This window comes from Streptomyces sp. NPDC091972 (genome assembly GCF_044756385.1).
In the GTDB taxonomy this organism is placed as follows: domain Bacteria; phylum Actinomycetota; class Actinomycetes; order Streptomycetales; family Streptomycetaceae; genus Streptomyces.
Map to the genome: position 1 here is coordinate 55,984 of NZ_JBIVSV010000011.1, position 54,663 is coordinate 110,646.

Genomic DNA, 54,663 nt, shown 5'->3' on the forward strand with positions numbered 1-54,663 from the left:
GGTCACCGGTGACGAGCAGCCGTACTACGGCAAGGGGCTGTTCCTGGTGCGGCCGGACGGCTATGTGGGCTGGGCCGGTGAGGACGCCGGGAAGCTGACGGCCTACGTCGGCCGGGGGATCACGCGCTAGCGAGGGACAGCTTCACGGCGAACCCGAGGAACAGCGCCCCCGCCGCCGAGGTCGCCCCCGCGGACAGGCGCCGGCGCCTGCGGAACGCGGCCGCCAGCCTCGTCCCGCCGAAGATCAGGGCGGTGAGGTACAGGAAGCTGGCCGCCTGTGCGAACGCCCCGAGGACGACGAAGGACAGCGCCGGATACGCGTAGCCGGGGTCCACGAACTGCACGAAGAAGGCGACGAAGAACAGGATCGCCTTGGGGTTGAACAGGCTGATCACGAGGGCCCTGCGGTACGGCCGCTCACCCGGGCCGGTGTCGGAGGCCGCCTCCGCCTCGGCCACGGGCGACCGCCGCGACCGCCACATCCCCCACGCGGCCCGCAGCATCCCCACCGCGAGCCAGGTCAGATACCCGGCCCCCGCGTACTTCACGATCCCGAACAGCACGGCGTTGGCCTGGAGCAGGGAGGCGACCCCGGCGGCGGACAGGGTCATCAGCACGGCGTCCCCGCACCACACCCCGGCCGCGGCGGTGTACCCGGCCCGCACTCCCCGCCGGGCTGCGACGGAGACGACGTACAGCGAGTTGGGGCCGGGCAGCAGGACGATCAGGACGAGGCCTGCCAGATAGGTGGGGAGGTCGATGACACCGAACATGCGGACGAGTGTCGCACTCAGAACGCGTCCGAGGGAACGTAGGTCCCCCACACCTCGCGCAGGGCGTCGCACACCTCGCCCAGCGTCGCCCGGGCCCGCAGCGCGTCCTTCATCGGGTACAGGACGTTGTCCGCGCCCTCGGCCGCCTTCCTCAGGGCGTCGAGGGCCGTGTCCACCGCCGCCCGGTCCCGCTCGGCGCGGAGCCTCGCGAGGCGTTCGGCCTGCCGGGCCTCGATGGCGGGGTCGACGCGCAGCGGCTCGTACGGCTCCTCCTCGTCGAGCCGGAAACGGTTGACGCCCACCACGACCCGTTCGCCGGTGTCGGTCTCCCGGGCGATGCGGTAGGCGTTGCGCTCGATCTCGTTCTTCTGGAAGCCGTGCTCGATCGCGGCGACCGCGCCACCGAGGTCCTCCACCTTGCGCATCAGGTCCAGCGCGGCCGCCTCGACGTCGTCGGTCATGCTCTCGACCGCGTACGAGCCGGCGAAGGGGTCGACCGTCGCCGTCACGTCGGTCTCGTGGGCCAGCACCTGCTGGGTGCGCAGCGCCAGCCGGGCCGACTTGTCGGTGGGCAGTGCGATGGCCTCGTCGAAGGAGTTGGTGTGCAGCGACTGGGTGCCGCCGAGGACCGCGGCCAGGCCCTGGACGGCGACCCGGACCAGGTTGAGCTCCGGCTGCTGGGCCGTGAGCTGCACGCCGGCCGTCTGCGTGTGGAAGCGCAGCATCAGCGACCTGGGGTTCTTCGCGCCGAACTCCTCCCGCATCACCTTCGCCCAGATCCGCCTGGCCGCACGGAACTTGGCGACCTCCTCCAGGATCGTCGTACGGGCGACGAAGAAGAACGACAGGCGCGGGGCGAACTCGTCGACGTCCATGCCGGCCGCGACCGCGGTGCGGACGTACTCGATGCCGTCGGCGAGGGTGAAGGCGATCTCCTGCGCGGGCGAGGCACCCGCCTCGGCCATGTGGTAGCCGGAGATCGAGATCGTGTTCCACCGGGGCGTCTCGGCGCCGCAGTACCTGAAGATGTCCGCGGTCAGCCGCAGCGAGGGCTTGGGCGGGAAGATGTAGGTGCCGCGCGCGATGTACTCCTTGAGCACGTCGTTCTGGATCGTGCCGGTCAGCCGGTCGGCGCTGACCCCCTGCTCCTCGGCGACCAGTTGGTACAGCAGGAGCAGCAGCGCGGCCGGGGCGTTGATCGTCATCGACGTGGACACCTGGTCCAGCGGGATCCCGTCGAACAGCACCCGCATGTCGTCGATCGAGTCGATCGCCACACCGACCTTGCCGACCTCGCCGTGGGCGATCGGGGCGTCGGAGTCGTGGCCCATCTGGGTGGGCAGGTCGAAGGCGACGGACAGGCCCGTGGTGCCGTGCGCGATGAGCTGCCGGTAGCGGGCGTTGGACTCCGTCGCCGTGCCGAAGCCGGCGTACTGGCGCATCGTCCAGGGGCGGCCCGTGTACATCGACGGGTACACGCCCCGCGTGTAGGGGTACCCGCCCGGCACGCCGAGCTTCTCCTCGGGGGTCCAGCCCCGAAGGGCCTGCGGGCCGTAGACGGGTTCGATGGGCAGTCCGGACTCCGACTCACGCGTCATGCCCACCACCGTATTGCGGTCGCGGGCGAAGCGCCGCCGGGTCGTTCGCGACCGGCCGTCCGGGGGGAGACATGTCAGGGACGCCGGTGAGACGACAGGGGGTCCGGATGCGTAGTACGGGCATGGGGAGATCGTCCGCGGCGCTGCTGGTGCTGGCACTGGCCTGCGGCTGCACGGTGCAGACCGCCGACGGTGACGGCAAGCGGGGCCTGCCGGTGCGGATCGAGGTCCCGGAGCGCAGCACACCGCCGGCGGACGACGACCCGAAGCCGATCGCGACACCGTCCGCGCCGTCCGCGCCGTCCGCCGCGCCCGCCGTGCTGTGGTCGCGCGGCGACTCCGGGCGGGACGTACGGGAGTTGCAGGCGCGGCTGCGCCAGGTCGCCTGGCTGTTCGACGGGCCGACGGGGTCGTACGACGACCTCACCGAGCGGGCGGTGAAGGGGTTCCAGGGCAAGCGCGGGCTGCCGCGGACCGGGAGGACCGACACGGTCACCTGGAAGCGGCTGAAGGCCATGACGCGCGAGCCGGGCAAGTGGGAGCTGTACCTGATGGGCGGCCAGCCGGCCGACGCGCCGGACGCGCGCTGTCTGACCGGGCGGGTGCTGTGCATCAGCAAGTCGAGCCGGACCCTGCGCTGGATGGTCGACGGACGGACGGTCATGACCGTGCCGGTCCGCTTCGGCTCGGTGGGCACACCGACCCGAGAGGGCGTGTTCAGCGTCTACTGGAAGTCACGGCACCATGTGTCGACGCTCTACGACTCCCCGATGCCCTACGCCATGTTCTTCAGCGGCGGCCAGGCGGTGCACTACTCGGCCGACTTCGCGGCCCACGGATACGCGGGCGGGTCCCACGGCTGTGTCAACGTGCGCGACGAGGCGGCGATCGCGGACCTGTTCGCCCAGGTGCGGAACGGCGACAAGGTCGTCGTGCACTGGTGAGTTCCAGGAGCTCGACGCGTTCCGCGAGGAGGAGTGAGGGGCGCGGACGGGACCGGGGGAACGTGTCCCGCCCGCGCCAGGTGCACGAGCCGTAGGTACGGGGGGAACCCCGGCTCTGTGCGACGGCCGATGACCAGTCGGCTCACTCAGTACTGCGCTACGGCGGCCGAAAACGTCACACCCACCGCGACCGACATCGCGGTGGGCGAGAAAAACGCAGGTCAGCGCGGTGGGAAGCGGTCACAGCGCGCTGTACGAGGGGCTCGGCCCCGGGTCCGGTGACATCGTTGCCCCGGGTGGGGCGATCGGGGCGCCCGAGGCGGTGCCGCCGTCGGGGCCGTGGTGGTTCTTGCGGGGGGACGTGAACTGGTTGCCGTTCCCGCCGTTCCCCCCGTTCCCGCCGCCCCGGCCGTGGCCCGCACCGTGGCCGTTCTTGTCGTGGCCCCCGTGGTCGCCCTTGCCGTCGCCCTTGCCCTCGCCCTTGCCGTCGCTCTTCGCGTCGCCCTTGTGGCCGTCGGGGGCGGACTGGGCGTCGCCGCCCTGCGAGCCGGCGCCGGACAGCACCCCCTGGCAGTACTTCCAGACCTGCGGGGCACCGCCCGCCGCACCCTCCAGGGAGCGCTTGCGGGACGGGTCGAGCTTCTTGCCGGCGCGCACGTCCCGGCAGGCCGAGGCGGCTCCGTTCCAGTCGCCGCGGGGCCGGACTCCCAGCCCCTCGGAGCCCTTGCCGGGCGTCGCGCCGGTGCCGCCCCGTGCGGTGTCCCGGGAGCCGGACCCGCCGGAGGAGGTGCCGTCCGGTGAGGGCGCGACCTCGGGGGCCGAAGCCGGCGGGGAGCCGAGCGGACGGTCCGGGGTGGCGGCGGCCGACACCGTCGCCGCGGGTTCCGGTTCGCCGTTCCCGAAGTGCGGCAGGACTCCGATTCCGGCCGCGGCGGCCACTCCGCCCGCCATGCCGACGGCCAGCACGGCCGCCAGTCCGAGGTGCGCGGGACGCCGCCTGCGGGGACGGCGGGCCCCCGCCTGGGGGCCGCCGATCCGTACCAGACCGGCGTCGGCGGAACCCGTCCCGCTCCGGTGCCGGCCCCGGTCGGACGGGCTCACCGAGTCCTCCGCGCGATCCGCGCGCACCTTGCGGAACGCGGCGAGGGCGGCCTCCTCACCAGGGAGTCCGCCGCTGGTCGGCGCGGGTTCGACGGTCAGTGCGTCCAGCGTCTTCGCGAGCCGTTCGGCCCGGTCGCGGTCGGCCTCGTCGACAGCTTCCAGTGACTCGCCGCGCAGCAACCGCTCCGCTGTCTCGAGGTCCAGCCACTCGTAGCTCTCGTCGGCCATCACATGTCCTTCTGCGTCCGCGGACGCGTATGCGTCACACTCGCGGACGTCACCGCACGGTCCTGCGGTTCTCGCTGCGGGGGCAGGGCATCGAGCGCGCCGGCCGATTCCGGATCCTCGCCGAGGAGCTCCGCGAGCCGTTTCAGACCCCGGTGCGCGGCCGTGCGTACCGCGCCGGGACGCTTGCCCAGGGTCTCGGCGGCGGTCTTGGCGTCCAGGCCGACCACGACGCGCAGCACCACGGCCTCGGCCTGGTCCTGGGGCAGCCGGGCGATCAGGGAGAAGGTGGTGCCGGTGGCCAGCGCCTCGATGGCCTCGCCCGCGGTGTCCGACGGGGCGGGCTTCCCGGTCAGCTCGGTCTCGTCGCCCCCGATGGCGGGACGGCGGCCGCGCATCCGGATGTGGTCGAGGGCCCGGTTGCGGGCTATCCGGGCGGCCCAGCCGCGGAAACGGTCCGCGTCGCCGTCGAAGCGGTCCAGGTCGCGGGCTATCTGGAGCCAGGCCTCGGAGGCCACGTCCTCGGCGTCCGGATCACCGACCAGTGTGCGGACGTATCCGAACAGCCGCGGGTGCACCGCGCGGTACACAGTCCGGAACGCGGTCTCGTCCCCGTCCTGTGCCGCAAGCACCGCGGCAGTCAACTCCGCGTCGTCCCCCAGCACCCGTGAATCCTCAATACGTGGTCGCGATCGATGGTCGCCGCTTCGAGCCGTCGAGGGGTTGTGGTGATCTTCGAGAGTCGCGTTGATCATTCAACTTCCGCGCCCGGCGCGAAAGGCACGTTACGACCTGAAACCGCTGCTCGTCCATGTCCGTACAAAATGCAACTAGCTCGTGATCCGGAGCCGGTCCGGCGGGGTGTGACAGAAACCGCACTCATGACGCTGAAGGAAGTACGGGCCGCCGCGCGGCCCGTGCCGCGCGACGGCCGGGGCCTCTCCTGTGGGGGGTGGCGGCCCCGGCCGTTGCCTCGGCCGCGCCGGGTCACTTCTTCCTGGACTTGTTCTCGTCCGCGTTCGACCGGCCGCTCGTCCGGTCCTGCTGCTTCCCCGGCTGCGCTCCGCCCGCGTCCCCGGCGCTGCCCCCGCTGTTCGCGTTGCCCCGGCCGCCGGCGTTCCCCGTGTCCTTCGCGTCGGCGGCCGCCGTCAGCGCGGCGCAGTAGGCGCTCACGTCCGCCTCGCCGCCGGCCGCCGTCACGAGCCGCCGGAACGCCGTGGCGTCCAGGGCTTCGCCCCGGCCGTGGAGCTTCTCGTAGGCGCGGCAGTGCGTCAGGGTGTCCTTCGCGGCGGGCGGTCGCTCGGCAGGGGCGGACGCGGACGGCCGCACACCGCTGTGCGACCCGGCCGACGTGCCCGCCGAGACGCTCGGGCGCACGTCCTTGCCCTCCGCCGCGCCCTGGTCCGCACCGCTCCCCGCCGAGCCGATCGCCGCGTACGCGACCCCGCCGAGGGTCAGGCTCCCGAGCAGGACACCGACCGTCGCCCTCAGCGAACGCGCACGGCGCCGCGAGCGGGGCCGCCAGTCGTCCCGCCGGCGCGTCCGCGCCCGGAGCGCCCCGGCGTCCCGCGCCGCCCGGAACGCGGCCACGGCCCGCCGCTCCGCCTCGTCCTCGGACTTCTCCCCGCGCAGGGCCGCCGCGAGCAGCGCTTCCAGGGGGCTGCCGGCGTACGGGGACTCGTGGCCGTGCGGCTGCCGGCGCCCGCGGACGGTCTCCGCCGGGCGCGCGTGCCGGCGGCCGGGTGCGTCGCCGCTCCGCTCGTCACCCATGCCGTGTCCGTCCCTGTCCGCCGTGGCGTCCTCACCTGTCATGTCGACTCCCCCAGCGTCCGGGGGCCGTCATCCGTCACACTCTCGACGCCCAGTTGCAGCGCCAGCCGCTTCAGTCCCCGGTACGCCGCGGTGCGCACGGCGCCGGGGCGCTTGCCCAGGACGCGGGCGGCCGCGGGACCGTCCAGTCCGACCACCACCCGCAGCAGCACCGCCTCGGCCTGGTCGCGCGGCAGCCCCCGGACCAGTTCCAGGGCGTACTCGGTGGAGAGGGACTCCAGCGCCTGGTCGTGGGTGCTGTGCGGGCCGGGCAGGTCCAGCATGTCCTGCTCCAGCGCCGCCGACCGGGGCCGCACCTTCTGCCGGCGCAGATGGTCCAGGGCCCGGTGCCGGGCGATGGTCGCGGTCCAGCCGCGGAACCCGGCCCCGTCCCCCTTGAACCGGCCCAGGTCCCGGGCGATCTCCAGCCAGGCGTCCGACGCCACGTCCTCCGCGTCCTCCCCGACCAGTCCGCGCAGGTACCCGAGCAGTCCGGGCTGCACCAACCGGTAGGCGACCGCGAAAGCTGCCTCGTCGCCCTCCTGGGCCCGCGCGACGGCCGTGCCCAGTTCCCCGTCGTACGCCTGCACGCGGCGGGGTTCCCCTCCCTGGCCCAAGAACTTTCCCGTCCGTACCGGTTCGTGGCGATTCCGCACCCTCCGGCGCGGTCGCCCTTGCCCATGTCCCCCACGGTCAACAGCGCCGGACCTGACAGAAGTGTCACAGCGGTTCGCACCTCACCGGCCGCCCCCGACCTCGAACACCTGTGACACCTGGGGCTCCTCGTGCGCTGTCCAAGTGCCACCTGTGAGACAGGTGGTGTTTCTGTGACCGGATTCAAGGTCTGTGACCAATTCAGGGGTGGGGTAGTGAGTCGTCGTAAAAGCCGTGCGTACAGACCGCTGAGCATGAAGCGGCGGGCGTGGCTGACGCTCGGTGCGGTGGTTCTGGGAGGCGGCGGCATCGCGACCTACGCCGTCGCCAGCCCGTCGACCGATGCCGCGGGAGACCTTCAGCCCAAGCGGCCGGTCAAGGTCTACGACCTGGCGCTGAAGGGCACCGCGACCGGCAGGCGTGAGCTGCCGCGCACCGAGACCAGGCAGTTCTCCCTGCTCGGCGTCTCGTGGACGGGGCTCACCAAGCCGCTGGAGGGCAGGGCGCAGGTCCGCACCCGCAGCAGCGAGACCGGCGAGTGGACGGCGTGGCAGGACCTGGAGACGCACATCGACCCGCCGGAGGACCCCGACGAGCGGAGCGGAGCGCGGGGCGCGTCCGAGCCGCTGTGGGTCGGCCCCTCGGACGGCGTGCAGGTGCAGGTCGTCCACGAGGACGGCAGCACGAGTGCCGGACTGCCCAAGGGACTTGAGGTCAACCTCGTCGACCCGGGCATCGCGACCGCGGCGGAGCAGCGCAGTGCGGGCGGCGACGCAGACCCGGCGGCGTTCGCCGAGGACGTGACGCCGACCCCGACCCCGACCGAGAGCGACAGCACGAGCCCCACTCCGACCCCGACCCCGACCCCGACCCCGACCCCGACCCCGACCCCGACCGGCACGGTCACGGCGTCCCCCTCGGCCACCGCCACCACCTCACCGACGCCGACGCCCACGCCGACCCCGACCGCCACCATCCCCACCGCGCCCCCGTCGACGGTCCCCGAGCCGCCGATCGTCTCCCGCGCGGGCTGGGGTGCCGACGAGTCGCTCAGCCCCGACCCCTCGGAGTACAACGCCGATGTGAAGGCCGTGTTCGTCCACCACACGGACGGCACCAACGACTACTCGTGCGCCGACTCGGCCGCGATCGTCCGGGGCGTCTACGCGTACCACACACAGACCAACGGCTGGAACGACATCGGCTACAACTTCCTGGTCGACAAGTGCGGCACGATCTTCGAGGGCCGCAAGGGCGGGGTCGACCTGCCGGTCCTCGGCGCGCACACCTACGGCTGGAACCGTGAGTCCGCCGGCATCGCGATCCTCGGCAACTACACCGACGCGGGCGCCTCGAACGCCGCCCTCGCCTCGGTCGCCCGCATCGCGGCCTGGAAGCTCGGCCAGTACGGCGTCGACCCCGACTCCACGGTCCAGTTGAAGGCGGGCGCGACCCAGAAGAACCTCGTCGGCACGAGCTTCACCGCGGGCAGCCTCTACACCTTCAACCGGGTCTCCGGCCACCGCGACGGCTACGCCACCGAGTGCCCGGGCACCTCCCTCTACGCCCAGCTCCCGACCGTCCGCGCCTGGGCGTCCGGTCCGGTGCAGGGGCTGAAGGTCTCCTCGCTGACCGGCGCGACCCTGTCCGGTTCGACGTACTACACCAAGGGCGCGATCACGGCGAAGTGGTCGGCGACCACGCCGGGTTCGCTGATATCGAAGTTCGAGCTGCTGGTCGACGGCAAGGTCGTCGCCACCACCTCCGGCACGGCAGGCTCGGCGGGCACCACGCTGGCCGCGGGCACTCACAAGGTCGCCGTGCGGGCCGTGCACCAGTCCGGGAAGACGGCGACGACCACCGCGCTGACCGTCGTCACCGACACCACCGCGCCGACCTTCTCCACCACCCCGAAGATCACCCTGCGCGCCGGCACGGTCAACACCACCGCCGTGCCGGTCACCCTCGGCTGGAAGGCCGCCGACAACACGGTCCTCAAGCAGGTGAGCCTGCTCTCCCCGACGACGGCCACCTTCGGCCCGACCACCACCGGCTCCAGCCGCACCGCCAAGTCCGGTACCGCGAGCACCTGGTCGATGAAGGCGTACGACGTCGCGGGCAACACCCGCACCTCGTCGCCGTCCTACACGCCGATGATCCTCCAGGAGACCTCGGCGACGAAGTCCGGCAGCTGGACGAGCCGTTCCTCGACGAGCTACCTCGGCGGGAAGTCGTACTCCAGCGGTTCCAAGGGCGCGAGCCTGACCTGGACGTTCACCGGCCGGTCCGCCGCCTGGGTGGTCTCGCGGGCGTCCACCTCCGGGCAGGCGTACGTGTACGTGGACGGCACCAAGGTCGCGACCGTGGACCTGAAGTCCTCGACCACGAAGTACCGCGACGCGATCTGGACCAAGTCCTGGTCCAGCAGCGCCAAGCACACCGTGAGGATCGTGGTGGTCGGCACCAGCGGCCGCCCGACGATCACGACGGACGGCCTGGTCTACATCAAGTAGCCCGGCGCGGCGCCGCGTTCACCGGCACGGGCGTCCGCTCCCCCGCATCCCGGGGGGCGGGCGCCCGTCCCGCGTTCAGCGCCGCCCGCCACCCGTCGCGTCGCGGCACAGCAGCCGCAGCGAGCCGTCCCCGGCGAAGCAGCGGCGGGCCTCGTCCACCGGGTCCCACAGCCGCCCGTCGGGCGTGCGGACCCAGTGCTCGCCGGCGCTCGTCCACCACTCGGCGCCGGTCTGGCGGACGACGACCTCACCGGCGTAGGCGCCGAGCCCGCGCAGCACGGTCTCCACGGCCGCGAACGGCGCCCCTTCCCGCCGTATCTCCTCGATCAGCCGGTCGACGCGCCACAGGCTCTGCGCCGAGTAGTCGAGCCGCACCCGCGCGCCCTCGCGCAACGCCGACACGGCGTCGGCGGCCCACCGCACGGGTCTGGCCGCGGCGGCGGGGCGGCTGGTCTGGCGGGTGGTCGCATCAGCCGTCGTAGGGGCAGTTGCCTGAACCGTCACATCAGTCGTCACAAGGGAGAGAGCGTTCGGGGACGGTGTTTCGTCACCCGGATCGGGGGTCCTCGGCGGGACCGGTGCAGGACCGACGCACCTTCGCCGCAACCCTCCCGGGACGGTCACAGGACCCTCCCGGCAGCGAGGTTGACGCCGGAGTGACGATTCACCCCCGCCGTGCGCTCCTTCCTCTGATGAGCGACTACTTCCATCTGCGCGCGGTGCCGCCCTCGGCCCTGCGCAACAGCGCGAACTGGATGCAACGGCTGTTCGAGGACGACTGGGACGCCGTACGCGAACGTATCGGACGGCACCGGGAGGAGGTGCTGGACAAGTCCTATCTGGACCACGAACTGCTGTACGCCGGTGCCGAGGTGGTCCTGGGGGGTCTCCCGGTCTACCCGGGCGACCACGACAAGCCCCCGTTCCTGCTGCTGACCGCGGCCCGGGCGAACCGTGTCTCGGCGTACCTGGGGTCGGCCGACTTCGAGGCCCTGTGGCGGGTCGCCCGCGAGGAACTGCTGCCGAGACACGGCGGGCCGGCCGCGGAACGCGAGGCGCGGGGGGTGTTCGCGGCGGCGCACCGCGACCTCACGGCGTTCTACGGGCAGACGGCGCAGTACGGCGACGCCGTGGTCAAGTGGCTCGTCCACTGAGCCACCCGTCCGCCCGGCCGGGGCCGACGGCCCTCATCCGCGCCGTCGGCTCCTGCGGGACACCACCGCGCGCAGCACCCGACGGCCCTCCGTGCAGACCTCGAGAGCCGGCCGCAGACCCGCGGGCCCGTGACCGGCAAGCAGCTCCAGGACGGTGATCTGGCGGCGCAGTTCGGCGGCGACGAGCGGGGACATGCCCTCCGTACGCCCCTCGCGGCGGGCGTCGACGGAGTCGCCGGCGTCCGTCAGGGGGTCGAGCAGCCGGTGGATCTGCAGCGCGGCGACCGAGCAGGCGTCGGCCCACGCGCGTACCCCGGTGGCGGACCGTTCGGCCGGTGCGGCGGCGAGCATCCGGCGGGCCAGCGCGACGGCCTCGTCCTGGCTCGACTCCTCGTCGGCCGCCCCGAACTCCCCGCCCAGCTTCCCGCGCACCTGCTCCAGCCGTTCGCCCCACTCCGCGGCCCCGGCGTCGTCCGCGAGCCCCGCCCACAGCGGCCGCAGGACCTCGTCGTCGCCGCCGAGCAGCGGTACGCACCGATCCAAACAAGCCAACCCGCTGGCGGCCAGGCCGCGTTCGTCGGCCTGGCCGATCAGCTCCACCAGACTCATCCACGCCCCCTTCGCCGAGCGGTGTCCCCTAACGGAACCCGCACTTCCCCTTACTGCGTGCGACGGCCCGGGAGTGTCACAGGGGCACCACGCCGAGCCGGTCGAGCATACGGAAGAAGAGGTTTTCAGCCAACGGGTCGGGTTCCGCGTTCAGTACGTCGAGCAGTGGCTCCTCGGCCACCTCGTGCCCCGCCTCCGCGGCCCAGGCGACGGCCCGCGCGGCCGCGTCCGGGGGTTCGAGGAAGTAGTCCTCCAGGGTCAGCCCGTCCTCGCCGGCCCCGAGATACCCGGCCATGGCGGACCGGGCCAGGCAGGTCGTCCAGGCCCCGCTCCGCGGTCCCGCCGCCTCCAGGACCACCGAGGCGCTGTCCATGACGTATCCGAAGAGCGCGGGCGAACCGGTCTCCTGGGCGAGGGCGTTCATGTTCCCGACGTCGCCCTCGCCGTCGGCGTACTCCCAGACCTGCCATCCCCCGGGCGCCGACTCGCGCAGGACCATGCCCTCGGCGCCGGCCAGCGCGTCCAGCTCGGCGAGCGGCCGCTCCCCGCGGCCCACGACGAAGTAACCCCAGTAGCCCATCCCGGTTCCCCCCGGCTGCTCGGTACGGTTGTGGCCCGAATACACCACATTCGTACGGCAGTTCGCAGCAGGTTGGACCAGATCCGTCACCCGGCGACGGGCACCGCGGGTCCCTTGCGGGCCTTCTCGTCCTGCATCCGGGTCAGCCGCAGCACGAGGACGGCGGCGACCAGGGCGGCGACCAGGTCGACCCCGTCGGCGAACAGCATCTGGACGGCCGTGTCGTGGATCTCCTGACCGGTGTCGGCCTCCTCCGCCGTACTGGCCAGCAACCGCCCGACGACGCTCGTCAGGAGCCACAGCGTCCACCAGACGTTGACCAGGGCGTGCCCCTCGCGCCTGCCCTCAGGGCTGCTCGCGTCCCAGACGTCGAGGACCACCCGGCGCGGATACCAGAAGCCCGCGATCGGCACGACCCATCCCGCGATGACCCAGCCGCGCGCCTTGCTGTGCCCCTCCGGGGCGAACACCTCGGCGTTGACCCGTACCCGCCAGAGCCAGATCACGAAGACGACGGAACAGGCCAGCAGCACGGCGGCCTGCGCGGAGGCGGCCACGGCGGTGAGCGTGTCCGCCAGGTCGGCCCGGTCCGGCACGGAGTCCCCGGAGGCGCCTCCGAGGACGTCACCTGTGACGTCGTAGGTCAGGAAGTCCGCCCCGACGGCGAACGCGTCGACGGCAGCGGTCACGGCGAGCAGCACCGCGGTGGCGCGTCCGAGCCCGACGGGCGAGCGCAGCCGGGCCTTCGGGGCGCCGGCCGGCGGGGCCTGGAACCCGGCCGGGGTGGCGCACCGGGTGCACAGGACGCCGTCCGGTGCCGCTTCGAAGTGATGGCAGCGCGTGCAGAGCATGGCGAGGTCCCCCGAGGTGTGGATGATCAGCGGACCGCGCGGGTTCTCCCCAGAGCCTCACGCGCGGCATGCGGAACATACGGTTCGGCGGCCCGGAACGTCCACAGGGAATCCCCCGCCCGTCAGCCCAGCCTGTCCGCCAGTGCCTTGAACCGCGTCCAGGTCAGGGCGGGCCTGCCCGGATCCCACAGCTTCTGCGCGGTCGCCCGCAGCGGCATCCGGACGCCCGCCGCGATCTGGTCCTGCGTCTGGGCGTTCGGGAAGTCGCACCACACCGCGAAGGACCCGCCGAGGATCCGGTCGTCGTACTTCGCGGGGACGGCCGTCGTGCCGCGCAGGACTCTTGGGGTCCACTCCTCGTAGATCCGCTGTCCCGTCGGGTAGTAGAACTGGTTGGGCTGCCCGAGGACGTAGTAGAGGAACTTGTCGTTGTAGTTGACGACGTCCCGCCCCGCGCTCAGGTACTCCAGCGGCTGCCGGGCGCCGATCTCCTTGCCCGTCCAGTAGGCGACCCGGATGTCGTCGGCGGGCCGGACGGACGTCCCCCGGAAGAAGCCGTCGTTCCAGGCCAGCGGTTTCCTGCCGAGCGCGCGGACGGTCTCGGCGCGGTCGTTGAGCCACCCGGTCGTCAGGTCCTCGACGGTGGCGCCCGAGCCGTACGCCTTGCGGGCGGCGGAGGCGAGCTGGGGGTAGGTCGCGGCCGGATCGGACACCATCAGCGCCCGGTACTCGTCACCGCCGAGATGCCAGTCGACGCCGGGGAACAGCCCCGCGTACTCCTTCAGCAGGTCGTCGACGAGCTTCGCCGAGGCGGGGTTGGAGATGTCCACGGCGCCGCGCGCCACGGTCCCCGCCGCACTGCGCAACTGGAGCTCGGGGTGCGCGGCGAGGACCGCGCCCAGGTGTCCGGGCGAGTCGATCTCCGGCACGACCCGGATGTGCCGCTGCGCCGCCAGCGCGACGATCTTCCTGACCTGCGCCTTCGTCAGGTGTTGGCGCGACACGATCTCCGGGTGCGAGGAGGACTCGATCCGGAAGCCCTGGTCGTCGGAGAAGTGCAGCTGGAGCTGGTTGTACTTCAGGTCGCCCAGTTCCCGGACCCGGTCCTCGATCCAGCCGGCCGTGAAGGGCTTGCGCGCCATGTCCAGGAAGAACCCGCGCACCGGCTTGGCGGGCTCGTCGCGCACCACGCCCTCCGGGGCCGTACCGCCGCCGCGCACCTCCTGCTTGAGCGTGCGGGTGCCGTAGAACACGCCCGCGTCGTCCGGCGCGCTGATGGCGACCCGCCCGCCGCGCACGGTCATGCGGTACGACTCCGGGTCCGCGCCCTCGTCGTCGTTGAGCGTGAGGCGTACGTCCCCGGCGCGCACGTCGTCCTTCTGCCCGGCGTACCGCAGCCCCAGCTCACCGGCGAGCAGCCGGCCCTCGTCGGCGAGGTCGGCGTCGTTCACGACCACGCGCAGGCCGGAGGCGGGACGCCAGCCGGGGCCGCGCGCGGGGGTGTGGGCGCGCACGGCGGGGATGGTGCGGGGGGTGGTGGACAGGGGGTAGGACCGGGTGGGACTGGGGGTCGGGCTCGGGGCCCGGGAGCTCTCCGCCCTGCCGCCCTGGGGTGACTGGGCCCGGGACTGGGCCGATCCGGCCGGCTCACCGTCGCCGCCCGCCCACAGCCCGAGACCCACTCCGGCCACGACGGTGACGGCGACCGCGCCCGCGATCAGCCCCCGTGCCTGCTTCTCCGGTCGCTTCCTGTGCTGGCTCACATCGTCAACCTAGGGCCTCGAGAGGCACGGCCGTGTCCACCACACGTTCCGAAACTCTCCCGTGCGGGTGAAATTCGGGCATCCGTCGGACAGGTCATGTCCACACTCGATAACGTGAGGTCACACCTCTCACAGCTTCCCCTGCCGAAACGCACGTGACGCCCACACATTCTCCCGGCCGACTGGCCATACCGTCCCTGCCCACCGTCCTGGACGCCTTCAACAACGCGCCCGCCGACGAGGCGTGCCCCCTGCTCCTGGACTGTCTGCGCAGTCCGCGCTGGGCGGAGCGGATCGTGGCCCACCGCCCCTACCCGACCGTGGACGCGCTGCTCGCCGCCGCGGACGAGGCGGCGTACGACCTGACCTCGTCGGATCTCTCCGAGGCCCTCGCGTCCGAGACCCTGCCGGCGCTGCCGGACGGCGGTTACTCGGCGGCCCACATGGCCCTGGGCGCGGCCCACGCGGCCTACGAGGCCCGTTTCGGACACGCCTTCGTCATCTGTCTGGACGGTCTGCCCGCCGACGAGGCCCTGGACCACGTCCTGGCGGGCATCCGGTCACGATTGACGAACGATCCCGAGGAGGAACGGGTGGTGGCGGCCGAGGAGCTCCGCCGCACGGCGAGGGGGCGGCTGGCGAGGTTCCTCGGAGGCTCGGGGCTGTAGTCGGTCCGCGGCTGCCGCCGCACGGGCGCGACCGGCCCCCGCGGCCCGTACCCGGCACATAGCCGTCCGGGCCGCCTCATTAGCCGCATAGCTCACCCATCCGCGTGCCACTTTGATCACACAGATAGGCCCGGCGTAAGCGTTCCGACAACACGTCGCTACGATGCTGGGGGCCGGTGGACCGTACCCGGCCGGGCCCGACCGACAGCACAAGCCGGCAGGCCCCGACACCCCGCTCCCGGAGGGACTTCCGTGCCGGCTGGAACGCTGTACCGCGGCCGGGAAGGAATGTGGTCCTGGGTGGCTCATCGAGTCACCGGCGTCCTCATCTTCTTCTTCCTGTTCGTTCACGTGCTGGACACCGCTCTCGTCCGTGTCTCACCCGAGGACTACGACAAGGTCGTGGCCACGTACAAGACCCCGCTCGTCGCGTGCCTGGAGTACGGCCTCGTGGCCGCCATCCTCTTCCACGCGCTCAACGGCCTGCGCGTCATCGCCGTCGACTTCTGGTCGAAGGGCCCGCGCTACCAGAAGCAGATGCTCTGGTCCGTCGTGGGCCTGTGGGTCGTGCTCATGATCGGGGCGATCTACCCCGTCCTCGGCCACGCCGCTCGTGAACTGTTCGGGAGCTGATACCGATGGCGACCACTGAAACCACCGCTTCCGGAATCGGCCCCGTCGAGGGCGACTCCGGCTACGGCGTCGACAACCCGGCGCCCCTGATCGAGGCCCCGCGCAAGCGCACCAAGAAGACCCCCCGCTCGACCCGCGGCAACTTCGAGATGGCCGCGTGGCTGTTCATGCGCCTGTCGGGTGTCGTGCTGGTCGTCCTGGTCATCGGCCACCTGCTGATCCAGCTCGTGCTGGACGGCGGCGTCTCGAAGATCGGCTTCGCCTTCGTGGCCGGCCGCTGGGCGTCCCCGTTCTGGCAGGTCTGGGACCTGATGATGCTGTGGCTCGCGATGCTGCACGGCGCCAACGGCCTGCGCACGATCATCAACGACTACGCGGAGCGCCCGAACACCCGGCTGTGGCTCAAGGGCCTGCTCTACACCGCCACGGTGTTCACCATCCTGCTGGGCACGCTGGTGATCTTCACCTTCGACCCGAACATCCGCTAGGCACGGGGCTGCGAGAATCATGAAGATCCACAAGTACGACACCGTCATCGTCGGCGCCGGCGGCGCGGGCATGCGCGCGGCCATCGAGTCGACGAAGCGCAGCCGCACCGCGGTCCTGACCAAGCTCTACCCCACCCGCTCCCACACGGGCGCCGCGCAGGGCGGCATGGCCGCCGCGCTCGCCAACGTGGAGGAGGACAACTGGGAGTGGCACACCTTCGACACGGTCAAGGGTGGTGACTACCTGGTCGACCAGGACGCCGCGGAGATCCTGGCGAAGGAGGCCATCGACTCGGTCCTCGACCTGGAGAAGATGGGCCTGCCGTTCAACCGCACGCCGAACGGCACGATCGACCAGCGGCGCTTCGGCGGTCACTCCCGCAACCACGGTGAGGCGCCCGTCCGCCGCTCCTGCTACGCGGCCGACCGCACCGGCCACATGATCCTTCAGACGCTGTACCAGAACTGCGTGAAGGAGGGCGTGGAGTTCTTCAACGAGTTCTACGTCCTGGACCAGCTGATCACCGAGGTCGACGGCGTCAAGAAGTCGGCCGGTGTCGTGGCGTACGAGCTGGCGACCGGCGAGATCCACGTCTTCCAGGCGAAGGCCGTGATCTACGCGTCCGGCGGCTGCGGCAAGTTCTTCAAGGTGACGTCCAACGCGCACACCCTGACCGGTGACGGCCAGGCCGCCGTCTACCGTCGCGGGCTGCCGCTGGAGGACATGGAGTTCTTCCAGTTCCACCCGACCGGCATCTGGCGCATGGGCATCCTGCTGACGGAGGGCGCCCGCGGTGAGGGCGGCATCCTGCGCAACAAGGACGGCGAGCGCTTCATGGAGAAGTACGCGCCGGTCATGAAGGACCTCGCGTCCCGTGACGTCGTGTCCCGCTCCATCTACACGGAGATCCGCGAGGGCCGCGGCTGCGGTCCCGAGGGCGACCACGTGTACCTGGACCTCACGCACCTGCCGCCGGAGCAGCTGGACGCCAAGCTCCCGGACATCACCGAGTTCGCCCGCACCTACCTCGGCATCGAGCCCTACACGGACCCGATCCCGATCCAGCCCACCGCGCACTACGCGATGGGCGGCATCCCGACGAACGTCGAGGGTGAGGTCCTGGCGGACAACACCACCGTCGTCCCGGGCCTGTACGCGGCCGGCGAGGTCGCCTGCGTCTCGGTGCACGGGGCCAACCGCCTGGGCACCAACTCGCTGCTCGACATCAACGTGTTCGGCAAGCGGGCCGGTATCGCGGCGGCGGAGTACAGCCAGAAGGCGGACTTCGTGGAGCTGCCGGAGAACCCGGCGGAGTTCGTGGTCTCGCAGGTGGAGCAGCTCCGGGCCTCGACGGGCACGGAGCGCGTGTCGGTGCTGCGGCGCGAGCTGCAGGAGACCATGGACGCGAACGTCATGGTGTTCCGCACCGAGCAGACGATCAAGACGGCGGTCGAGAAGATCGCGGAGCTGCGCGAGCGCTACAAGAACGTGGCGATCCAGGACAAGGGCCGGCGCTTCAACACGGACCTGCTGGAGGCCGTCGAGCTCGGCAACCTGCTGGACCTCGCCGAGGTCATGGCGGTCTCCGCGCTGGCCCGCAAGGAGTCCCGCGGCGGTCACTACCGCGAGGACTACCCGAACCGCGACGACGTCAACTTCATGCGCCACACCATGGCGTACCGCGAGGTGGGCGACGACGGCACCGAGACCGTCCGACTCGACTACAAGCCGGTCGTCCAGACCCGCTACCAGCCGATGGAGCGTAAGTACTGATGGCAACCCCGACCCTGGACAAGGCAGACGCGGCCGGCACGCCCGAGCCCGGTTTCGCCGACTCCCCGTACATCACGGCCACGTTCCGGATCCGCCGCTTCAACCCCGAAGTCTCGGCGGAGGCGACCTGGGAGGACTTCCAGCTCGAGATCGACCCGAAGGAACGTGTCCTCGACGCCCTGCACAAGATCAAGTGGGAGCAGGACGGCTCGCTGACCTTCCGCCGCTCCTGCGCGCACGGCATCTGCGGCTCGGACGCGATGCGGATCAACGGCAAGAACCGTCTGGCGTGCAAGACGCTGATCAAGGACATCAACCCGTCGAAGCCGATCACGGTCGAGCCCATCAAGGGCCTGACGGTCCTGAAGGACCTCGTGGTCGACATGGAGCCGTTCTTCCAGGCGTACCGCGACGTGATGCCCTTCCTGATCACGAAGGACACGAACGAGCCGACCCGGGAACGCCTCCAGTCGGCGGAGGACCGCGAGCGCTTCGACGACACCACGAAGTGCATCCTCTGCGCGGCCTGCACCTCCTCGTGCCCGGTCTTCTGGAACGACGGCCAGTACTTCGGTCCGGCGGCCATCGTCAACGCCCACCGCTTCATCTTCGACTCGCGTGACGAGGCGGGCGAGCAGCGCCTGGAGATCCTCAACGACCGCGACGGCGTGTGGCGCTGCCGCACGACGTTCAACTGCACGGACGCCTGTCCGCGCGGCATCGAGGTCACGAAGGCGATCCAGGAGGTCAAGCGGGCGCTGATCACCCGGCGCTTCTGATCTCCGCTCTCCTGCGGTGAGACGGGCCCCTCCCCCGGTGTGAACCGGGGGGCGGGGCCCTCCCCTTTCCGGCGCGTGGGCGGTCGGAGCGGCGAGCGCCGCCCACAGGCCACATGGACTCGATCCCGGAGTCCGAGTACGAGCGGCAGCGCCGGGCCGGGGCGCTCCGGGGCCACAGTGTCGACGCGAGTCACCCGCCGACCCATCTGCGGCGCCGGCTCCTGCTGGAGGGCCCGCCGGTGCCCGCCTCGGTGACGGCGGACCCCGGCCGGTCGGAGCGGATCGCCGCCGAGCTGGCGGACGTGCGCAGGGCGCTGGCCCGGGAGGTCGTCAGGGACGGCTACGACCACCTGTGACGGCGTCCTGATCCGGGGTCCGTCGCAACCGGCTGGACCGGAGCCTGTCCGGCGGGCCGGGGCTAGACGATGTTGCGGGCCACCGTCCAGGTCACGGCGAGCGTGAGGACGGCCACCTGCGCCCGGGGGCTCAGCGTGAGGCGCCGGCGACGGCCGCGCAGGCCCGCCCACGCCCAGCGGCCCAGCAGGACAAGGGCGTACGGCGAGGCGAGCAGCAGGGCGCGGTTGTCGAGCCATGCCTCCGTGAAGTGGCCGTGCATCAGGTCGTACACCATGCGGGTGCCGCCGCAGGCGGGGCAGAGCAGCCCGGTGAGCATGCGGAACGGGCACTGCGGCAGGACGTGGCCGGGCTCGTGCGGGTCGGTGCCGTAGAGGTACCCGGCACCGGCGGCGCCCGCGGCCAGCACCGCCGCGGGCGCCGTCGCGGGGTGACGGAGCGGGGAGCGCCGCGGGGGCGGCGGAGGCAGCGGGGGTTCGGTCCCCCGTGCCCTAGCTGCGGAGGATCCGGCCGTGTTCATCGGTGTGGTCGTTCCCGGTGAGCAGGAGGATTCCGTCGATCAGCGACCAGATGCCCAGGCCGCCGCAGGTGAAGAGCTGGGCGAGCCCCATCCCCACGTTGCCGAGGTAGAAGCGTCCGACGCCGAAGCCGCCGAGGGTGAGCTGGAGGATGCCCGCGATGACCTTCGACTTGTCGGAGTACGGACGCCCGTACGGGTCGTAGCCGTAGGGGGCGTTGGGGTCTCCGGTGTACGTCCCGGGGGGCGGGTAGTAGCCCGGCGGCGGGAATCCGGGAGGCGGGTAGCCCTGCTGCTGGTAACCCTGCTGGTGCGGGCCCGGGGGCGGGTGCCCCGGCGGCGGGTAGCCCGGCTGCGGTCCCGGCTGCTGGTATCCCGGCGGCGGGCCCTGCTGGGGGTCCTGCTGTTCGTGGCCCTGCTGTTCGCTCAAGGGGACTGCTCCTGGGGACCGAAGCGGGAGGACCCGCGTGAAAAGACGACAATGAGCCCGGTCATCATGCCCGACGGACACCGCGTCGCAGAAGCCCGTTCCGGGACCACGGGCCTAATCTGACGACATGTCAGATGACCTGTCGTACGAACTGCTCGGCTTCGACAACGTGCTGCTGCCCGTCGGGGACCTCGCCGAGGCCGTCCCCTTCTACGAGCGCGCGGGCTTCAGCGTGGGCTTCCGGCTCGACGAGGCCGGGATCGCCCTGCTGAAGGTGGGCGGCGAGACGCCCGGGATCCTGCTCCGGCAGGAGGAGGGACTGGGACACCGGCCGCCGCCGTGGCCCGCCACGCGCGTGTGGCTGGAGGTCCCGGACGCCAGGTCCGCCGCCCGGGAGCTGCGCGCCGCCGGCGTCGAACTGCTCGACGAGCCCTTCTCGGTGGCCACCGGCTGGACGGTCGAGATCGCGGACCCCTGGGGCAACGTCCTCGGCCTCACCGACTACACCAAGCGTCCGGAGCTCGCCCGGCGCACTTGAGGAAAGGCACGCGCACGCGTGACGCAGACCTCTCCGCCAACGAGTTGAACACGTTCAAAAGTAGGTCTAGAGTCTTCCCCGTCAGCGTTTTGAACGCGTTCAAGAAGGGGGAGGCGCATGGACCGCACGGTCGTCGCCTACGTCATCTACCTCGTCGTCAGCATCGCCCTGACGGTCTGGGTGGCCCGCACGCTGAGCAGGAACGGACGGATCTTCCTCGCCGACGTGCTGCGCGGGAACGAGAAGCTCGCCGAGGCCGTCAACCACCTCCTGGTGGTCGGCTTCTACCTCGTGAACCTCGGGTTCGTCGCCCTCTACCTCAGCGGCGACGGCACGATCGAGGACACCCGCGGCATCTTCGAGGCCCTGTCCACCAAGCTGGGCGTGGTGCTGCTGGTGCTCGGCGTGATGCACCTGGCCAACGTGTACGTCCTCAACAAGATCCGCAGGCGCGGCGCCATGGAGCGCGAGCAGGTGCCGCCGGTCGCGCCGCAGGACTGGGTCCGGGCATGACGGCCAACGCCCCCACGGCGGACCGGACGACTCCGGTCCGCCGGCTCACCGTCCTCTACGACGCCGAGTGCTCGCTCTGCGCCTTCCTGCGCGACTGGCTCGTACGGCAGCCGCAGCTGGTGCCGCTGGAACTGGTGCCGGCCGCCTCGGAGGAGGCCCGGCGGCGGTTTCCCGGGCTGGACCACCGGGCCACGCTCGACGAGATCACCGTGGTCGGCGACTCCGGGCAGGTCTACCGCGCCGCGGCCGCCTGGATCGTCACGCTGTGGGCGCTGCGCGAGCACAGGGGACTCGCGCATCGCCTCAGCACCCCGTCGGGCGCCCGGTTCGCCAGGGGGGCCGTGCTCGCCGCGGCGAAGTGGCGCGGGGCCCAGTGGGGCGGCGGGACGCGGCCCGGTGGCGCGGGGTGGGGCGGGCAGGTGTACCGGCGGACGGACGGGTGGTCGTACGACCCCGGTCGCGGCTGGACCCGCACCGCGCCGGGGTGTGACGGCGGCGCCCGCGCCACTGGCTAGGCTCTCTTGTCGTGCCCGCCAAGAACGAAGGCCCCGAAGAGGGCTCCGCGCCGTCCACCAAGTCCGAACAGACTCGCGCGCTGATCCTGGAGACCGCCATGCGGCTGTTCCAGGAGCGGGGGTACGACAAGACCACCATGCGGGCCATCGCCCAGGAGGCCGGCGTCTCCGTCGGCAACGCGTACTACTACTTCGCCGGCAAGGAGCACCTGATCCAGGGCTTCTACGACCGGATCGCCGCCGAGCACCAGGTGGCGGTCCGGGACGTCCTGGCCCGGGAGAGCGACCTGGAGGCACGGCTCGCGGGCGTGCTGAAGGTCTGGCTGGACATCGCGCAGCCCTACCACGAGTTCGCGGTGCAGTTCTTCAAGAACGCCGCCGACCCCGACAGCCCGCTCAGTCCCTTCTCGCCCGAGTCGGAGCACGCGCGCGTGGAGGCGATCGCCGTCCACCGGGAGGTGCTGCGGGGGGCGACCAGGACGAAGGTGCCCGAGGAACTGCGGGACATCCTCCCGGAGTTGATGTGGCTGTCCCAGATGGGGCTCGTCCTGTACTGGATCTTCGACCGCACGGAGGGCCGGGAGCGCAGTTACCGGCTCGCGGAGCGCGGCGCCCGGATCACCGCGAGGGGCGTGTCGCTGGCCCGCTTCCGCGTGCTCAGGCCGCTCGTGCGGGAGGTGCACGAACTGTTCACGGACTTCCTGCCGGGGATGACGAAGGTGATGCCGGCCCCCGGCAGGAAGCCCTAGTCACGTCAGTTGACGGCGTCGACCTCGCCCTCGGCCAGTTCGACGTCGTACACCAGCGGCCCCTCCCCCACGACGACGTGCCGCGCGCGCGAGCCGTACGCCGGGGCCGTCGTCGCCAGCAGGTACGTCCCCGGCGCCGGGACCGAGACGATGTACGAGCCGTCGGCCAGCGTCTCCACCCGGTCCAGTTGGCGTCCCCCGGCCGACAGCAGCGTGACGGCCGCGCCCCCCACGGGCTCGCCCTCCGCGGTGCGGACGAAGCCGTGGACGGCCGAGGCGGGGCCGCTGTCCGCGCGGGCCGCCGGCGCGGGCGCCGCCTCCTCCTTCGGTTCCACCGCCAGGTGCGGCAGCCGCTTCTCCAGCCCCTTGGGCAGCCACCAGTTGGAGTCGCCGAGCAGGTGCATCGCGGCCGGCACCAGAGCCGTGCGCAGGATGAAGGCGTCCAGGGCGACCGCGGCGGCGAGTCCCACGCCCGCCATGGCGGCGCCGTAGTCACCGCTGAGCACGAACGCCAGGAAGACGCAGACCATGATCAGGGCCGCGGAGTTGATGACACGACTGGTCTCGGCGAGCCCGACGCGCACCGCGCGCGCGTTGTCCCGCGTGTGCACCCACTCCTCGTGCATCCGGCTGACCAGGAACACCTGGTAGTCCATGGAGAGGCCGAACAGCAGCGACAGCATGATGATCGGGAGGAAGGCCGCGATGGGGCCCTCCTTGCCGAGGCCGAGCAGGTCCAGGCCCCAGCCCCACTGGAAGATCGCGACCAGGACGCCGAAGGAGGCGGCGGCCGCGATCAGGTTCATGAGGGCGGCCGTCAGCGGGACCACGATCGAGCGGAAGGCGATCAGGAGCAGCAGGAAGCCCAGCCCGATGATCGTGGCGATGAAGTACGGCAGCCGGTCCGCCGTCACCGACGCGAAGTCCTTGGAGACCGCCGTGACACCGCCCACGTGCGCCGTGACGCCCGCGTCCGGGATCACCTCGCCCCGCAGGGTGTCGATGAGTTCGTCGGTCTGCTCGGCCTGCGGTGAGGTCGTCGGGACGACCTGGATCACCGTCACGCCGTTGGCGGGGGGCGCGGAGGCCACCTGGGCCACGCCCTCGGTCCCGCGGATCGTGCTGACCAGCGACTCGCCCGCGTCGCCCTCCACGACGACCTGGAGCGGTCCGTTGAAGCCCGGACCGAAGCCCTCGGCGAGCAGGTCGTAGGCCTTGCGGGTGGTCGAGGACGCCTCGTCGTTGCCCTGGTCCACGGTTCCGAGGCGCAGGGACAGCAGCGGCAGGGCGAGCAGCGCCATGACGGCGACCGCGAGGACGGCCACCGTGCGCGGGCGGCGTTCGACGGTCGCGGACCAGCGGGCGGCGAGGCCGCTCGGACGGTCCGTGTCGGGGCCCTGCGCGGCCAGCCTGCGCCGCTGACGGCGGCTGAGGACCCGGTGGCCCAGGAGGCCCAGCAGCGCGGGCAGGAGGGTCACGGCCGCGAGGACGCTCAGGACGACGGTCAGCGAGGTGCCGATGACCACGCCGTCCAGGAAGCGCAGGTTGGTCACCAGCATGCCGGCCAGCGCGATGCACACCGTGCCGCCCGCGAACAGCACGGCCCGCCCGGAGGTGTTGAGGGCGGTGACCGCCGCCTCCTCGGGATCGAGGCCGCGCTGGATGCCCTTGCGGTGCCGGGTGACGATGAACAGGGCGTAGTCGATGCCGACGCCGAGGCCGATCAGGGTGGACAGCAGCGACGCGAGTTCGGGCACGTTGGTGACGTGGCTGATCAGCGTCGTGGAGAACACGCCGGTGCCCACGCCGAACAGCGCGACCAGGATCGGCAGCAGCATCGCGAAGAGCGAGCCGAACGCCAGGAACAGCACGACGGCCGCCGCGAGGATGCCGACGATCTCGGCGGTGCCGGTGGGCGGCTCCTGCACGCGCGTGATGGCCTGTCCGCCCAGTTCGACCTGGAGGCCGTCACCGCGCGCGTGCTCCGCCGCGTCGACGACGTCCTGCACCAGGTCCTTCGGTACGGCGTTCGCCTGCTCCGCGAACGTGACCTGGGCGTACGCGATCCGCCCGTCCTTGCTGACCTGTGCCGCGCCCCGCGCGCCGTACGGGTCGGTGACCTCGCCGACGCCCTTCATGGCGCCGATCTCCTTCAGCGCGGGCTCGATCCGGGACCGTACGGACGCGTCCCGCACCGAACCCTCGTCGACCTTCCACACCACGGTGTCGGTGTCGCCCGCGCGCTCCGGGAAGGCCTTCTCCAGCAGGTCGTACGCCCTCTTGGAGTCCGTGTCCGGCAGCGAGAAGACGTCCGCGTAGTTCGTGCCCGCGGACGAACCCGCCGCGCCGAGGCCGAACAACGCCCCCACCCACAGCAACAGGACCACCAGCCGGTGCCGATAGCACCAGCGTGCCAATACCGCCACGCTCCACACTCCCTGTCGGTCTTCGGTCGGTCCCCCAGGTCCTCGCAACAGGATTGGCGGCACACGCGCGTGTGGACATGAGAGACCCATGACTCTCAAGGAACTCCAAAGGGCGAACCGGCCCGGTTGTCAGTGCCCCGGCCGATACTGGGGGCATGACTGGGGGAGAGACGCGAAGTCCGGGCACCGTGCTGGTGGTGGAGGACGAGGAGAGCATCGCCGACGTCCTCGCCATCGCCCTGCGCTACCACCGGTTCGAGGTGATGGTCGCCGGCTCCGTCCGCGAGGCGCTCGCGCTGACCGACCGCACCCGCCCGGACGCGGCCCTGCTGGACGTCATGCTGCCCGACGGCGACGGCCGCGCCCTCGGCCGTGAGCTGCGCGAGCGGCGGCCGGACCTGGCCGTGGTCTTCCTCACCGCGCGGGACTCCCCCGCCGAGATCGTCGGTGCCCTCGGCTTCGGTGACGACTACATCACCAAGCCGTTCAACATCGACGAGGTCGTCGCCAGGATCTCCGCCGTCCTGCGCCGCACCCGCCCGGCCGACGTCCTGCCGCAGCGGCCCCCGCTGCGCTACGGCGACCTGGAGCTGGACGAGACGACGTACTCGGTGCACCGCGACGGCCGCACGGTCCAGCTCACCCCCACCGAGTACGCGCTCCTGCGCTTCCTGGTGCGCAACGGCGGCCGGATCGTCCCCAAGGAGCAACTCCTGCGCCACGTCTGGCAGTACGAGCACACCCCGCCCGAGTCGACCGTCGTCGAGACCTACATCAGCTATCTGCGGCGCAAGCTGGACACCCTGGGACCGCCGGTGATCACCACCAGGCGGGGCGTCGGATACGGGCTCGCATGAGGCTGCGCCCGCCTCGTCGCCTCTTCCGCGGCCGACAGGGCATCCGCTCGCTGCGCGGCAAGCTGACCTTGGCCAATGTGGCACTGCTCGCGATCGGCATCGTCGCGGCGACCGCCGTGAGCGTGATGGGCATGCGCTACTACCTGCTCGACCAGATCGACAGTCAGCTCATCAAGACCCGGGACTCCTTGGGCGGTTCGCAGCTCACACTGCGGGAGATCGACTCGCTGAGCATGCTGAGCTTCGTCCGCGACCGGCTCATCCCCACGCACGCGGACGAGGAGCGCTCGGCGGGAACCGTCTTCGCGGCCGTCGACAGCCGGGGCGAGCCGATCGGGATCCTCGGCTTCGACCCGAGCGAGTCCCAGCGGGACCTGGCGAAGGCGGCGGGCGACCCGCGCGCGCTCGCCGCCGACTCCGAGCCGCACGACGTCAGCCTGGACGGCTCCACCTACCGCGCCACGGCGGCACGGCTCGGCGACGGCACGTACGCGCTGCTCGCCGCTCCCACCGACGTCCTGCACCAGGGCGTCGCCAAGGCCGTCAAGCTCGACCTCGCGATCGGCAGCCTGCTGCTCGCCCTGCTGGCCTGTCTGACGATGTTCAGTGTCCGGCGCCGGATGCGGCCGCTGGAGGACATGGTGGAGACCTCCTCGGCGATCGCCGAGGGCGATCTGACCCGGCGCATCCCCTCGAGCTGCGGGACCACCCTGGAGGTCGAGCAGCTCCGGGTCGCCCTCAACTCCATGCTCCACCAGGTCGAGTCGGCGTACCGCACGCGCGAGCGCAGCGCGGCCCAGCTGCGCAGCTTCGTCGCCGACGCCTCGCACGAGCTGCGCACCCCGCTGTCCGCGATACGCGGCTACCTCCAGCTCTACGACAAGGGCATGCTCTCCGACCCGGACGAGCGCAAGCGTGCCTGGGCGCGGGTCCTCGCGGAGACCGACCGGATGGGGCGCCTCGTCGACGAACTGCTCACCCTCGCCCGCCTCGACCAGCAGCCCGAACTGCGCTTCAGGAACGTCGACCTGAGCCGGCTGGTGCGGGACGCCGCCGAGGACCTGCGGGTGCAGCAGCCGGACCGGCCCGTCGAGGTCGCCGCCGAGGGCTCCCTGCTGGTGCGGGCCGACGAGTCGGGGCTCAGACAGGTCCTGGGCAACCTGGTGGGCAACGTGCACACGCACACGCCCGCCGACGTGCCGGTGCGGCTGGAGGTCGAGCGCGCGGACGGGGTCGTACGGCTGTGTGTCGCCGACGAGGGTCCGGGACTGTCCGCGCACGACGCGGCCCGCGTCTTCGACCGGTTCTTCCGGGTCGGCGGCGGCGCGGGCAGCGGCCTGGGTCTGGCGATCGTGCAGGGCGTGGTCCGGGCGCACGGCGGTGAGGTGGCGGTGCGCACGGCCCCGGGCGAGGGGCTGGCGGTGACGGTCACGCTGCCGGTGCGGGAGTGCGAGGGGCGGTGACCTGACGCGTACGCCCAATCAGTCGGCCATCACCAGCGCCCACACGGTCTTGCCGTGCCGGCCCCGGCTCCAGACCCCCCACGCGGCGGCGACGTTCTCCACCAGGTGCAGACCGCGGCCGGTCTCCTCGAACTGGCCGACCACCCGCAGCCGGGGCTCCAGCCGGCCCTCGTCGGACACCTCTATGAGGCAGGATCCGTCCGCGAGGGCGGTCACGGCGACCTCGAACTCCCGCTCCAGGAGCGGCCCGTGGCGCACCACGTTGGTGGCCAGCTCCGACACCAGCAGTACCGCGTCGGCGAGTGCCGGATCATCCGGTCCGTGCCCCCAGTCGGCCAGATGGTCCCGGACCCGGCGCCGGGCGAGACCGACGGAAGCCGGGTGCCGGGGCAGCCGGAAGGAGTTGCGTCTCAACACGTCTGCTCCTCACCCCGCACACACCTCCGTCACATGGTGCTGCGTGGAGTGACTGCCCGGCGTCACTCGGGCGGATGCCGGTTCCACGGAAGCGCGTCGGGTACGGCGCGACGGCGCCGGGTCAGATCCAGTCGAGGCTCCAGAGCCGGAAGACCCCCGTGCCGTCCGAGAGGTACTGGCCACCGCCGACGTCCTCGCTGGTGACGACGTATTCCTTGGCCTGCCACAGCGGGATGACCGGGACGTCGCGGGCGACCGACGACTGGACGTCGCGGAAGTCCTGCTCGGCCTCGCCGCGGTCGGCGAAGCGCTGGCTGTCCTGGATCAGACGGTCGACCTCGTGGCTGCTGTAGCCGGTGTTCATGGTGCCGTCGGTGCCGACCAGGGGGGCGCCGTAGGTGTCGGGGTCGGGGTAGTCGGCCACCCAGCCGACCGCGTAGGCGTCGAGCTTCCCGGTCGCCCAGCGCTTCTGGAAGTCCGTCCACTCGTAACCCTTGAGCGTCACCTCGAACAGGCCGCTCGCCTCGAGCTGCCGCTTGAGCTCCTTGGCCTCCGCGGCGGCCGATCCGCTGTTCAGGCCGTAGCCGTAGGTGAAACGGACCGGGGTGCTCACACCGGCCGCCGTGAGCAGGGCGCGTGCCTTCTTGACGCTCGGCTCGGGGTAGGCGTCGAAGAACGACGTGGTGTGTCCGGTGATGCCGGCCGGGATCAGGGAGTAGAGCGGGTCGACGGTGCCCTCGTAGACGGAGGCGGCCAGTTGCTCGCGGTTGATCAGCCAGGCCATGGCCTGACGCACCTCGACGTCGTGCAGCGGCCTGCCCGCGCGGGTGTTGAGGTAGAGGTTGCGGACCTCGGAGCTGTCGGCCTCCGAGACCCGCTGGCGGGGGTCGCTCGGGTTGAGTCCGGCGAGGACGTTCGGCGGCAGCTGGCGGTAGGCGACGTCGATCCGCTTTGACTTCCAGGCGTCGTTCAGTTTGTTCGAGTCGCCGTAGTAGTCGAGCTCGACGGGGCGGCCGGTGCTCTTGATCTCGCCCTTGTAGTCGCCGTTGGGCGCGAGGACCGCTCGCTTCCCCTTGGTGTACGCCGTCAGCTCGTACGGGCCGGTGCCGTCCACGCCGCTGTCGGTGCGCAGGGCGTCGGCGGGGTACTTGGTGCTGTCGACGATGGCGCCGGCTCCGGTGGCCACCTTGAACGGGAAGGTGGCGTCGGGCGAGGACAGCCGGAAGGTGACCGTCCGGCCGTCGGCGCCGACCGACTCCAGGGTGTCCAGCAGGGCGGCCGGACCGACGTCCGAGTTGATCTTCTTGACACGGTCGAAGGAGTACTTGACGTCCTCGGCGGTCATCTCGCGGCCGCTCGGGAACTTGATCCCCTTGCGCACCTCGCAGCGGTAGGTGCGCAGATCACTGCCCACGAAGGCGCAGCTCTCGGCGGCGTCGGGCACCGGTGTGGCACTGCCCGGCTCGAAGGCGAGCAGGGACTGGAAGACGTTGTTGAACAGCGCCCACGAACCGGCGTCGTAGGCGCCGGCCGGATCGAGTGCGGTGACCTCGTCGGTCGTCCCCACCTTGATCGTCCTGCCCGTCTCCCCGTCGGACGGCAGCAACTGCCAGCCGCCTACCCCCACGGCCCCCAGAACGAGCAGCGTCGCGAGAATCCGCATGCGAACCGAACGCATCGGTTTGCCCTCCCCTGACCCCTTCGGGTCCCCATGCACGTGCCACCCCCTAGTGGCGCGGATCACCTAATCACACGTGTTTCGCCTGGGGGAAGAGGGATTTGTCGAGTTGGGCAAGACGTTACCGCGAGCGGTTTCGGCCATGTTTCACAGCGCTCGCACAGCACCCGGAGAGCGTTCGTGCCGCGGTCAGGCCTGCTTCGACGCCAGTTCGATCACGGTGATGTCCGAGGGGGCGCCCACGCGCGTGGGCGGGCCCCAGGCGCCGGCGCCGCGGCTGACGTACAGCTGGGTGTCGCCGTAGCGCTCCAGGCCGGCGACCGTCGGGTTCGCGGCCTCGGCGAGGAGGTTGCCGGGCCAGAGCTGGCCGCCGTGGGTGTGGCCGGAGAGCTGGAGGTCGACGCCGTGGTCGACGGCGTCGTGGATCTGGACGGGCTGGTGGGCGAGGAGCACGCACGCGCGTGCCGTGTCCCGGTCGCCGAGGGCCTTGGCGAAGTCGGGGCCCTGGCCCTCGCTCTCGCCCGCGATGTCGTTGACGCCGGCGAGGTCGAACCAGGGCAGTTCCGTACGGTCGTTCTCCAGCGGGCGCAGACCGAGCCGCCGTACCTCCTCGACCCACTGCGCGGCGCCGGAGAAGTACTCGTGGTTGCCGGTGACGAAGAACGACCCGTGCCGGGCCTCCAGCCGGGCCAGGGGGGCGGCTGCGGGGCCGAGGTCCTTGACGCTGCCGTCGACCAGGTCGCCGACGACCGCGATCAGGTCGGGCCGGGTGGAGTTGATGGTGTCGACGACCTTCCGGGCGAAGCCGCGGCCGAGCACCGGGCTCAGGTGGATGTCGCTGACCACCGCGATCCGGTAGCCGTGCGCCGCGCGCGGGAGCTTCGCCAGCGGCACGGTGACCCGCTTGACCCCGGGGCCGCGCAGCACGCCGTAGGTGCCCTGGCCGACGGTCCCCACGGCGGCCGCGGCGGCGGCTCCGGCGACGACCCGGGCGACGAACAGGCGTCGGGACGGGGCGGCGGGCGTGGGGCCGGGGGTGGGCCCCTGCGGCTCCTCGGACGCCGGTCCGCCCTGCCCCCGCTCCCGCGGCTCCTCGGACGCCGATCCGCCCTGCCCCCGCTGCTCCTCGGACGCCGGTCCGCCCTGCCCCCGCTGCTCCTCGGACGCCGGTCCGCCCCGCGCCGGCTCCTGCGCCTTCTCGGCGGGCGCTCCCGCGGGCACCCGCTCCGGATGCGGTACGGCGGCCACGGCAGGCTCCCCGCGCCGGTCCCGGCGTTCGAGGAAGCGCCGCAGCAGGGACCGTACGATTTCGCCCGCCACGACCGCGAGCAGCAGGTAGACCGACAGCGCGAGCCACAGGAAGCCGGGCCACGCCAGCACCCGCTGGAGCCAGAAGGGCGCGCCGGTGCGCTCCGCCGCCAAGGCGGCGATCGCCAGGGCCCAGCCGCCCCCGATGAGCACCGCGCCCACGCGGCGGGCCCGGCCGGGGCCGCGGGTGGTGTCGCGGAAGAGGCGACGCCACAGGTACCAGTTGGCCGTCACGAGGACGGTCAGGGCGAGCAGTGCGAAGACGATGACCACGGTCTGCTAACTCTCCGGGGTCGGCTGTGAGTTCCGGCGCAGTGCGCGCACTCCACGCAACCCGATGAGCCCGACGACCGTCCCCAGTACGAAGGAGACGACAGCCAGCAGCAGGTGCACCCAGAAGTACCCCGTGGGGTCGCCCGCGTCGTCGAATGCGAGCCCGCTGGCGTCCTTGACGAGGTTCTTGACGAAAGTGATCCAGATGATCCAGCTCCACACCCCGAAGGCGAGCAGGAACCAGGAGACGGGGCGGCTGAGCTTCATGGGTCCAGTATCGCGAGCCGCCGCGCGTGGCGGCGGCCGGGGTGGGGAGGGCCCTGGGAGTTCGCCGTCGGCGGCATGTACGTTCCTGAGCGTGTCCGCACCCCTGAAGAAGACCGCCGGGCGATCCCTGCTGGTCACCTCCGCCGCCCTGTCCTCCCTCGCGCTGACCGCGCCCCTCGCCCCCGCGGCCCCCGGCCCCACGCCGAGCGCCTCCCCCAGCGCCACTCCCCCGGCGAGGATGTCGACCGTGGGCGGCGCGCGGCTCGGTCTGGCGGGCACCCAGGTCAATCTCGCGAGCGGGGTCCCGGTGCTGCCGAAGGACATCACCGCGCGGTCCTGGATCGTCACCGACGCCGAGTCCGGCGATGTGCTGGCCTCGCACAACGCACACTGGCGGCTGCCTCCGGCGAGCACCCTGAAGATGCTCTTCGCGGACACCCTGCTGCCGAAGTTCGCCAGGAACGAGAAGCACAAGGTCGTCCCCTCCGACCTCGCGGGCATCGGCGCCGGCTCCAGCATGGTCGGGATAAAGGAGGGCGAGACGTACACGGTCCACGACCTGTGGCTCGGCGTCTTCCTTCGCTCCGGCAACGACGCGGTGCACGTCCTGTCGGCGATGAACAAGGGCGTCGCCAAGACCGTCGGCGAGATGAACGCACACGCCGAGGAGCTCCAGGCCCTCGACACGCACGTGGTCAGCCCCGACGGCTACGACGCCCCCGGGCAGGTCTCCTCCGCCTACGACCTGACCCTGTTCGCCCGCTCCGGACTCCAGAAGAAGGACTTCCGCGAGTACTGCTCGACGGTCACCGCGAAGTTCCCCGGCGAGACCAAGAAGAACAAGAAGGGCAAGACGGTCCGCACGCCCTTCGAGATCCAGAACACCAACCGGCTGCTGAGCGGCGACTACGACATCTCGCAGTACCAGGGCATCGCAGGTGTGAAGAACGGCAACACCACCAACGCCGGGGCCACCTTCACCGGTGTCGCCGAGCGCAACGGCAGGGTGCTGCTCGTCACCGTCATGAACCCGTCGAAGGAAGGGCACAACGAGGTCTACAAGGAGACCGCGAAGCTCTTCGACTGGGGCTTCAAGGCGGCCGGCAAGGTGCAGCCGGTGGGTGAGCTGGTGCCGCCGAAGGGCGCCGCGCAGCCGGGGACCTCGGGGCAGGCGGGGGGCGGCTCCGGCGGCTCCGGTCGGTCCGCGGGCCCGGCGGCCTCGGACCAGCCCGTCGCGTCCGCCACGGCCGACGGCGGCTCCCGCGGCATGGAGACGGCCTTCGCGATCGCCGGCGGCCTCCTCGTGCTGCTCGCGGGCGCCGCGTTCCTCGTCAACCGCCGCTGGCCGCTGCCGGATCTGGTACGCCGTCGCTCGTCCCGTCCGTGAGCTCCTGCTCCTTGCTCCCCGTCGCCGTCCACGCGGCGCAGAACAGCACCAGTTTCGCCGTGAAGTTGATCCACAGCAGCAGGGCGACGGGGACGCCGAACGCGCCGTACATGCTCTTCGTCGCCACGCCCTGCATGTAGCCGCTCAGCAGCAGCTTCAGCAGCTCGAAGCCGACCGCGCCGGTCAGCGCGGCGACGAACAGCCGGCGGCGCCCCGGCTCGACGCCGGGCAGCAGGGTCAGCACGTACAGCAGGAGCAGGAAGTCGGCGAGCACGGCGATGACGAACGCGGCGGCCTGGAGCAGGGCCCGGCCCGCGCCGCCCTCCTGGAGGCCGAGCTGCCCGCCGATCCAGTCGACCAGCGCGGAGGCGACGGTGGAGATGGCGAGGGTGACCAGGACGGCGCCGCCGAGGCCGACCAGGATGCCCAGGTCCTTGCCCTTGCGCAGGACCGGGTTCTCGTCCTCGTCGGGCAGCTCCCACACGGCGCGCAGGCACTCACGCATCGAGCCGGCCCAGCCGATGCCGGTGAAGAGCAGGGCGGCCGCGGCGATGAGGCCGACGGTGCCGGCGTTCTGCACCAGGTCGTCGATGTTGAGCTGGTCGGAGATGCCGGGGACCTGGTCGGCGATCTTGTCCTGGAGGTCGTTCTGCTGTTCGGTGCTGAGCGTGGCGGCGGCGATCGCGGCGGCCACGGTGAGCACCGGGAACAGCGCGACGAAGCTGGTGAACGTCATCGCGGCGGCCAGCCGGGTCCACTTCACCCGGTCCAGCCGTTCGTACGACCGCCACGCGTGCGTGGCCGTCAGGCGCACCCAGAGGGGCCCGACGACGGGGAGTCTCTTCAGCCAGTCCATGATCGGATCTTGCCCTCCGCGCGGGAGACCGATGTGCGAGTACCCCGAAAACGCGGGACGGCGGAGCCTGCCGTTCGGGTGAGCCGATGGCCGCAGGTCACCGTGCCGGGCGCGAGCCGCGCCCCCGGCACTATTGGGTGACATCCCACTAATCACCCATTTCGGGTAGAGCAGTGATGTTTGCCGGTGAATCACCTCCATAGCGGCGATACGGTCACCGGCATGTCCGTCGACACCGTTCCCGCCACGGGGTGGGGCCGCACCGCCCCCACCGCGGCCCGTCCGATCCGTCTGCGCGGCTACGAGGAGGCCGTGGCCGCCGTCCGGGGCTGCGGGGCCCGCGGCGGCATTCCGAGAGGCCTGGGGCGTGCCTACGGGGACGCGGCGCAGAACGCCGGCGGCGCGGTGTTCGACATGACCGCTCTGAACCGTGTGCACGCGATCGACGCCGAGGGCGGCACCGTGCTGTGCGACGCGGGCGTCTCCCTGCACCGGCTCATGGAGGTGCTGCTGCCTCTCGGCTGGTTCGTGCCGGTGACGCCCGGCACCCGCCACGTCACGGTCGGGGGCGCGATCGGCGCGGACGTGCACGGCACGAACCACCATGTGTCCGGCTCCTTCTCCCGCCATGTGCTGTCCTTCGAACTCCTCACCGCCGACGGCGAGATCCGCACCGTGCGCCGCGGCACGCCCCTGTTCGACGCGACCACCGGCGGCCTGGGCCTGACCGGGATGATCCTCACCGCCACGGTCCAGCTCCAGCCGGTCGAGACCTCGCTGATGTCGGTCGACACGGAACGCGCGCGGGACCTCGACGACCTGCTGGTCCGGCTGACGACCGGGGACCGCGGATACCGCTACTCGGTCGCCCGGATCGACCTGATGGCGCGCGGGGCCACGACGGGGCGGGCGGTGCTCACCCGGGGCGACCACGCACCGCTGGAGGCGCTGGAGAGGCCGGGGCCGCTCGCCGGGGGCGCACGTGCGCGCAGAGACCCGCTGGCCTTTCGGCCGGGGCGCTTCCCGGCCCCGCCCGCCCTCCTCCCCGAGGGACTCGTCAACCGCGCGACCGTGGGGCTGTTCAACGAGCTCTGGTACCGGCGGGCGCCCCGCGCGCGTACCGGCCGGCTGCGGAGGATCTCCGCGTTCTTCCACCCCCTGGACGCCGTGCCCCACTGGAACCGGGTCTACGGCCGCGGCGGCGTCGTGCAGTACCAGTTCGTCGTCGGGCACGGGCAGGAGGAGGCCCTGCACCGGATCGTGCGGCGGATCTCCGGGCGGCGGTGCCCGTCGTTCCTCGCCGTCCTCACGCGGTTCGGGGACGCCGGCCCCGGATGGCTCTCCTTCCCGGTGCCCGGCTGGACCCTGGCCCTGGACGTCCCGGCCGCCCTGCCGGGCCTCGGCGCCCTCCTCGACGAGCTGGACGAGGAGGTGGCCGCGGCCGGCGGGCGGGTCTGCGTCGCCAAGGACTCCCGGCTGCGGCCGGAGCTGCTCGCCGCGATGTACCCGCGCGTCGACGACTTCCGCGCGCTGCGCGCGGAGCTGGACCCGCGCGGGGTGTTCACCTCCGACCTGTCCCGCCGTCTCACCCTCTGAGTCCGCCGGGCGCCCCGGCCGGGGCCGCCGCGCGACCCGGCCCGCCCGTACGACCCCGGCCGCTGCACCACCCAGGCCCTCCCAAGGAGCTGCTCGTGAAGGACGCCTTCGGCATCCCCCAGTCCCTGCTCGTCCTCGGCGGCACGTCCGAGATCGCGCTGGCCACCGCCCGCCGTCTCGTCGTCCGTCGCACCCGCACGGTGTGGCTGGCGGGGCGCCCCTCGCCCGGCCTGGAGTCGGCGGCCGCGCAACTGCGCGCCCTGGGGGCCGAGGTCCGCACCGTCGACTTCGACGCGCTGGCCCCCGAGTCGCACGAGACGGTGCTCGGCAAGGTGTTCGCCGAGGGCGACATCGACATGGTGCTGCTCGCCTTCGGGATCTTCGGCGACCAGGCCCACGACGAACGCGAGCCGGTCGCCGCGGTGCGGGTGGCGCAGACCAACTACACGGGCGCCGTCTCGGCCGGCCTGGTGTCCGCGCGCGCGTTGCAGGCCCAGGGGCACGGCTCGCTCGTCGTGCTGTCCTCCGTCGCCGGCGAACGCGCCCGCCGCGCCGACTTCATCTACGGCTCCAGCAAGGCCGGCCTGGACGCCTTCGCGCAGGGGCTGGGCGACGCCCTGCACGGCACGGGCGTGCACGTGATGGTCGTACGGCCGGGGTTCGTGCGCTCGCGGACGACCGCGGGTCTGGAGGAGGCGCCCTTCGCGACCACTCCGGAGGCCGTGGCGGCGGCCGTCGAGCTGGGTCTGCGGCGCCGCTCGGAGACGGTGTGGGTGCCGGGAGCGCTGCGCGTGGTGATGTCGGCGGTGCGGCACGCGCCGCGGGCGCTGTTCCGGCGGCTGCCGCTGTAACTCCGGGTATGGCCGGTGAGAGCGCGGCGACGGCGGCTGTACCTGAAGTTACAACTGGCTCGTGGGCAGGGAGCCGCGCTCCACGTGCCCCGCCTGGGGCGGCACGACGGATCCCCCGAAGGGGAACTCGCGCAGCTTGCGCCACACCCCGTCGGCGCCCTGCTCGTAGAGCGCGAAGCCGGTGCAGGGCCACTCGGCCTCGAAGTCGCCGAGCTCCTCGAACGCGCGGTCCATGGCCGCCTCGTCGATGCCGTGGGCGACCGTGACGTGCGGGTGGTACGGGAACTGGAGTTCCCGCGCGACCGGCCCGGAGGCGTCACGGACCTGCTTCTGGAGCCAGGTGCAGGCCTCGGCGCCCTGGACGACCTGGACGAAGACGACGGGTGACAGCGGCCGGAAGGTGCCGGTGCCGGACAGCTTCATCGGGAACGGCCGGCCCGCCGCGGCGACCTCGGCGAGGTGCGCCTCGATCGCGGTCAGCGCGGTGTCCGCGACCTCCGTGGGCGGCAGCAGGGTGACGTGGGTGGGGATGCCGTGAGCCGCGGCGTCGCCGAAGCCCGCACGCCGCTCCTGGAGCAGGCTGCCGTGAGGCTCCGGGACCGCGATCGACACACCGATCGTTACGGTCCCCACGTCGTCTCCTGTTCGTCCCGGTCGTCCTGTCGGACTGGTTCCCAGCCGTCCGGCTATCGACTGTACGGCCACGGCTGTGCTGTGGGCAGGCGCAGGCATAGTGATGTGCAGCGCTCTGCCCGGTGGTGCTGGTGTGCGGTGGTACGCCCGGTGCCCGCCGGCCGGTGCCGGCGGGCTTGGGCGGTCAGTGCTTGGCGGGCAGGAAGCCGACCTTCTCGTACGTCTGGGACAGGGTCTCCGCGGCCACCGCGCGGGCCTTCTCCGCGCCCTTGGCCAGGATCGAGTCCAGCGTCTCCGGGTCGTCCAGGTACTGCTGGGTCCGCTCCCGGAACGGCGTGACGAACTCGACGACGACCTCGGCGAGGTCCGTCTTGAGCGCGCCGTAGAGCTTGCCCTCGTACTGCTGCTCGAGCTCCGGGACGCTCGTGCCGGTCAGGGTCGAGTAGATGGTGAGCAGGTTGCTGACGCCCGGCTTGTTCTCGACGTCGTAGCGGATGACGGTGTCGGTGTCCGTGACCGCGCTCTTGACCTTCTTGGCGGTGGTCTTCGGCTCGTCGAGGAGGTTGATGAGGCCCTTCGGCGTGGACGCCGACTTGCTCATCTTGATCGACGGGTCCTGGAGGTCGTAGATCTTCGCCGTCTCCTTGAGGATGTACGGCTTCGGGATCGTGAAGGTCTCGCCGAAACGGCCGTTGAAGCGCGTGGCGAGGTCGCGGGTCAGCTCGACGTGCTGGCGCTGGTCCTCGCCCACCGGGACCTCGTTGGCCTGATAGAGCAGGATGTCCGCGACCTGGAGGATCGGGTAGGTGAACAGGCCGACGCTCGCGCTGTCGGCGCCCTGCCGGGCGGACTTGTCCTTGAACTGGGTCATGCGGGAGGCCTCGCCGAAGCCGGTGAGGCAGTTCATGACCCAGGCGAGCTGGGCGTGCTCGGGGACGTGGCTCTGGACGAAGAGCGTGCAGCGCTCCGGGTCGAGGCCCGCGGCGAGGAGCTGGGCCGCGGCCAGGCGGGTGTTGGCCGTGAGCTCCTTCGGGTCCTGCGGAATCGTGATCGCGTGCAGGTCGACGACCATGTAGAACGCGTCGTGGGACTCCTGCAGGGCCACCCACTGGCGGACGGCGCCGAGGTAGTTGCCGAGGTGGAACGAGCCTGCGGTGGGCTGGATTCCGGAGAGCACACGGGGTCGATCAGAGGCCATGCGCACCATTCTCTCAGGTGTCGGGGGCCGATCCGGAACCAGTCGGAAACAGATGTGCCACGGGTGGGAACCGATTCGGTCCGGGCGGTGTACCCATCATGTGAGGACGCGGGAGGGGGGCCGCATCGTCGATGAGGCCGCGGTGATCGCACGCGTACGCGCCGGAGAGCCGGAGGCGTACGCGGAGCTGGTGCGGGCCCATACGGGCCTGGCCCTGCGAGCGGCCGCGGCGCTCGGGGCGGGTGCGGACGCGGAGGACGTGGTGCAGCAGGCCTTCGTCAAGGCGTACTGCTCGCTGGGCCGCTTCAAGGAGGGCTCGGCGTTCAAGCCGTGGTTCATGTCCATCGTGGCCAATGAGACGAGGAACACAGTGCGCACGGCCGCCCGGCGGCGCACGCTCGTCGGCCGCGAGGCGGCCCTCGTGGAGGCCGAGCCGCTGATACCGGAGTCGGCGGACCCCGCGACGGCGGCCGTGGAGATAGAGCGCCGCGCCGCGCTGGGAGCCGCGCTGAGGAAGCTGAGCGAGGAGCACCGCCTGGTCGTCACCTACCGCTATCTGCTGGAGATGGACGAGTCCGAGACGGCCCAGGCCCTGGGCTGGCCCCGGGGGACGGTGAAGTCCCGGCTGAACCGCGCGCTGCGCAAGCTCGGCAAGCTGCTGCCCGAGTTCGAGCCCCGGGAAGGGGGTGATGAGCGTGAGTGAGTCCTACGGCGGTGAGGGCCCCGGCAAGGCGGCCCGGGAGCGGGCGTCCGGGCTGCCCGAGGAGCTGCGGGCGCTCGGGCGCTCGCTGGACGCTCCGGGGGCGGACGGGGCCGAGTCGATGGTGGAGCGGGTCCTGGAGCAGATACTCGCCGAGCGGCTGCCGGTCCCCGCGGCCCGGGCGGCGGGGCCCGGTGAGCGGCTGCGGGCGGTGCGGCGGTGGACGCGGGCGCGGTGGCGTTCGCTGGCCGCGGCCCTGTGCGGGCTGCTGACGGTGCTCGCGCTCACGCCTCCGGTGCGGGCGGCGGTCCTGGACTGGTTCGACTTCGGCGGGGTCGAGGTGCGGTACGACCCGTCGGCGGTCCCCTCGCCGGGCGCGCAGGTCCCCGGCTGCGGGCGCTCGCTCTCTTTGGCGCAGGCCGAGCGGCGGGCGGGGTTCGAGCCTCTGGTGCCGGCCGCGCTCGGGACGCCGGACGCGGTGACGGTGACGGCCGAGCCGCGGGGGCGGTCGCTGGTGAGCCTGTGCTGGCGGGAGCGGGGGCGCACGGTCCGGCTGGACGAGTACCCGGCGCGGCTGGACATCGGCTTCGCCAAGAGGGTGCGGGAGCAGCCGGAGTGGCTCTCGCTGCACGGGGACGACCCGGATTCCGGGGCGGTCGACGACACGGCTCTGTGGTTCCCGCGGTCCCACCTGCTGAGTTTCTGGCTGGTGGACGCGTCCGGCTCCTACACCCGCGAGAAGCGGACCGCCGGACCGACGCTGCTGTGGATGCACCGGTCGGACGTCCTGGACGGGCCGGATGTGACGCTGCGGCTGGAGGGGGTCGCGTCGAAGGCGCGGGCGGTGGAGATCGCGCAGTCTCTCGGCGGGCCGCGGGGCGAGGGCGCCGGGAAGTCCTCGGACTAGTGCCGGCGAGTGGGAACCCCGCCGGGCCGGGCGGTGTACCTGAAGTGACACGCGGCTCGCGGACGGGCCGCACGGGGATCTTCTGTTGGGGGTCGGCATGAGGAGCAGCACGGGTGGACTGAGGGGCCGTTGTCGGGAACTGGCGGCGGGGGCGGGTGTGTTGACGGCTGTGCTCGCCGTGTCGGTGTGGGGTGCGCCGTCCGCGTCGGCGGGCGGGCCGACGAGCGTGCTGGTGGTCTCACCGGAAAGCGCGGAGACGGCGTCGCTGTACCGCTCCGACGAGGAGTACGGCGAGCTGGAGCGGCTGCTCGGTCCTTCGAGCGCGGGCACCCGCACCAAGCCGCCCGAGGCGAATCTGCTCGCCGCCCGGCAGATCAACGTCACATGGATGGCGCACGACGTCTCACCGTGGCGGCTGGACCAGGTCTTTCCGCTGGCCGACGGGGACCAGGTGTGGATACACACCGCGGCGAACGTTCCGGAGACGGTGAGCGGTTATTGGCACCGCACGAAGAACCCCGCCCGACTGCGGGCCCTGCTGGCGGACTTGGGAGTGATGGGCAAGGCGTCCGGCGAGGGCCACGCCGTCTTTCCCGCCCCTGCGGAGGAGGAGCCGGCGAGCGACGTGCAGGCGGGGGACACGGAGGCGTCCGGGATCCCCTCCTCCGCCGCGGACGCCGGCACCGGGTGGTGGTGGGCGTTTCCGGGCCTGGCTGCCGGGGCGGTCCTGGCGTGGCTTCTGCGGCCGTTCGCGCCGCGGAAGCCGTGGGAGCGGCTGCGCGGGGAGCCGGGGCCGCGCCAGGAACTGCGCGATGTGTGACGAAAGGACGTGCTCGCGAGCTTGAGGAAGGGAGGCCGAGTCGATCGAGGGGGATGACAGTGCGGAGCAGACTCGCATTACTCGGGCGCACACCACGCAGGTCGCTCGCGGTGTTCGCACCGTTGGTCGCGGCGGTGACCGTGCTCGCGGCGCCTGCGGCGGGTGCGGCGACACCGCCGACCGGGCGGGCGGGTCTGGACAGGCCCGACCTGGCCATGGTCGTCACCGGTCACTCGGGGCGGGCGCGGGCCGTGGGTGCCGACGAGCCGTACTTCACGCGGCTGTGGCAGCTCCTGCAGCCGACGTACACGGGCACGGAGCGGGTGTCGGGCGCGTGGGAGGAGGGCCGCTATCCGGCGGTGCGGTTCACCGTGCTGTGGGGACTGACGGGGGTCGGCGGCTGGCCCCGGACGGATTCGGCGCCCGGTGGTGATGTGGTGGTGGCGCGGGAGGACCAACTGTTCCTCGCCGGGGATGGCACACCGTGGGTGCGTTCGGATCCGGCGCCGGAGCGGGAGGACGACGACATCCGCTGGCACCGGGCCCCGCGGGAGGTCTACGCCCGGCTCGACCGGGTGGGCCTTGCCGGCGGTGCCGGAGGAGGACCGGGCGCGGAGGCCGAGCGGCCGGAGGGCCCGGACCACGGCGTGTGGTGGGCGGTGCCGGGGCTCGTCGTGGGATTCGCGGCGGGGATCGGCGGCACGCGACTGATACGCCGCGCGGCGGTCGGGCCGGGAGCCGGACCGCCGCGGGACGAACCACGACAGGAACTCATCGATCTCTAGAAGTCACCGGTCCAGGAGCCACCGGTCCTTGACAACTCAAGAGAGGACGCGGGTCAGCCGAGGTCGACCTCCGGGTACAACGGGAAGCCCGCCACGAGGTCGGTGGCGCGGTGGGAGATCTCCTCGGCGACCTTCGGGTCGAGGACGTGCTGGGCCTTGGAGGGGGCGCCCTTGCTGGTGGTGCCGGGCTCCGTGGTGGTGAGGACGCGGTCGATGAGACCGGCGACCTCGTCCATCTCGGCGGTGCCGAGGCCCCGGGTGGTCAGGGCGGGGGTGCCGATGCGGATGCCGGAGGTGTACCAGGCGCCGTTGGGGTCGGCCGGGATGGCGTTGCGGTTGGTGACGATGCCCGACTCCAGCAGGGCCGCCTCGGCCTGGCGGCCGGTGAGGCCGTAGGAGGAGGCCACGTCGATCAGGTTGAGGTGGTTGTCGGTGCCGCCGGTGACCAGGGTGGCGCCCCGGCGCATCAGGCCCTCCGCGAGGGCGCGGGAGTTGTCGACGATCCGCTGGGCGTAGTCCTGGAAGGAGGGCTGCCGGGCCTCGGCGAGGGCGACGGCCTTGGCGGCCATGACGTGCGGGAGGGGGCCGCCGAGGACCATCGGGCAGCCGCGGTCGACCTGGTCCTTGAGGGAGTCGTCGCACAGCACCATGCCGCCGCGCGGGCCGCGCAGGGACTTGTGGGTGGTGGTGGTGACGATCTGGGCGTGCGGCACCGGGTCGAAGTCGCCGGTGAGGACCTTGCCGGCGACGAGACCGGCGAAGTGGGCCATGTCGACCATGAGCGTGGCGCCGACCTCGTCGGCGATCTCGCGCATGATCCGGAAGTTCACCAGCCGCGGGTAGGCCGAGTAGCCGGCGACGATGATCAGCGGCTTGAACTCACGGGCCGAGGCGCGCAGCGCGTCGTAGTCGACGAGGCCGGTGGCGGGGTCGGTGCCGTAGGAGCGCTGGTCGAACATCTTGCCGGAGATGTTGGGGCGGAAGCCGTGGGTGAGGTGGCCGCCGGCGTCCAGGGACATGCCGAGCATGCGCTGGTTGCCGAAGGCCTGGCGGAGCTCGGCCCAGTCGGCGTCGGAGAGGTCGTTGACCTGACGGACGCCGGCCTTCTCCAGGGCGGGGACCTCGACGCGCTGGGCGAGGACGGACCAGAAGGCGACGAGGTTGGCGTCGATGCCGGAGTGGGGCTGAACGTAGGCGTGGCGGGCGCCGAAGAGTTCCTTGGCGTGCTCGGCGGCCAGGGACTCGACGGTGTCGACGTTGCGGCAGCCGGCGTAGAAGCGGCGGCCGACGGTGCCCTCGGCGTACTTGTCGCTGAACCAGTTGCCCATCGCGAGGAGGGTGGCCGGGGAGGCGTAGTTCTCGGAGGCGATCAGCTTGAGCATCTCGCGCTGGTCGTGGACCTCCTGGCCGATGGCGTCGGCGACGCGCGGCTCGACGGCGCGGATCACGTCGAGGGCGGCGCGGAAGGCCGTGGACTCGGGGGACAGGGGCTGCTGCTCTGACATGGCGGCCTCCGGGCTGCGTGGCTTGAAGCGGTCACGGTTCACGGTTCGGCCCAGGCGCACGGCACTTGGTCACTCACAGGCCGCTCCCTGATGGTCCGTCCCATCCCAGCGCGCCAGTCACGGCCTGTCGGTCAGCCTACCGGGCACGTCGGAGGGCACCTGTGCGGCGTCCACCATGCGAGCGACGGCTTCGAGGCCGGGCCGCGGGGTCCGGTCCTCGAAGCCGTGGCGCGGTGGAGGTCAGAACAGGGTGTCGGCGAGGCGGTCGACCTGGTCGGCGTCCGAGGCCCAGCAGTAGAGCATCACCTCGTCGGCACCGATGCCGAAGTAGGCGTCGACGGTCTCCCGGATCTGCCGCGGTGTGGTGAGCAAGCCGGCCTCCATGTACGCGACGTGGCCGCTGAAGGCGTAGTAGTCGCGCAGGTTGCGAAGGGCCCGTTCCTGGGTGCTGTCCGGGCCGAGAACGACGTTCGCCTGGGCGACCAGGCGGGGGCGGCCGGGCCGGTCGTGCTTCTGCCAGGCGGTTTCGACGTCGCGGAACAGGTTGGACATGAACGAGGGCGGCAGCGCGGCGCCGAGGAAGCCGTCGCCGAAGCGGCCGACCCGGTCGAGGGCTGCGGGGGCGAAGCCGCCGAACAGGACCTCGGGGCCGCCCGGGGTGGCGGGAGCGGGTCCGACGGGGCCGACGCCCTCTCCGTACGGCTCGCCCGACCAGGCGCGGCGCAGCAGGGTCAGCTGCTCGTCGAGGCGACGGCCCCGGCGGTGCAGGTCGATACCGGCGGCGAGGCAGTCGTCCTCGCGGCCTCCGATCCCGATGCCGAGCGTGAAGCGACCCCCTGAGAGGCGGTCGAGGGTCGCGGTCTGCTTGGCGAGCAGGGCCGTGTTGTGGAGGGGCGCGAGCAGCACCTCGGTCTGGACGCGGATGCGGGAGGTGGCACCGGCGAGGGTCGCCAGGGTGACGAGGGGCTCGGGGTTGTCGTAGACGAGGCGGTCGAGCAGGCCGAGGGTGCGGAAGGGGCCTGCGTCGGCGCGCCGGGCCCAGGTGAGCAGTTCGGCGGGGTCGTCGATGGGGAGGCCGAGGCCGATGTTCATGGGAGAGTCCTCCGGAGGGCATACGGGATCCGCCGGTCGGCCGGATCCTGTGCCGCCCCTCCGTGGTGCCACGCGCTGTGCGCGGACCTGCTCCCGTTCTGCGGCGATGGTTCAAGAGAGCGTGTGCGTCAGAGTGCGGTGACCGTAGCGCGGGTGGGCGGGACGCGACAACGCGTTTTTTGTGGGGGCCGCCGGAGGGGGCGGGTGGCGCGGCGCGGGGTGCCCTGCCGGACCGGAAACCCGACTCGCCCCGACGCCTGACACAACCGCCAGGTCATGGCGCCGGGGGCCCGCAAGACGCGCGGTTCGACTCAGCCGCAGCCGGAAGACGCCCCGGCTCCCCCAGCTCCCCGCCCCCCGGACCTTCGCCCTTCGCCCTCCGCCTCAAAGAATCACGTGCGGCAAGAAGCGGGCGTACTCGTCCGTGATCAGGCCGGCGGACTCGCGGATGCCGAGGCCGGCCGGTTCGTCCTGCACGACCCAGGCGCCGAGGACGACGTGGTTGCCGTCGAAGTCGGGGAGGGGGGCGAGTTCCTGGTAGCAGCACGGCTCCTCGCGGGGGACCGCACCGGTGCCGGGTGCGTGGACCGTCACCCCGGCGCCCTCGCGGCCGAGCAGGGGCTTGGCGACGTAGCCGGTCGTGGCGGCCAGGTGCCGGGGGCCGTCGAGGTAGGCGGGGAGGAGGTTGGGGTGGTCGGGGTACAGCTCCCAGAGGATCGCGAGGAGGGCCTTGTTGCTCAGGAGCATCTTCCAGGCGGGTTCGATCCACAGGGTGCTGCCGGTGCCGCCGCCGTTGTCGAGGGTGTCGAGGACGTGGCCGGCGAAGCGGTCCGTGGTGAGCCACTCCCAGGGGTAGAGCTTGAAGCAGCTGCGGATGAAGCGGAGCTGGTTGTCGACGAAGCGTCCGGAGAGGGGGTCCCAGCCGATCTCCTCCATGGAGATCCAGTCGGTGTCCAGGCCGGCCTGCTCGGCGGTCTCCTTGAGATAGGCGACCGTCATGAGGTCCTCGCCGAGTTCGTCGGCCGAGGAGTGCGCGAAGTAGAGCGGGCTGCCGGGCGGCAGGAGGGCGGCCTGCCTCTTCCAGGCGGCGACGAGGCGTTCGTGGAGGGAGTTCCACTGGTCCGCGCCGGGGAAGCGCTCCTCCATCCAGAACCACTGGGGCGAGGCGGCCTCGACGAGGGAGGTGGGGGTGTCGGCGTTGTACTCCAGCATCTTGGCCGGGCCGTCGCCGTCGTGACGGAGGTCGAAACGGCCGTAGACGGAGGGGAGTTCCGCACGCCGCTGCCAGGACTCGGCGACCGCCTCGGCCACCCGGGGGTCGGTGATGCCGAGGTCGGCGAAGCGGTTCGCGGTGGCGATGTGATCGGCCGCAGCCAGGCACATGCCGTGCAGGGTCTCGACGGTCTCCTCCAGCGCCTCCACCTCCGGGAGCGTGAAGGAGTAGTAGGCGCTCTCGTCCCAGTAGGGGCGCAGGGAGCCGTCGGGATGGCGGGTGAGCGGGTAGACGAGGCCCTGGGCCTCGACGGTGCGCTGCCAGTCGGGACGCGGGGTGATGGTGTGTCGGCGCATGATGCTCGGCCGTCAGCCGCCGGAGCTGCCCTTGCCGGAGCCGCCGTCGCCGTCCCCGCTGCCGAAGCCACCGCGGTCGACCCCGCTGCCGCCGCTGCTGGACGAACCGCCGGAGCCCTTGCCGGACTTCTTGGTGAAGGAGCCGCCCGTGACCCAGCTTCCCTTCTTCTTGCCGCCGTAGTAGTAGGAGCCGTTGACCGAGGTACTGGACTTGCAGTTCTTGTCGGCGACGACCCGGTAGCCCTTGCCGAGGGTGTAGCTGTCCCGGTCGACGCAGCGCTTGTCGGGTTCGGAGGAGCAGGCGGTCAGGGCCATGGCGAGCAGTCCTACGCCGCCGAGTGCGACCGTGCCCGAGCGAAATTGCCGGCGTGCGTCCGCCATGTTCGTGTCTCCCCCTTGGTCAGGCCGTGGGCCCGGTGTGCGTGTGTCCGGCGGACAGCTTAGAGATCAGTAAGAGCTCTGCCCAGGGCGGCCCACCTCTGCACACCTCCCCTATGGTCACTTTGTGTTCTTTGGAATGGTGTGCGCTCTCGGTGCCTCGGTCTGCTTCGGCACGGCCACCGTGCTCCAGGCGATGGCGGCCCGGGCCGCGGACGCGGGTGGCGGTGCCGGCAGGGGGACGGCGTTCGCGGTGACGCTGTTCCTGCGGGCGGTGCGGCAGTGGCGGTATATGGCGGGGCTGGCCCTGGACGGGGTGGGGTTCCTGCTGCAGATCGCCGCGTTGCGGTCGGTGCCGATCTACGCGGTGGGCGCGGCGCTCGCGTCGAGTCTCGCGGTGACGGCGGTGGTGTCGGCGCGGCTGCTGCGGGTTCGGTTGAGCGGGGGCGAGTGGGGCGCGGTCGGGGTGGTGTGCGCGGGGATGGCACTGCTGGGCGTCGCGTCCGGGACCGAGGGCGACCGGGGCGGTCCCGCGGCCTTGGGGTACGCGATGCTCGGGACGGCCCTGGCGGTACTGGGGCTCGCGCTGTGGGGTGGGCGGCTGCCGGACCGGGGGCGGGCGCTGGCGCTCGGGCTGGGTGCCGGGTTCGGGTTCGGGGTGGTCGAGGTGGCGGTGCGCCTGATCGACTCGCTCGCGCCGTCGGCGCTGCTGGCCGACCCGGCGACGTACGCACTGCTCGTCGGCGGAGGCGCGGCCTTTCTCTCGCTGACCTCGGCGCTGGAGCGGGGGTCGGTGACCACGGCGACCGCGGGGATGGTGATCGGGGAGACGATCGGGCCCGCGCTGGTGGGGGTGGTGTGGCTCGGGGACCGCACCCGGGAGGGGCTGGCGTGGATGGCGGTGCTGGGTTTCGCGGTGGCCGTCGCGGGGGCGTTGGCCCTGGCCAGGTTCGGTGAGGCCCCGGAGCAGTCGGGTCAGCGCTCCGAGCAGCGTTGAGAGTTCCCGAAAGGACCTGTCGGATTCGGTGGCGCTATCAGAAAGGCATCGTGGGACTCGGCGGCGCTACCGGAAAGGCACCGTCGGACTCGCCGGCGCTATTCGGGCAGCACCGCGCACAGAGCCTCCAGCGCTCCCGACCAGGCATGGTCCGGCGGTGTTCCGTAGCCCACGACGAGCGCGTCGCGCCGCTCGACGACGGCGTCGGGGTGCTGGTAGCGGTGCAGTCCGTGGATCGCGAGGCCCTGCCAGGCGGCCGCCCGCAGCGCCGGCTGCTCGGTGCCCGGCGGGAGCCGCAGCACCACGTGCAGGCCGGCCGCGATGCCGGTGGCGTGGACCCGCGGGGCCCGCCGCGCGAGCTCGGCGACGAGGGCGTCGCGGCGGCGCCGGTAGCGCAGCCGGGCGGCGCGCACATGACGGTCGTAGGCGCCGGAGGTCAGGAACTCGGCAAGGGTCAACTGGTCCAGGGCCCCGCAGGTGTCGATGTCGCCCTTGGCGGCCAGCACCTCTTCCATGAGGCCGGGCGGCAGCACCAGCCAGCCCAGTCGCAGACCGGGGGCGAGGGACTTGCTGGCCGTGCCCGCGTGGACGACATGGTCGGGGTCCAGGCCCTGGAGGGCGCCGACGGGCTGGCGGTCGTAGCGGAACTCGCCGTCGTAGTCGTCCTCGACGACCAGCCCTCCGGTGCGGCGGGCCCACTCGACGACGGCCGACCGGCGGTCGCGGTGCAGGGTGCCGCCCATCGGGAACTGGTGGGCGGGGGTGAGCAGCACCGCGTCCTGGTCGGTCAACTCCCTTGGATCGGTGCCGCGTTCGTCGAAGGGCAGCGGCACGGTGCGCAGACCGGCGGCTGCGAGCAATTTCCAGTGCACGTCGAGGCCGTAGGACTCCACGGCGACCGTGCGGGCGCCCCGGGCCCGCAGCACCGCGCCGAGGAGGCGCAGGCCGTGCGAGATGCCGGCGCAGACGAGGATGCGGTCGGGGTCGGCGCGCACCCCGCGGGCGCGGGAGAGGTACTCGGCGAGGGCGGTGCGCAGTTCGACCCGGCCGCGCGGATCGCCGTAGTCGAGGGCCTGGTAGGGGGCGGTGGCGAGGGCGCGGCGGGCGGCCTTGAGCCACTCGGCGCGCGGGAAGGAGGCGAGGTCGGGGGTGCCGGGGGCGAGGTTGTGGGTGGGCCGCCCGGGTTCGCGCGGGCGCGGTGCGGCCCCGACGGCCCCGGCAGCCCCGGCGGGCGGGACGACCGTACGGTCGGAGACGCGCGTGCCCGAGCCCTGGCGGGCGGTGAGCCAGCCCTCGGCGACCAGGTCGGCGTAGGCGTCGGCGACGGTGTTGCGGGCGAGGCCCAGGTCGGTGGCGAGAGCGCGGGAGGAGGGCAGCCGGGTGCCGGGGGCGAGGCGGCCGGTGCGGACGGCCTCGCGCAGGGCGTCGGTGAGGCCACGCCGGACACCCCCTCCGGTGGGTTCCAGATGCAGGTCGATGCCGGAAGTGGCCCACGGTTTCGCCATGGAAGTGGACCATACCCTTGGGCTGCCCGGCTCCTAGGGTCGAGACATGACCACAGCGGAAACCCACGCTCCCGAACACACCCCCCGACTCGCCTGGGCCCAGCACGCCCCCGAGGTCTACAAGGCGATGCTCCGCCTCGACACGGCCGCCCGCCGGGGTCTGGACCCGCGGCTGCTGGAGCTGGTGAAGATCCGTGCCTCGCAGCTCAACCACTGCGCGTTCTGCCTCGACATGCACTCCAAGGACGCCCTCGCGGCCGGTGAGAGCGTGGAGCGGATCATCCAGCTCGGCGCGTGGGAGGAGTCGAAGCACTTCTACACGGAGAAGGAGGTCGCGGCCCTCGCACTGACCGACGCGGTCACCGTGCTCACCGACGGTTTCGTGCCGGACGAGGTGTACGACCACGCCGCCAAGCACTTCGAGGAGGCCGAACTGGCCCAGTTGATCGCCGCGATCACGGTGATCAACGCGTGGAACCGGTTCGGTGTGACGTGCCGCATGGTGCCGGGCCACTACGAGGCCGGGCAGCACCAGTGAGCCGTACGGACGTCCTCGACCGTGAGGTCGACCGGGCCCTGTCCGCGCTCAGCGCCGCCGCGAAACAGGGGCTCGGCGACCCGGCCCTCGCCGAACTGGTCGTCATCCGTGCCTCGCAGCTCAACCACTGCGCGTTCTGCCTGGACATGCATCTGGCCATCGCCCGCGAGCACGGGGTGAGCGAGAAGCAGCTCGACCTGCTCGCCGCCTGGGAGGAGGCCGAGGGCGTCTTCGACGAGCGGGAGCGGGCCGCGCTCGCGCTGACGGAAGCCGTCACCGTGCTCACCGACGGCTTCGTGCCGGACGACGTGCACGCCACCGCCGCCCGGCACTTCGACGAGGTCCGGCTCGCCCATCTCATCGCTCTGGTCGTCGCCATCAACAACTGGAACCGGATGATGGTGACGCGCCGGATCCCACCGGGGGGTCACCGGTCGTGAACGGTGTGGACGTCTTCCGTGCCCTGCACCGGAACCGGCTGCCGGGCGATCCCCTGGTCCTGCCCGGCCCCTGGGACGCGGTCAGCGCCCGCGTTTGCGAGGAGGCCGGGTTCCCGGCGCTCGCCACGCCGAGCGCGGGGATCGCGGCCGCGCTCGGCCGCCAGGACGGGCACACACCGGCCGACGAGATGTTCGCCGCGGTGGCGCGCGTCTGCGGGGCCGTGGACATCCCGGTGTCGGCGGACGTCGAGGGCGGGTACGGCCTGGAGCCGAAGGAGCTGGTGGAGCGGCTGCTGGAGGCGGGGGCCGTGGGCTGCAACCTGGAGGACTCCGAGAACGGCGTCCTCAAGGACCCGCACCGGCACGCCGACCGGCTGGCCGAGGTGCGGCACGCGGCCGGCGACCGGCTCTTCGTCAACGCCCGCGTGGACACGTTCGTCCGCGGCGACGGTGACCCCGAGCAGGCCATCGCGCGGGCCGCGCTGTACGTCGCCGCGGGTGCCGACTGCGTCTATCCGATCGGTGCCCCGGTGGAGGTGCTGCCGCTGCTGCGGTCGGGGATCCAGGGCCCGCTGAACGTGCTCGGGAAGCTGGACGGCGAGGGCCCCTCGCCCACCGCACTCGGTGAACTCGGGGCCACGCGCGTCACGTTCGGGCCGGGCCTCCAGCGCCGGGCCGCCCTGGCGCTCAGGGGGCTGGCCGCCGAACTGCGGAACCGGTGATCAGGACAGCCACGCCCTCCATGTGGACTCGTGGCTGTCCACCCACTTCTTCGCGGCCTCCTCGGGTGTCAGCTTCTGGTCGGCGATCATCAGGGAGACCTGGTTCTGGTCCTCGGTCGTCCACTTGAACTTCTTCAGGAAGGCCGCCGCCCTGCCGCCGGACTTGGCGAAGTCCGTGTTGAGGTACTTCTGGAGCGGGGTGTGCGGGTAGCCGCAGGCGACCTTCGCCGGGTCCGCGTCGCAGCCCTCCTTGTAGGGGGGCAGCTTCACCTCGGTCATCGGGACCTTCTCGAACAGCCACTGGGGGGCGTACCAGTAGGTCAGGAAGGGCTTCTTCTCCTTGGCGAACTGCCGGATCTGGGTGATCTGCGCGGCCTCCGAGCCGGCGAACACCACCTGGTAGTCCAGCTTGAGGTTCTTCACCAGGGCCTTGTCGTTGGTGACGTAGGACGGGGAGCCGTCCATCAGCTGGCCCTTGCCGCCGCTCTCCGCGGTGCGCAGTTGCGAGGCGTACTTGTCGAGGTTCTTCCAGTCGGTGACGTCCGGGTGCTGCTTGGCGAAGTACGTCGGGACGTACCAGCCGATGTGCCCGGTCACACCGAGTCCGCCGCCCGGCGTGATGGTCTTCTTGTCCTTGACGTACCGCTGTTCCTGCTCGGGGTGGCCCCAGTCCTCCAGGATGGCGTCGACGCGGCCCTGGCTGAGCGCGTCCCAGGCGGGCACCTCGTCGACCTGGACGGTGTCGACGCGGTAGCCGAGCTCGTGCTCCAGGAGGTACTGGGCGACGGCCACGTTGGCCTGTGCGCCGACCCAGGACTGGACGGACAGGGTCACCGACTTGGCGCCCTGGGCGTTGGCGAAGGGCGAGGCCTGCTTGGTCATGTCGGCGGCGCCGCAGCCCGTGAGGAGCAGCAGGGCGCCGACGCCCGCGATCGCACGTACACGCATGTCAGGCTCCCTTCCCCGAGCGGCGTTCCGTCGGCTGGGTGACCCGGTCGAGCATCAGGCCGAGGCAGACGATGGCGGCGCCCGCGACCAGGCCGGTGGCGAGGTCGCCCTGGGCCAGGCCGAAGACGGTGTCGTAGCCGAGCGCGCCTCCGCCGACCAGACCGCCGATGACGACGACGGCGAGGACGAGGACCACGCCCTGGTTGACGGCGAGCAGCAGCGCGGGCCGGGCGAGCGGGAGTTGCACCTGCCGGAGCTGCTGCCACTTCGTGGCGCCGAGCGAGCGGGAGGACTCCATGGCGGCCGGGTCGACCTGGCGCAGGCCCTGGGTGGTGATGCGGACGACGGCGGGCAGCGCGTAGACGACGGCCGCGGCGGCGGCGGGCGCGCGGCCCACGCCGAACAGGGCGACGACCGGGATCAGGTACACGAACTGCGGCATGGTCTGGAAGACGTCGAGGACGGGCCGCAGCAGGCGTTCGACGCGGTCGCTGCGGGCCGCCGCGACCGCGGTCGCGAAGCCCAGGACGAGGGTGACGGCGACGGCCGCCAGGACCTGCGACAGGGTGTCCAGCGCGGGTGTCCACACGCCGAGGACGCCGATCGCGGCCATGGCGAGGACCGCGGTGAGCGCGGTGCGCCAGGTGCCGATCAGCCAGGCCAGGGTGGCGACGACGAGCAGTACGGACCACCAGGGCAGCCCCTGGAGCCCGTTGCGGACGGGGTCGAGGACCCAGGTGGTGAAGTGGCCCGCCCAGTCGGCGGTGCCGCCGACGACGGGGACGCCGGAGTACAGGTGGGCCGTCATCCAGTCGACGGCCCGGTTCACGGGTTCGGCGATGTTCAGGGTCCAGGCGTCGGGCCAGTCGAGGCGGCCCAGCAGACGACCGGCGACCGCCACGACGACGGTCCCGGCGAGGGCGTACGCCCATCCCGCGCGCCCCTGTCCAGCGCGCTCCTGACCCGTGCGCCCCTGTCCCGCGCTGTCGTCGCCCGCCGCGCCGGTGACGCGGTCGAGGACGACGGCCAGCAGCACGATGGGGATGCCGGCGGCGAGGGCGGCGCCCACGTCGACGGAGGCGAGCGCCTGGTAGACGCGGTCGCCGAGACCGGCGGCGCCGATCACGGAGGCGATGACGGCCATCGACAGGGCCATCATGATCGTCTGGTTGAGGCCGAGCATGAGTTCCTTGCGGGCCAGCGGGATGCGCGCGGTCAGCAGCCGCTGGCGGGCGGTGGTGCCGAGCGACTCGACCGCCTCGAGGACCTCCTTGTCGGCGCCCTGGAGGCCGAGCGCGGTGAGGCGGGCCATGGGCGGGGCGGCGTAGACGACGGTGGCGAGGACGGCGGCGGGCACGCCCATGCCGAAGACCAGGACCACCGGGAGGAGGTAGGCGTAGGCGGGCATGACCTGCATGGTGTCCAGGACCGGGCGCAGGACCTTGTCCATGCGGCGGGACAGTCCGGCGGCGAGGCCCAGCAGGACGCCGACGGCGACCGAGGCGAGCACGGCGACGACCATCAGGGCGAGGGTCTGCATGGTGGGGACCCACATGCCGAGCAGTCCGCAGGCGAGGAGCGCCGCCGTGGTGCCGAGGGCGAGGCGGACGCCGGCGACGCGCCAGGCCACGAGGGCGCCGAGCGCGGTGACACCGGCCCAGCCGGCCCCGAGCAGGACGAGGTAGACGGCGCGTACGGAGATCACGACCGCGTTGCTGACGTAGCCGAAGCCGTAGAGGAACAGCGGGTGGCTGTCGCGGTTGTCGATGATCCAGTCGCTCGCGCTGCCCAGCGGCTTGGTGAGGTCGACGGTGAGGGCGGCGGGCCAACTGCCGCTGGCCCACCGGGCGTTGGCGAGGGGGACGAGGATCGCGGCGACGAGGGCGATGAGCAGGAGCTTGTGGACCGCGCGGTGCTTGAGCAGTCCGGTGGGCAGGGCGCGGGGCGTGGACGCGGTGACGGTGGCCATCAGACCGCCTCCTTGCGGAGCTCCGTTCCGGAGGCTCCCCCGGGGAGCTCCGTTCCGGCGACCACACCGAGCAGCCGCTCGTGGTCGACGACGCCGAGGCAGCGTCCGTTCTCCACGACGCACGCCGGCCGGCCGCTGCCGGCGACGACCTTGATGGCGTCGGCGACGACGGCGTCGGGAGCGAGGGCGCCCGGGTGGGCGGGGCCCGCGCAGTCGCCGGGCTTCATGGCCCGGCGGACCGTCATGACCTGTTCGCGCGGCACGTCCCGGACGAACTCGCGGACGTAGCCGTCGGCCGGGGAGCCGACGATCTCCTCCGGGGTGCCGAGCTGGACGACCTTGCCGTCGCGCATCAGGGCGATCCGGTCGCCGAGCTTCAGCGCCTCGCTCAGGTCGTGCGTGATGAAGACCATCGTGCGGCCCTCCTCGCGGTGCAGGCGGACGACCTCCTCCTGCATGTCCCGCCGGATCAGCGGGTCGAGGGCGCTGAACGGCTCGTCGAACAGGAGGACCTGCGGGTCCACCGCGAGCGCCCGCGCGAGGCCGACGCGCTGCTGCTGGCCGCCGGAGAGCTGGGACGGCTTGCGCTGCTCCATGCCCTCCAGGCCGACCTTGGCGACGACCTCGGCGGCCCGCGCCCGGCGCTCGGCCTTGCCGACGCCCTGGATCTCCAGGCCGTAGGCGACGTTGTCGAGGACCGTGCGGTGCGGGAGCAGGCCGAAGTGCTGGAAGACCATCGCGGCGCGGTGGCGGCGCAGTTCGCGCAGCCGGGAGCTGTCCATCGCGCGGACGTCCTCGCCGTCGATGCAGATCGTGCCGGCCGTCGGTTCGATGAGCCGGGTCAGACAGCGCACCAGCGTGGACTTGCCGGAGCCGGACAGGCCCATGACGACGAAGACCTCGCCCTTGCGGACGTCGAAGCTCACGTCACGGACGGCGGCCGTGCAGCCGGTCCGCGCGCGCAGGTCGGCGGGGTCCAGGGCGGACAGCTCGATGTCCTCGGGGACGCGGTCCGCCTTGGGGCCGAAGACCTTCCACAGCCCGTCGACGGAGAACACGGCGTTGTCCGTGGTCGGCGGCTTCTCCATGGTCGCGGTCGTACTCATCACGCACCACCTCCCAGCAGGTCCACGGCTTTCTCACCGACCATGAGCACCCCGATCATCGGGTTCACGGCGGTCATGGTCGGGAACACGGACGCGTCCGCGATGCGGATGCCGTCCAGGCCGCGGATCCGCAACTCCGGGTCCACCACGGCCAGTTCGTCGTCGACGGCGCCCATCCGGCAGGTGCCCGCCGGGTGGTACACGGTGTGCGCGACCCTGCGCGCGTACTCGCTCAGCTCCTCGTCACCGGTGACGTCGGGGCCGGGGCACACCTCGCGCTTCAGCCAGTCGGCCAGCGGTTCGGTCCGCGCGATCTCGCGGGCGATCCTGATGCCGTCGACGAGGGTGCGGGCGTCGTAGTCGTCCTCGTCGGTGAAGTAGCGGAAGTCGAGGGCGGGCTTGACCTCCGGGTCCGCGCTGGTCAGGTACAGGCGGCCGCGGCTCTTCGGCTTGGGGATGTTCGGGGTCATCGAGACGCCGTACGCCGGGCGTTCGTAGCCGAGGCGCTCCGGGTTGTCGGTGAAGGGGACCTGGTAGAAGTGGAACATCAGGTCCGGGCCCGGGTGTTCGGGGTCGCGGCGTACGAACAGGCCCGCGTCGGAGTCCATCGCGGAGTTCTCGGGGATCGGTCCGTTCGTCTCCCAGACGATGACCGACTCGGGGTGGTCGAGGAGGTTCTCGCCGACGCCCGGCAGGTCGTGGACGACCGGGATGCCGAGGGCTTCGAGGTCCTTGCGGGGGCCGATGCCGGAGTGCAGCAGCAGGCGGGGCGAGTCGACGGCGCCCGCGCACAGGACGACCTCGCGGCGGGCCCTGATCAGGGTCTCCCGGCCGTCCTTGGTGCGCACGTGCACGCCCTGCGCGCGCGTGCCGTCCAGTTCCAGCTTGTACGCCCAGGTCTCCAGCAGGATCGTGAGGTTGGTCCGCTCGTCCATGACGG

Annotated in this window: 57 protein-coding genes and 1 riboswitch (2 of these 58 cut by a window edge); of the genes, 27 read left to right on the forward strand and 30 right to left on the reverse strand. The window is 72.1% G+C overall.

What is annotated here, in order from left to right; genetic code table 11:
* Positions 1–130, forward strand: partial view of an FAD-dependent oxidoreductase gene (locus ACIQJT_RS29040; RefSeq protein WP_402648451.1) — the end only. Its footprint begins 1,268 nt before the window's first position; the window shows 130 of its 1,398 coding nt (coding positions 1,269–1,398); the start codon falls outside the window, past its left edge; it ends in the stop codon at positions 128–130.
* Here ACIQJT_RS29040 and leuE read toward each other — a convergent pair.
* Both leuE and ACIQJT_RS29050 read right to left on the reverse strand, forming a co-directional pair.
* Positions 120–773: a leucine efflux protein LeuE gene (leuE, locus tag ACIQJT_RS29045; protein WP_365455699.1), complete on the reverse strand. Its 654-nt coding sequence runs from the start codon at positions 771–773 to the stop codon at positions 120–122. The genes ACIQJT_RS29040 and leuE overlap by 11 nt on opposite strands.
* Positions 774–790: 17 nt before the next feature.
* Positions 791–2,371, reverse strand: coding sequence for a methylmalonyl-CoA mutase (locus ACIQJT_RS29050; RefSeq protein WP_402648455.1), 1,581 nt, complete (start codon positions 2,369–2,371; stop codon positions 791–793).
* 122 nt (positions 2,372–2,493) lie between these two features.
* Between ACIQJT_RS29050 and ACIQJT_RS29055 the strand changes: the two genes are divergently transcribed.
* Complete coding sequence (locus ACIQJT_RS29055) at positions 2,494–3,315, forward strand: L,D-transpeptidase family protein (protein ID WP_365455705.1); 822 nt, start codon at positions 2,494–2,496, stop codon at positions 3,313–3,315.
* 240 nt (positions 3,316–3,555) lie between these two features.
* Here ACIQJT_RS29055 and ACIQJT_RS29060 read toward each other — a convergent pair whose 3' ends face one another.
* The 4 genes from ACIQJT_RS29060 to ACIQJT_RS29075 all read right to left on the reverse strand — a co-directional run bounded on the left by ACIQJT_RS29060 (position 3,556) and on the right by ACIQJT_RS29075 (position 7,067).
* Positions 3,556–4,644 carry a hypothetical protein gene (locus ACIQJT_RS29060; protein WP_365455708.1) on the reverse strand — a complete coding sequence of 363 codons (1,089 nt, stop codon included), beginning with the start codon at positions 4,642–4,644 and terminating at the stop codon, positions 3,556–3,558.
* On the reverse strand, positions 4,644–5,306 hold the full coding sequence (locus ACIQJT_RS29065; protein WP_365455711.1) for an RNA polymerase sigma factor: 663 nt from the start codon (positions 5,304–5,306) through the stop codon (positions 4,644–4,646). The genes ACIQJT_RS29060 and ACIQJT_RS29065 overlap by 1 nt, the downstream gene beginning before the upstream one ends.
* Before the next feature lie 322 nt (positions 5,307–5,628).
* Positions 5,629–6,453, reverse strand: a complete 825-nt coding sequence (locus ACIQJT_RS29070) for a hypothetical protein (RefSeq protein WP_402648460.1) — start codon at positions 6,451–6,453, stop codon at positions 5,629–5,631.
* Positions 6,450–7,067 (reverse strand): RNA polymerase sigma factor, encoded by a 618-nt coding sequence (locus tag ACIQJT_RS29075; protein WP_402648463.1) that lies wholly within the window; start codon positions 7,065–7,067, stop codon positions 6,450–6,452. Before ACIQJT_RS29075 ends, ACIQJT_RS29070 begins: the two co-directional genes overlap by 4 nt.
* 291 nt (positions 7,068–7,358) lie before the next feature.
* On the opposite strand from ACIQJT_RS29075, the gene ACIQJT_RS29080 reads away from it, so the two are divergent.
* Positions 7,359–9,617: a peptidoglycan recognition protein gene (locus ACIQJT_RS29080; RefSeq protein ID WP_402648466.1), complete on the forward strand. Its 2,259-nt coding sequence runs from the start codon at positions 7,359–7,361 to the stop codon at positions 9,615–9,617.
* A 75-nt stretch (positions 9,618–9,692) separates the two neighbouring features.
* On the opposite strand, the gene ACIQJT_RS29085 is transcribed toward ACIQJT_RS29080, so the two are convergent.
* Complete coding sequence (locus ACIQJT_RS29085; RefSeq protein ID WP_402648469.1) at positions 9,693–10,133, reverse strand: hypothetical protein; 441 nt, start codon at positions 10,131–10,133, stop codon at positions 9,693–9,695.
* 176 nt (positions 10,134–10,309) lie between these two features.
* Between ACIQJT_RS29085 and ACIQJT_RS29090 the strand changes: the two genes are divergently transcribed.
* On the forward strand, positions 10,310–10,771 hold the full coding sequence (locus tag ACIQJT_RS29090) for a DUF1877 domain-containing protein (protein WP_402648472.1): 462 nt from the start codon (positions 10,310–10,312) through the stop codon (positions 10,769–10,771).
* Positions 10,772–10,804: 33 nt separating this feature from the next.
* Here ACIQJT_RS29090 and ACIQJT_RS29095 read toward each other — a convergent pair whose 3' ends face one another.
* The 4 genes from ACIQJT_RS29095 to ACIQJT_RS29110 all read right to left on the reverse strand — a co-directional run bounded on the left by ACIQJT_RS29095 (position 10,805) and on the right by ACIQJT_RS29110 (position 14,574).
* Positions 10,805–11,380: a hypothetical protein gene (locus ACIQJT_RS29095; RefSeq protein ID WP_402648475.1), complete on the reverse strand. Its 576-nt coding sequence runs from the start codon at positions 11,378–11,380 to the stop codon at positions 10,805–10,807.
* 76 nt (positions 11,381–11,456) lie between these two features.
* The gene (locus ACIQJT_RS29100; protein WP_402648478.1) at positions 11,457–11,960 is read right to left on the reverse strand and encodes a hypothetical protein; all 504 of its coding nucleotides are present in this window, start codon (positions 11,958–11,960) and stop codon (positions 11,457–11,459) included.
* An 86-nt stretch (positions 11,961–12,046) separates the two neighbouring features.
* A complete protein-coding gene (locus ACIQJT_RS29105) occupies positions 12,047–12,811 on the reverse strand; it encodes a DUF4328 domain-containing protein (RefSeq protein WP_402648481.1) in 765 nt (254 codons plus the stop codon).
* Between the two features lie 122 nt (positions 12,812–12,933).
* Entirely contained in the window at positions 12,934–14,574 is a 1,641-nt protein-coding gene (locus ACIQJT_RS29110) for a family 20 glycosylhydrolase (RefSeq protein WP_402648484.1), read from the reverse strand.
* A 155-nt stretch (positions 14,575–14,729) separates the two neighbouring features.
* Between ACIQJT_RS29110 and ACIQJT_RS29115 the strand changes: the two genes are divergently transcribed.
* From ACIQJT_RS29115 to ACIQJT_RS29140, 6 genes are all read left to right on the forward strand, one after another.
* Positions 14,730–15,242 (forward strand): 2-oxo-4-hydroxy-4-carboxy-5-ureidoimidazoline decarboxylase, encoded by a 513-nt coding sequence (locus ACIQJT_RS29115; protein WP_402648487.1) that lies wholly within the window; start codon positions 14,730–14,732, stop codon positions 15,240–15,242.
* Positions 15,243–15,494: 252 nt separating this feature from the next.
* A complete protein-coding gene (gene sdhC / locus ACIQJT_RS29120; protein WP_007384241.1) occupies positions 15,495–15,875 on the forward strand; it encodes a succinate dehydrogenase, cytochrome b556 subunit in 381 nt (126 codons plus the stop codon).
* 5 nt (positions 15,876–15,880) lie between these two features.
* Entirely contained in the window at positions 15,881–16,363 is a 483-nt protein-coding gene (locus tag ACIQJT_RS29125) for a succinate dehydrogenase hydrophobic membrane anchor subunit (protein WP_037718879.1), read from the forward strand.
* Positions 16,364–16,382: 19 nt separating this feature from the next.
* Positions 16,383–18,137: a succinate dehydrogenase flavoprotein subunit gene (sdhA, locus tag ACIQJT_RS29130; protein WP_365455744.1), complete on the forward strand. Its 1,755-nt coding sequence runs from the start codon at positions 16,383–16,385 to the stop codon at positions 18,135–18,137.
* On the forward strand, positions 18,137–18,916 hold the full coding sequence (locus ACIQJT_RS29135) for a succinate dehydrogenase iron-sulfur subunit (RefSeq protein ID WP_365455747.1): 780 nt from the start codon (positions 18,137–18,139) through the stop codon (positions 18,914–18,916). Before sdhA ends, ACIQJT_RS29135 begins: the two co-directional genes overlap by 1 nt.
* Before the next feature lie 113 nt (positions 18,917–19,029).
* Entirely contained in the window at positions 19,030–19,272 is a 243-nt protein-coding gene (locus ACIQJT_RS29140) for a hypothetical protein (RefSeq protein ID WP_365455750.1), read from the forward strand.
* 62 nt (positions 19,273–19,334) lie between these two features.
* On the opposite strand, the gene ACIQJT_RS29145 is transcribed toward ACIQJT_RS29140, so the two are convergent.
* On the reverse strand, positions 19,335–19,790 hold the full coding sequence (locus ACIQJT_RS29145; protein WP_402648491.1) for a DUF2752 domain-containing protein: 456 nt from the start codon (positions 19,788–19,790) through the stop codon (positions 19,335–19,337).
* Positions 19,762–20,217 carry a TM2 domain-containing protein gene (locus ACIQJT_RS29150; RefSeq protein WP_365455756.1) on the reverse strand — a complete coding sequence of 152 codons (456 nt, stop codon included), beginning with the start codon at positions 20,215–20,217 and terminating at the stop codon, positions 19,762–19,764. The genes ACIQJT_RS29145 and ACIQJT_RS29150 overlap by 29 nt, the downstream gene beginning before the upstream one ends.
* 127 nt (positions 20,218–20,344) lie before the next feature.
* Between ACIQJT_RS29150 and ACIQJT_RS29155 the strand changes: the two genes are divergently transcribed.
* The 4 genes from ACIQJT_RS29155 (at position 20,345) to ACIQJT_RS29170 (ending at position 22,532) form a co-directional block, all read left to right on the forward strand.
* Positions 20,345–20,755: a VOC family protein gene (locus ACIQJT_RS29155; RefSeq protein WP_402648494.1), complete on the forward strand. Its 411-nt coding sequence runs from the start codon at positions 20,345–20,347 to the stop codon at positions 20,753–20,755.
* 117 nt (positions 20,756–20,872) lie between these two features.
* Positions 20,873–21,268, forward strand: coding sequence for a hypothetical protein (locus ACIQJT_RS29160; RefSeq protein WP_365455762.1), 396 nt, complete (start codon positions 20,873–20,875; stop codon positions 21,266–21,268).
* Positions 21,265–21,783 carry a thiol-disulfide oxidoreductase DCC family protein gene (locus tag ACIQJT_RS29165; RefSeq protein WP_402648496.1) on the forward strand — a complete coding sequence of 173 codons (519 nt, stop codon included), beginning with the start codon at positions 21,265–21,267 and terminating at the stop codon, positions 21,781–21,783. Before ACIQJT_RS29160 ends, ACIQJT_RS29165 begins: the two co-directional genes overlap by 4 nt.
* An 11-nt stretch (positions 21,784–21,794) precedes the next feature.
* The gene (locus ACIQJT_RS29170) at positions 21,795–22,532 is read left to right on the forward strand and encodes a TetR family transcriptional regulator (RefSeq protein ID WP_053848082.1); all 738 of its coding nucleotides are present in this window, start codon (positions 21,795–21,797) and stop codon (positions 22,530–22,532) included.
* A 5-nt stretch (positions 22,533–22,537) separates the two neighbouring features.
* Here ACIQJT_RS29170 and ACIQJT_RS29175 read toward each other — a convergent pair whose 3' ends face one another.
* Complete coding sequence (locus ACIQJT_RS29175; protein ID WP_365456227.1) at positions 22,538–24,949, reverse strand: MMPL family transporter; 2,412 nt, start codon at positions 24,947–24,949, stop codon at positions 22,538–22,540.
* Positions 24,950–25,113: 164 nt separating this feature from the next.
* Here ACIQJT_RS29175 and ACIQJT_RS29180 point away from each other — a divergent pair, with 164 nt between their 5' ends.
* Together ACIQJT_RS29180 and ACIQJT_RS29185 are read left to right on the forward strand one after the other, a co-directional pair.
* On the forward strand, positions 25,114–25,815 hold the full coding sequence (locus tag ACIQJT_RS29180) for a response regulator transcription factor (RefSeq protein WP_053848084.1): 702 nt from the start codon (positions 25,114–25,116) through the stop codon (positions 25,813–25,815).
* On the forward strand, positions 25,812–27,278 hold the full coding sequence (locus ACIQJT_RS29185; RefSeq protein ID WP_402648500.1) for an ATP-binding protein: 1,467 nt from the start codon (positions 25,812–25,814) through the stop codon (positions 27,276–27,278). The genes ACIQJT_RS29180 and ACIQJT_RS29185 overlap by 4 nt, the downstream gene beginning before the upstream one ends.
* Positions 27,279–27,296: 18 nt before the next feature.
* On the opposite strand, the gene ACIQJT_RS29190 is transcribed toward ACIQJT_RS29185, so the two are convergent.
* The 4 genes from ACIQJT_RS29190 to ACIQJT_RS29205 form a co-directional block, all read right to left on the reverse strand.
* The gene (locus ACIQJT_RS29190; protein ID WP_365455773.1) at positions 27,297–27,695 is read right to left on the reverse strand and encodes an ATP-binding protein; all 399 of its coding nucleotides are present in this window, start codon (positions 27,693–27,695) and stop codon (positions 27,297–27,299) included.
* 121 nt (positions 27,696–27,816) lie between these two features.
* Positions 27,817–29,373, reverse strand: coding sequence for an ABC transporter substrate-binding protein (locus ACIQJT_RS29195; RefSeq protein WP_402648503.1), 1,557 nt, complete (start codon positions 29,371–29,373; stop codon positions 27,817–27,819).
* Between the two features lie 189 nt (positions 29,374–29,562).
* A complete protein-coding gene (locus tag ACIQJT_RS29200; protein ID WP_402648505.1) occupies positions 29,563–30,954 on the reverse strand; it encodes a metallophosphoesterase in 1,392 nt (463 codons plus the stop codon).
* Between the two features lie 6 nt (positions 30,955–30,960).
* Positions 30,961–31,221, reverse strand: coding sequence for an SCO4848 family membrane protein (locus tag ACIQJT_RS29205; RefSeq protein ID WP_007384221.1), 261 nt, complete (start codon positions 31,219–31,221; stop codon positions 30,961–30,963).
* Between the two features lie 91 nt (positions 31,222–31,312).
* On the opposite strand from ACIQJT_RS29205, the gene ACIQJT_RS29210 reads away from it, so the two are divergent.
* Entirely contained in the window at positions 31,313–32,608 is a 1,296-nt protein-coding gene (locus ACIQJT_RS29210; protein ID WP_402648508.1) for a D-alanyl-D-alanine carboxypeptidase family protein, read from the forward strand.
* On the opposite strand, the gene ACIQJT_RS29215 is transcribed toward ACIQJT_RS29210, so the two are convergent.
* Positions 32,553–33,464 carry a YihY/virulence factor BrkB family protein gene (locus ACIQJT_RS29215; RefSeq protein ID WP_402648511.1) on the reverse strand — a complete coding sequence of 304 codons (912 nt, stop codon included), beginning with the start codon at positions 33,462–33,464 and terminating at the stop codon, positions 32,553–32,555. The two genes, ACIQJT_RS29210 and ACIQJT_RS29215, sit on opposite strands and share 56 nt — an antisense overlap.
* A 222-nt stretch (positions 33,465–33,686) precedes the next feature.
* On the opposite strand from ACIQJT_RS29215, the gene ACIQJT_RS29220 reads away from it, so the two are divergent.
* Complete coding sequence (locus tag ACIQJT_RS29220; RefSeq protein ID WP_402648514.1) at positions 33,687–35,060, forward strand: FAD-binding protein; 1,374 nt, start codon at positions 33,687–33,689, stop codon at positions 35,058–35,060.
* 95 nt (positions 35,061–35,155) lie between these two features.
* The gene (locus ACIQJT_RS29225) at positions 35,156–35,911 is read left to right on the forward strand and encodes a decaprenylphospho-beta-D-erythro-pentofuranosid-2-ulose 2-reductase (RefSeq protein WP_402648517.1); all 756 of its coding nucleotides are present in this window, start codon (positions 35,156–35,158) and stop codon (positions 35,909–35,911) included.
* 48 nt (positions 35,912–35,959) lie between these two features.
* Here the strand turns inward: ACIQJT_RS29225 and ACIQJT_RS29230 are convergent, their stop codons facing one another.
* Both ACIQJT_RS29230 and trpS read right to left on the reverse strand, forming a co-directional pair.
* On the reverse strand, positions 35,960–36,544 hold the full coding sequence (locus ACIQJT_RS29230; RefSeq protein WP_365455794.1) for a 2'-5' RNA ligase family protein: 585 nt from the start codon (positions 36,542–36,544) through the stop codon (positions 35,960–35,962).
* 184 nt (positions 36,545–36,728) lie between these two features.
* A complete protein-coding gene (gene trpS, locus ACIQJT_RS29235; RefSeq protein ID WP_365455797.1) occupies positions 36,729–37,742 on the reverse strand; it encodes a tryptophan--tRNA ligase in 1,014 nt (337 codons plus the stop codon).
* 142 nt (positions 37,743–37,884) lie between these two features.
* On the opposite strand from trpS, the gene ACIQJT_RS29240 reads away from it, so the two are divergent.
* The 4 genes from ACIQJT_RS29240 (at position 37,885) to ACIQJT_RS29255 (ending at position 40,954) form a co-directional block, all read left to right on the forward strand.
* Positions 37,885–38,445: an RNA polymerase sigma factor gene (locus ACIQJT_RS29240; protein ID WP_402648522.1), complete on the forward strand. Its 561-nt coding sequence runs from the start codon at positions 37,885–37,887 to the stop codon at positions 38,443–38,445.
* Entirely contained in the window at positions 38,432–39,349 is a 918-nt protein-coding gene (locus tag ACIQJT_RS29245) for a hypothetical protein (protein WP_402648525.1), read from the forward strand. Before ACIQJT_RS29240 ends, ACIQJT_RS29245 begins: the two co-directional genes overlap by 14 nt.
* Positions 39,350–39,506: 157 nt before the next feature.
* Entirely contained in the window at positions 39,507–40,169 is a 663-nt protein-coding gene (locus ACIQJT_RS29250; RefSeq protein ID WP_402648528.1) for a hypothetical protein, read from the forward strand.
* Positions 40,170–40,309: 140 nt separating this feature from the next.
* Positions 40,310–40,954: a hypothetical protein gene (locus ACIQJT_RS29255; protein ID WP_402648870.1), complete on the forward strand. Its 645-nt coding sequence runs from the start codon at positions 40,310–40,312 to the stop codon at positions 40,952–40,954.
* Between the two features lie 53 nt (positions 40,955–41,007).
* On the opposite strand, the gene ACIQJT_RS29260 is transcribed toward ACIQJT_RS29255, so the two are convergent.
* The 4 genes from ACIQJT_RS29260 to ACIQJT_RS29275 form a co-directional block, all read right to left on the reverse strand.
* Complete coding sequence (locus tag ACIQJT_RS29260; protein WP_402648531.1) at positions 41,008–42,459, reverse strand: glycine hydroxymethyltransferase; 1,452 nt, start codon at positions 42,457–42,459, stop codon at positions 41,008–41,010.
* A gap of 41 nt (positions 42,460–42,500) precedes the next feature.
* Positions 42,501–42,590: riboswitch (ZMP/ZTP riboswitch) on the reverse strand.
* Positions 42,591–42,699: 109 nt separating this feature from the next.
* Entirely contained in the window at positions 42,700–43,551 is an 852-nt protein-coding gene (locus ACIQJT_RS29265; protein WP_402648533.1) for an LLM class flavin-dependent oxidoreductase, read from the reverse strand.
* 384 nt (positions 43,552–43,935) lie between these two features.
* Entirely contained in the window at positions 43,936–45,120 is a 1,185-nt protein-coding gene (locus ACIQJT_RS29270) for a glutathionylspermidine synthase family protein (protein ID WP_365455818.1), read from the reverse strand.
* Positions 45,121–45,132: 12 nt separating this feature from the next.
* Positions 45,133–45,501, reverse strand: a complete 369-nt coding sequence (locus tag ACIQJT_RS29275) for a hypothetical protein (protein WP_402648536.1) — start codon at positions 45,499–45,501, stop codon at positions 45,133–45,135.
* A gap of 136 nt (positions 45,502–45,637) precedes the next feature.
* Here ACIQJT_RS29275 and ACIQJT_RS29280 point away from each other — a divergent pair, with 136 nt between their 5' ends.
* On the forward strand, positions 45,638–46,495 hold the full coding sequence (locus tag ACIQJT_RS29280) for a hypothetical protein (RefSeq protein ID WP_365456230.1): 858 nt from the start codon (positions 45,638–45,640) through the stop codon (positions 46,493–46,495).
* A gap of 98 nt (positions 46,496–46,593) precedes the next feature.
* Here the strand turns inward: ACIQJT_RS29280 and ACIQJT_RS29285 are convergent, their stop codons facing one another.
* Positions 46,594–48,000: a PLP-dependent aminotransferase family protein gene (locus tag ACIQJT_RS29285; RefSeq protein WP_402648539.1), complete on the reverse strand. Its 1,407-nt coding sequence runs from the start codon at positions 47,998–48,000 to the stop codon at positions 46,594–46,596.
* A 46-nt stretch (positions 48,001–48,046) separates the two neighbouring features.
* Between ACIQJT_RS29285 and ACIQJT_RS29290 the strand changes: the two genes are divergently transcribed.
* From ACIQJT_RS29290 to ACIQJT_RS29300, 3 genes are read left to right on the forward strand one after another with little or no spacing between them, the layout of a single operon-like run.
* A complete protein-coding gene (locus ACIQJT_RS29290) occupies positions 48,047–48,538 on the forward strand; it encodes a carboxymuconolactone decarboxylase family protein (protein WP_365455826.1) in 492 nt (163 codons plus the stop codon).
* Positions 48,535–48,978 (forward strand): carboxymuconolactone decarboxylase family protein, encoded by a 444-nt coding sequence (locus tag ACIQJT_RS29295; protein WP_402648542.1) that lies wholly within the window; start codon positions 48,535–48,537, stop codon positions 48,976–48,978. The genes ACIQJT_RS29290 and ACIQJT_RS29295 overlap by 4 nt, the downstream gene beginning before the upstream one ends.
* Positions 48,975–49,700 carry an isocitrate lyase/phosphoenolpyruvate mutase family protein gene (locus ACIQJT_RS29300; protein ID WP_402648545.1) on the forward strand — a complete coding sequence of 242 codons (726 nt, stop codon included), beginning with the start codon at positions 48,975–48,977 and terminating at the stop codon, positions 49,698–49,700. Before ACIQJT_RS29295 ends, ACIQJT_RS29300 begins: the two co-directional genes overlap by 4 nt.
* Here ACIQJT_RS29300 and ACIQJT_RS29305 read toward each other — a convergent pair whose 3' ends face one another.
* The 4 genes in view from ACIQJT_RS29305 to ACIQJT_RS29320 are tightly spaced (at most 1 nt apart) and all read right to left on the reverse strand, a layout consistent with a single transcriptional unit that may run on beyond the window.
* Positions 49,701–50,648, reverse strand: a complete 948-nt coding sequence (locus ACIQJT_RS29305) for an ABC transporter substrate-binding protein (protein ID WP_402648548.1) — start codon at positions 50,646–50,648, stop codon at positions 49,701–49,703.
* Position 50,649: 1 nt separating this feature from the next.
* Positions 50,650–52,617: an ABC transporter permease gene (locus tag ACIQJT_RS29310; protein WP_402648550.1), complete on the reverse strand. Its 1,968-nt coding sequence runs from the start codon at positions 52,615–52,617 to the stop codon at positions 50,650–50,652.
* The gene (locus ACIQJT_RS29315) at positions 52,617–53,723 is read right to left on the reverse strand and encodes a glycine betaine/L-proline ABC transporter ATP-binding protein (protein WP_402648553.1); all 1,107 of its coding nucleotides are present in this window, start codon (positions 53,721–53,723) and stop codon (positions 52,617–52,619) included. The genes ACIQJT_RS29310 and ACIQJT_RS29315 overlap by 1 nt, the downstream gene beginning before the upstream one ends.
* A protein-coding gene (locus ACIQJT_RS29320; protein WP_402648555.1) for a GMC family oxidoreductase crosses the window boundary here: on the reverse strand, positions 53,723–54,663 show its 3' portion. Its footprint extends 589 nt past the window's final position; 941 of the gene's 1,530 nt are visible here — the last part of the coding sequence; its start codon lies off the right edge, out of view; its stop codon occupies positions 53,723–53,725. Before ACIQJT_RS29320 ends, ACIQJT_RS29315 begins: the two co-directional genes overlap by 1 nt.

Bases quoted from the DNA above. Each gene is read 5' to 3' on its own strand.
- leuE (WP_365455699.1), bottom strand. From the start codon at position 773: ATGTTCGGTGTCATCGACCTCCCCACCTATCTGGCAGGCCTCGTCCTG.
- ACIQJT_RS29050 (WP_402648455.1), bottom strand. From the start codon at position 2,371: ATGACGCGTGAGTCGGAGTCCGGACTGCCCATCGAACCCGTCTACGGC.
- ACIQJT_RS29055 (WP_365455705.1), top strand. From the start codon at position 2,494: ATGGGGAGATCGTCCGCGGCGCTGCTGGTGCTGGCACTGGCCTGCGGC.
- ACIQJT_RS29060 (WP_365455708.1), bottom strand. From the start codon at position 4,644: ATGGCCGACGAGAGCTACGAGTGGCTGGACCTCGAGACAGCGGAGCGG.
- ACIQJT_RS29070 (WP_402648460.1), bottom strand. From the start codon at position 6,453: ATGACAGGTGAGGACGCCACGGCGGACAGGGACGGACACGGCATGGGT.
- ACIQJT_RS29080 (WP_402648466.1), top strand. From the start codon at position 7,359: ATGAAGCGGCGGGCGTGGCTGACGCTCGGTGCGGTGGTTCTGGGAGGC.
- ACIQJT_RS29090 (WP_402648472.1), top strand. From the start codon at position 10,310: ATGAGCGACTACTTCCATCTGCGCGCGGTGCCGCCCTCGGCCCTGCGC.
- ACIQJT_RS29095 (WP_402648475.1), bottom strand. From the start codon at position 11,380: ATGAGTCTGGTGGAGCTGATCGGCCAGGCCGACGAACGCGGCCTGGCC.
- ACIQJT_RS29100 (WP_402648478.1), bottom strand. From the start codon at position 11,960: ATGGGCTACTGGGGTTACTTCGTCGTGGGCCGCGGGGAGCGGCCGCTC.
- ACIQJT_RS29105 (WP_402648481.1), bottom strand. From the start codon at position 12,811: ATGCTCTGCACGCGCTGCCATCACTTCGAAGCGGCACCGGACGGCGTC.
- ACIQJT_RS29125 (WP_037718879.1), top strand. From the start codon at position 15,881: ATGGCGACCACTGAAACCACCGCTTCCGGAATCGGCCCCGTCGAGGGC.
- sdhA (WP_365455744.1), top strand. From the start codon at position 16,383: ATGAAGATCCACAAGTACGACACCGTCATCGTCGGCGCCGGCGGCGCG.
- ACIQJT_RS29135 (WP_365455747.1), top strand. From the start codon at position 18,137: ATGGCAACCCCGACCCTGGACAAGGCAGACGCGGCCGGCACGCCCGAG.
- ACIQJT_RS29140 (WP_365455750.1), top strand. From the start codon at position 19,030: ATGGACTCGATCCCGGAGTCCGAGTACGAGCGGCAGCGCCGGGCCGGG.
- ACIQJT_RS29145 (WP_402648491.1), bottom strand. From the start codon at position 19,790: ATGAACACGGCCGGATCCTCCGCAGCTAGGGCACGGGGGACCGAACCC.
- ACIQJT_RS29155 (WP_402648494.1), top strand. From the start codon at position 20,345: ATGTCAGATGACCTGTCGTACGAACTGCTCGGCTTCGACAACGTGCTG.
- ACIQJT_RS29160 (WP_365455762.1), top strand. From the start codon at position 20,873: ATGGACCGCACGGTCGTCGCCTACGTCATCTACCTCGTCGTCAGCATC.
- ACIQJT_RS29165 (WP_402648496.1), top strand. From the start codon at position 21,265: ATGACGGCCAACGCCCCCACGGCGGACCGGACGACTCCGGTCCGCCGG.
- ACIQJT_RS29180 (WP_053848084.1), top strand. From the start codon at position 25,114: ATGACTGGGGGAGAGACGCGAAGTCCGGGCACCGTGCTGGTGGTGGAG.
- ACIQJT_RS29185 (WP_402648500.1), top strand. From the start codon at position 25,812: ATGAGGCTGCGCCCGCCTCGTCGCCTCTTCCGCGGCCGACAGGGCATC.
- ACIQJT_RS29195 (WP_402648503.1), bottom strand. From the start codon at position 29,373: ATGCGTTCGGTTCGCATGCGGATTCTCGCGACGCTGCTCGTTCTGGGG.
- ACIQJT_RS29205 (WP_007384221.1), bottom strand. From the start codon at position 31,221: ATGAAGCTCAGCCGCCCCGTCTCCTGGTTCCTGCTCGCCTTCGGGGTG.
- ACIQJT_RS29215 (WP_402648511.1), bottom strand. From the start codon at position 33,464: ATGGACTGGCTGAAGAGACTCCCCGTCGTCGGGCCCCTCTGGGTGCGC.
- ACIQJT_RS29220 (WP_402648514.1), top strand. From the start codon at position 33,687: ATGTCCGTCGACACCGTTCCCGCCACGGGGTGGGGCCGCACCGCCCCC.
- trpS (WP_365455797.1), bottom strand. From the start codon at position 37,742: ATGGCCTCTGATCGACCCCGTGTGCTCTCCGGAATCCAGCCCACCGCA.
- ACIQJT_RS29245 (WP_402648525.1), top strand. From the start codon at position 38,432: ATGAGCGTGAGTGAGTCCTACGGCGGTGAGGGCCCCGGCAAGGCGGCC.
- ACIQJT_RS29260 (WP_402648531.1), bottom strand. From the start codon at position 42,459: ATGTCAGAGCAGCAGCCCCTGTCCCCCGAGTCCACGGCCTTCCGCGCC.
- ACIQJT_RS29265 (WP_402648533.1), bottom strand. From the start codon at position 43,551: ATGAACATCGGCCTCGGCCTCCCCATCGACGACCCCGCCGAACTGCTC.
- ACIQJT_RS29270 (WP_365455818.1), bottom strand. From the start codon at position 45,120: ATGCGCCGACACACCATCACCCCGCGTCCCGACTGGCAGCGCACCGTC.
- ACIQJT_RS29275 (WP_402648536.1), bottom strand. From the start codon at position 45,501: ATGGCGGACGCACGCCGGCAATTTCGCTCGGGCACGGTCGCACTCGGC.
- ACIQJT_RS29280 (WP_365456230.1), top strand. From the start codon at position 45,638: ATGGTGTGCGCTCTCGGTGCCTCGGTCTGCTTCGGCACGGCCACCGTG.
- ACIQJT_RS29285 (WP_402648539.1), bottom strand. From the start codon at position 48,000: ATGGCGAAACCGTGGGCCACTTCCGGCATCGACCTGCATCTGGAACCC.
- ACIQJT_RS29290 (WP_365455826.1), top strand. From the start codon at position 48,047: ATGACCACAGCGGAAACCCACGCTCCCGAACACACCCCCCGACTCGCC.
- ACIQJT_RS29305 (WP_402648548.1), bottom strand. From the start codon at position 50,648: ATGCGTGTACGTGCGATCGCGGGCGTCGGCGCCCTGCTGCTCCTCACG.
- ACIQJT_RS29310 (WP_402648550.1), bottom strand. From the start codon at position 52,617: ATGGCCACCGTCACCGCGTCCACGCCCCGCGCCCTGCCCACCGGACTG.
- ACIQJT_RS29315 (WP_402648553.1), bottom strand. From the start codon at position 53,723: ATGAGTACGACCGCGACCATGGAGAAGCCGCCGACCACGGACAACGCC.